This is a genomic window from Deltaproteobacteria bacterium (genome assembly GCA_029210625.1).
Lineage (GTDB): Bacteria > Myxococcota > Myxococcia > SLRQ01 > SLRQ01 > JARGFU01.
In genome coordinates this window covers 1-57671 of the sequence record JARGFU010000026.1, presented here as the reverse complement: position 1 = coordinate 57671, position 57671 = coordinate 1, and the positions used below count along the sequence as shown (strand labels likewise).

Genomic DNA, 57671 nt, shown 5'->3' with positions numbered 1-57671 from the left:
CAGCGATCGACGGTGGCCTGGATCGCCGGATCGGGGGTGACCGGGTTCTTCCCGCCGGCGGGATAGGAGAGCGCGATCTCCTCGACCTCGGCGTCCACCAAGGCGCCGGTCTCCGGGTTCGCCTTCAGGTCCACCCGGTGGAGCTGCTCGAGGTAGTGGCCTCCCTCGACCACCAGCACCCCGTCCTTCCGGGCGACCACCCGCTCGTGGCAGTGGCCGCCGAACATCACCGCCACCCCCAGCTCGGCGGCCCGGGGGGCCAGCTCGAGGAGGGCGGGCCCGCACATGTGGGTGAGCACCACCACCACCTGGGCGCCCTCCTCGCGCATCTTCGGGACGTTGGCCTCGAGGGCGGCGAGCGCCGGGCCGAAGGTCAGGCCCGCGACGTTCTCGGGCACCGAGATCCGCGGGGTGCCGGGATAGGAGATGCCGAGGATGCCCACCTTCGTGGGGCCGGTCTCGAGGAGCTGGTAGGGCGCGATCCCGGGGAGGGGCTCCCCCTCGGCGGTGAGCACGTTGGCCGAGACGATCGGGTGGTGGGCCTGCGCCAGGCGCTTCGCGAGGACGGCCTGCCCGAAGTCGAAGTCGTGGTTGCCCAGCGCGGCGGCGTCGTAGCCCAGGGCGTCGAAGATCTCGACGGTGGACTCCCCCTGGAAGAAGGCCGAGACCGCCGGGCCGGTCCAGCTGTCGCCCCCCGAGAGCAGCAGCATCCCGGGCGCGTCGGGAGAGAAGCCCTCCTCCTTCAGGTGCCCGGCGAGGTTCGCGGCGCCCGAGAGCACCCGCCCGTCCTTCTCGCGGGCGGCGATGTGCCCGTGCTCGTCGGTGGTGAAGAAGAGGGTGAGCTCCCCGGGGGCGAGCCCGCCCTCCGGCTGCTGCGGCGTCTGGGCCGCCGAGCAGGCGATCAGCAGCAGGGGAAGGAGGAAGAGGGGGAGAGGGAAGCGGCGCCTCATGGTGCGAGTCTCCACTGAGCGAGGGGGACCGGCGCGACCGGCCAGCCCGCGATCCGGGTGCCGGGATCACGATCCCGGCGGCGCAGGGTTGTCGAGACCATCTGTCCGATGGCGAAGGGGATCGAGAAGAAGCCGAAGAGGGTGCCGGCCCAGAAGAGCCCGGCGCCCGGCCCGACGATGGCGAGGGTGAGCAGGACCTCGGAGATCGCCCAGAGGACGAAGGCGGTCCGCCCCATCCAGATCGCGCCGGCGGGCGCCTTCGGATCGTAGAGGGCGTGGGCCGCCACGGTGGACCAGTGGGCCATCGCGCCAGCGCCGATCAGGAAGAGGGAGAGGCCCCCCAGGCCGAAGAGCCCCATCGCGGTGGTCACGCTGATGCAGTCGCGCCCCCCGCAGGGCCAGATCTCGTGGAGGGCCACCGCCGCCGAGAAGGGGAGGATGCCGGCGGCGGTCACCCCCGCGGCGCCGTAGGCCATGTTCATCCGGAAGCGGTAGCGCGAGTGGTAGAGGGCGCCGAGGTCCACGACCTCGCCCTGCGCGACCCGCAGGAGGGGCGGCGCGCTCAGGTGGAGGGGCCGCTCGCCCGGGGCGGCCGAGGCCACCTTCAGGCCGCCGGGATCGCTCGGCGCCTCGTCCTCCTCCTCGTGCTGCTCCTCCTCCGTCCAGGGCTGCCACCCCTCGGCCGCCTCGGCCGGCGAGAGGGCCTCGGCCACCTCGGCCAGGGCGCGCGCCTGCGGCGCCCCGGCGAGCAGGGCGGCGAGGAAGAGGAGCGCCCACCTCGACCGGGTGGGCGGATGTCGCCAGAGAACCACTTCGATCCGCGAGTCTATCCCGGTCGGACAGGCTTCGCCGGTTTGTGGACTAGCGGGGCGACTTCCCGGGATCCTGCTGGCAGAGGCGCCGGATCTCCTCGTCGGCGAGCCCCATCCGGCGCAGGAAGGCCATCGATCCCACGAAGGACGCGATGGCCTCGTCGAGGCCGGGGCTCCGAGTGATCTGGTCCAGCCAGCTCCTCTCCACGGGGCGCTCTGGTTTGGTCGGGGGCACGCCTCGACGCTAGCGCGGTATCGGCCCCGGTCAACTTTCCTTTCGTGGGTGGGACGAGGCCTCTCGTGCTATGAGCCCCGGGGAAGAAGGAGAACGCCATGGCCACGCGCAAGGACCCCACCAAGCCCAAGCACAGCACCCGCACCCTCGAGCGCCACTTCGCCCGCGCCCCCGAGGTCGACCCCCGGCCGATCACCGGCAAGGAGCGTCCCCTCGACCTCCTCGAGCACGCCTTCCCGGCCTTCGTCGGCCGTCAGGTGCGCGACGCCTACCGGCTGATGGAGCGCAGCATGGCCGAGGACCACGCGATCTTCCTCACCCTCTCCGGGGCCATGACGCCGGCGGGCTTCCACCAGAGCGTGATCATCCCGCTGATCGAGCGCGGCGTCGTCTCCTGCCTGACCACCACCGGCGCGAACCTCTACCACGACGCCCACCGGGTCATCGGGCACCGCATCCGCGAGGTCGATCCCGAGGGCGGCGATCTCGCCTACCGCCTGGCCCGGGTGATCCGCATCTACGACCTGGGCTTCGTCGAGGAGACCCTCCTCGACACCGATCGCCTCTTCTCGGCGATCCTCATGCGCCCCGAGTTCCAGCGGAAGATGACCACCCCCGAGCTGCACTTCCTCCTCGGCAAGGCCCTCCACGAGGTCGAGAAGGTCCTGGGGGTCGAGCGCCCCTCGCTCCTCTCCACCTGCTACGCGAAGCGGGTGCCCATCTTCGTCGGCGCGGTGCAGGACGGCTCGATCTTCCTCAACGTGGTGAAGCTGCGGCAGCTCTACCCGGACGACTTCAAGCTGGAGATCGATCTGGCCGAGGACGTCTTCGAGATGGCGGCGCTGCAGCACCACGTCCGGCAGACCGCCTCGGGCAAGGCGGCGGTCTGGATCTTCGGCGGCGGCGTGCCCAAGAACTACACCCTCCAGGGCGAGCCCACCCTCGACCAGATCCTCCAGGTCCCGGCGCGGGGCTTCGACATCGACCTGCAGTTCTGCGTCGATCCGGTCGACAACGGCGCCCTCTCCTCCTGCCCCGCCGGCGAGGGACACACCTGGGGCAAGGTCAGCGCCGACGCCGTGGCCCGGGGCAGCCAGTACGTCCACTGCGACATGACGGCGGTGGTCCCCTTCCTGGTCAGCGCGCTCTTCTCCAGCAAGCAGGGCCGGCGCAAGCCGCGACGCCTCTACGACCAGCGAGGCGAGGCGCTCGAGACCCTGCGCAAGGCGGTGCGCCGCCGCCGCCGCGCGCTCGAGGAGAGCGCCTCCCACCCGGCGATTCCTTGACGCACTGCGACGGACCCGGGCGCGAGATCCTTCAGTATTTGCACCGGGATAGAGGGGTTTCGCTGCGTTTTTTACGCGGGGACCCCCGGGGATCTCGCAGAAGATGCATCGATCCTGCGGGGTGGTGGCTCTGACCGGGTAGCGAGGGCCCCTTTTGAGGAAGCGGCCCCGTGCTTGCACGGTGGACCGGGAGTTCGATCCGAGGGTCGCCGGGGACCTACGGGTTTACCCCCGCTCCTGCGCCTGCTCGTGTCCTCTGCCCCAGGAGATCCCCCCTCGATTCCCATGTGTGAGCTCTTCGCAGCGAGCGCCCGGCGCCCGGTCAACGTGAACCTCTCCTTCGAGACCTTCTCGAGGCGCGGGGGCGCGACCGGACCGCACGCCGACGGCTGGGGGATCGCCTTCTTCGAGGGGCCCGACGCCCAGATCCTGCGGGAGAGCGAGGCCGCCGCGCACAGCGAGTGTGCCCGCTTCGTCGAGCACCACGACCTGCGCTCGAACCTGGTGATCTCCCACATCCGCAAGGCGACCATGGGCGCGCGCACCCTGCGCAACACTCAGCCCTTCGCCCGGGAGCTCGGCGGCCGCCTCCACGTCTTCGCCCACAACGGCAACCTCGAGAACCTGCGCCGGCAGCCGTGGCGGCGCCTCGACGCCTACCTCCCCCTGGGCGACACGGACTCGGAGCAGGCCTTCTGCACCCTGATGGGTGAGATGCGCGGGCTCTGGCGGCGGGTGCAGGGCCTGCCACCCCTGGCCGATCGCCTGGAGGTGGTGAGCACCTTCGCGCACCGCATCAGCCGGCTGGGTCCGGCGAACTTCCTCTACAGCGACGGCGACGTGCTCTTCGCCCACGGCCACCGGCGCACCCAGGAGGACGGCTCGATCGTGGCCCCGGGGCTGCACCTGCTGCGGCGCACCTGCACCGAGCCCACCGTGCACGAGCTCGAGGGCGCGAAGATCCGCACCGACACCGCCCGCCAGGAGGTGGTGCTGATCGCCAGCCGCCCGCTCTCGGACGAGCCCTGGCAGCCGTTGATGGAGGGCGAGATCGTGGCCATCGCGAACGGCCGGGTGCTGGCGAACAGCCTGCCGCCGCCGCGCAGAGAGTACGGCACCGCCACCACTTCGGCGGACGGGGACGCCGCGCTCGTGGCTGCGGGCTGATCCCGACGCCCGGGGCGTCGGCCGCGAGCTACGAGCTTCGAACTGGTTGCGAGCTCGCAGCCCGCAGCTCACAGCTCGTAGCCGGTTTTCAGTGCCGCACCTCGCGCAGATCGAAGTAGAGCTCGTGCTCCGATCCGCACTGCTGGCAGCGAGAGCGCGCGACCCGCATGGTGCCCTCCGGCTCCAGCTCGGAGGCCCCCTGCGGCGACTCGAGGACGCCGCCGCAGTGGCAGCGGGTCCCGCCGATCACCTCCTCGACCTCGTCGAAGTCGGTGACCCGCCAGGGCCGCTCCGGGCTACGTCCCGGCCGCGCCTCCCAGGTCTGGCGACGGAGCTTCCTCGCCAGGCGGCTGCCGAGGATCGCGCCGCCGACGATCGCCCCGCCGAGGGCGAGGAGGCCGGGGAGGAGAGGGATTCTTCTCATGGCTTCGATTCTACCACATGGGATCGAACCGCTCTGGGCCCCTCACATTCCCGGGTCCGTCGGCACACGTCCACGTACACGGCCTTTCCGAGGGCTCGCTGCACCCTCACCCAAGGCCCACGGGAGAACCCGTGTACGTGGACGTGTACGTGGACGTGAACGAGACGCCTCAGCCCGCCGTCGCCTTCAAGGGCGACCGAGGCTCATACCCGAGATTACTCGCCAGCCACCGCTCGGTCTCCTGGATCGAGCGGCCCTTGCGCGCCGAGTAGTCCTGGACCTGATCCTCACCCACCAGCCCGACGTTGAAGTAGCGGGCCTCGGGGTGCTGGAAGTAGAGGCCGCAGACGCTGGCGGCGGGGCTCATCGCACCGTTCTCGGTGAGCTCGACGCCGATCTCCTCGGGGGCGAGGAGCTCGAAGAGCTTCTGCTTCTCCGAGTGATCGGGGCAGGCGGGGTAGCCGATGGCCGGGCGGATGCCGCGGTAGTGCTCGGCGATCAGCTCGCTGGTGGGCAGCTCCTCCCCGCGGGCGTACCACTCGTGGCGGACCCGCTCGTGGAGCAGCTCGGCGAAGGCCTCGGCCAGGCGATCGGCCAGGACCTTCACCATGATCGCGTCGTAGTCGTCGCCGGCGGCCTCGTAGGCGGTGACCAGATCGCTGACGCCCAGCCCGGCGGTGACGACGAAGGCGCCGAGGTGATCGGCCAGGCCCGATCCGACCGGCGCGACGTAGTCGGCCAGGGAGAGGCAGCAGCCCTGGGGGCCGGGCCGCTGCTGCCGGAGGAAGGAGAGGCGCATCCGCTCCTGCTTGCGGCTCTCGTCGGTGTAGAGCACGACGTCGTCGCCCACCGAGGCGGCCGGCAGGAAGGCGTAGCGCGCCCGCGCCCGGATGCGCTGCTCGCGGACCAGCTTCTCGAGCATCTGCTTCGCGGCCGCGAAGAGCTCCTTCGCCGCGGGCCCCTTCTGCGGGTCGTCGAGGAGCTCGGGGAAGCGCCCCTTGATCCCCCAGGAGACGAAGAAGTACTGCCAGTCGATGTAGCGGGCGATGTCCCGCAGGGACCACTTCTCGAGGGTGCGGACGCCCTCGACCGCCGGGGCGGGCACGAGCTGCTCACTCCACTCGAGCTTCTGCGAGCGCTCCCTCGCCTCGGCGTAGGAGACCAGCCCCGCGCCATCCCTGCCGGCGTGCAGGCCGCGCAGCCGCGCCTGCTGCCGCGAGACCTCCTCGGTGAAGGCCGGGCGGCGGCCGGGATCGACGAGGTGGGCGACCACGTCGACGACCCGCGAGGCGTCGAGGACGTGGACCGTCGGTCCCTCGTACTCCGGGGCGATCTTCACGGCGGTGTGCGGGTTGCTGGTGGTCGCGCCCCCCACCAGCAGGGGCAGGGTGAGCCCCCGGCGCTGCATCTGGGCCGCGACCCGGGACATCTCGTCCAGGGAGGGCGTGATCAGCCCCGAGAGGCCGATCAGATCGACCCCCTCGGCCTCGGCGGTGTCGAGGATCTTGTCGGCGGGCACCATCACGCCCAGGTCCAGGACCTCGTAGCCGTTGCAGCCCAGGACCACCCCCACGATGTTCTTGCCGATGTCGTGGACGTCCCCCTTCACCGTGGCGAGCAGGATCTTCGGCGCGCCGCGCTTGCCGCTGCGCCGCGGCTGATCGCCGTTCTCGTCGTCCATGAAGGTCTCGAGGTGGGCCACGGCCCGCTTCATCACCCGGGCGCTCTTCACCACCTGGGGCAGGAACATCTTCCCGCTGCCGAAGAGGTCGCCGACGACCTTCATGCCGTCCATCAGCGGCCCCTCGATCACCGCGAGGGGATCGCCGAGCTTCAGCCGTAGCTCCTCGGCGTCCTCGACGATGTACTCGTCGAGGCCCCGCACCAGGGCGAGCTCCATCCGCTTCTCGGCCGGGGCCTCCCGCCAGGAGAGGTCCTCCTTGCGGGTCTTCGCCTCGCCCCGCACCTGCCCGGCGAGCTCCACCAGGCGGTCGGTGGCGTCCGGGCGCCGCTGGAAGAGGACGTCCTCCACGTGCTCCCGCAGGGTGGGCTCGATCTCGTCGACCACCGCCAGCTGACCGGCGTTGACGATGCCCATGTCGAGGCCCGCCTCGATGGCGTGGAAGAGGAAGACGGCGTGCATCGCCTCGCGGACGAGGTCGTTTCCGCGGAAGGCGAAGCTGAGGTTGGAGATGCCGCCGCTGACGTGGGCGCCGGGGCAGCGCTCCTTGATGAGGCGCACCGCCTCGATGAAGCTCACCGCGAAGGCGTCGTGCTCGGCGATGCCCGTGGCCACGGCGAGGACGTTGGGGTCGAAGATGATCTCCGAGGGAGGCATCCCGACCTCCTCGATGAGCAGCCGGTAGGCCCGCTCGCAGATCTCGACCTTGCGCTCCGTGGTCTCGGCCTGGCCGCGCTCGTCGAAGGCCATCACGATGATGGCGGCGCCGAAGCGGCGGATCCGGCGGGCCTTGTCGATGAAGTCCTCCTCCCCCTCCTTGAGGGAGATGGAGTTCACCACCGCCTTGCCCTGGATGTGCTCGAGGCCCGCCTCGATGACCGAGAAGCGCGAGCTGTCGATGACGATCGGCACCCGGGAGATCTCGGGCTCGGCCGAGAGCAGGGAGAGGAAGCGCCGCATCTCGGCCTCGGCGTCGAGCATCCCCTCGTCCATGTTGATGTCGATGAGGTTGGCGCCGGCCTCGACCTGCCGGGCGGCGACCTGCAGCGCCTTGTCGTACTCCCGGTCCTTGATGAGGCGGGCGAAGCGCCGGGAGCCGGTCACGTTGGTGCGCTCGCCGATCATCTGGAAGTTGGAGTCGGGGCGGATCGAGAGCGGCTCGAGGCCGGCCAGCTTCAGGCCCCTGTCCCCGGGGGAGGAGAGGCGGCGCGGCTCGAGGCCGTTGACCGCCTCCCCGATGGCCCGGATGTGCTCGGCGGTCGTCCCGCAGCAGCCGCCCACGAGGTTCACCCAGCCCTGCCGGGCGAAGCCCGCCAGCAGCGCCGCGGTCTCGGCGGGCTGCTCGTCGTACTCGCCGAAGGCATTGGGCAGGCCGGCGTTGGGGTAGACGAAGGTGTAGGTACTGGGCGCCAGCCGGGAGAGCTCTTCGACGTGGGGCGCCAGCGCCGCGGCCCCCAGGGCGCAGTTGAGGCCGACCGCGAAGGGGCGGGCGTGCGCCACCGAGATCCAGAAGGCCTCGAGGGTCTGGCCGGAGAGGGTGCGGCCGCTCTGGTCGGTGATCGTCACCGAGAGGAGCACCGGCACCCGCTCGCCGCGGGCCTCGAAGACCTCCTCGATCGCATGGAGGCAGGCCTTCGCGTTGAGGGTGTCGAAGATGGTCTCGACCAGGAGCAGGTCGACGCCGCCCTCGAGGAGGGCCTCGATCTGCTCGGCGTAGGCCTCGCGCACCTGTCCGTAGCTCACGGCCCGGTAGCCTGGATCCTCGACCTTCGGGGAGAGGGAGAGGGTGACGTTCAGGGGCCCCACCGAGCCGGCCACGAAGCGGGGGCGGCCCGGGGTCTTCGCGCTCCAGGTGTCGACCGCCCGGCGCGCGATCCGGGCGGCCTCCCGGTTGAGCTCGGCGCAGACGGCCTCGGTGCCGTAGTCGGCCTGCGGGATCCGCGTCGCGGTGAAGGTGTTGGTCTCGACGATGTCCGCGCCGGCCTCGAGGTAGGCCTCGTGGACCGCCTGCACGATCGCCGGCTGGGTGAGGCAGAGCAGGTCGTGATTGCCGGTGAGGTCCTGGGGGTGGCCGGCGAAGCGGTCCCCCCGGTAGGCGGTCTCGTCGAGCTTGTAGTCCTGCAGGGCCGTACCCATGGCCCCGTCGATCAGGAGGATTCGCTCGGTGAGGGCGGTCCGCAGGAGGGTGTCGTTGCGCTTCATCGTGCTCTTTTCCGAGGGCCGGGGATGGGGGAGTGGGCCTTTATCACCGAAGAACGGCTTAAAAGAAAAACCCCCGCTGGTTCGATGAACCGGCGGGGGCTTTTGCGCCTAGGCGCTCGGCTCATTAGCAGGAATTTGGATCGGCAGTCGCTCCCTTACTGCCACCACGCCCCTGCAATTGGCCATAACTCGGCGCGGTTATTCGTAGTTATGGGGCAGTATGATCCGGCCATCGGGGCCGTCAAACGGAAAAGTTCGATTCTTCACTTTTTCCTCGATCAGCCCCCGAAGGCGGTGGTGAAGCCGAGGGTCCCCACCCAGCCCGGGGAGGCGGCCTGCTCGAGGTGCACGCCCACCCCCAGGCTCAGGAGGTGGCGCTCGCCCAGCTCGAGGAGGCCGGCCGCCATGAGGTCCAGGCCCACCGGCTCCCCGGCGCCGGGCAGGGCGACCACGGTCTCGGCGCCCAGCTGGAGGCCCTCTCCGGCCGGCAGGAGGAGCATCCCCCCGCCCTCGAGGGAGGGGGTCGCGGCGCTCTGCTGGCCCAGCCCATCCAGGGCCGTGCCGGCGCAGAGGCTGACCAGCCAGCGGGCGCGCTCCCAGGTCAGGACGGCGTGGGCTCCCAGGCCGTGCCCCTCGCCGGCGGTGCCCCCCTGGCCCACCCGGAGATCCAGGCGCAGCGCGAGGGCCGGCAGCAGCCCCTCCCCCTCCAGGGCCCGCCACTTGAGGTCCAGCACCGGATCGTCCATGGCGCCGCTCCAGGCGTAGCCCAGGCCGATCCCCAGATCGAGGGTCTCCAGGATGCCGGCGTGGAGGGCCAGGCCGGTGGAGAGCCCCAGCCCCTCGACCGCCGCCTGCTCTCCGGCGAAGGAGAGCTCGACCTCGGCGGCGCCGGCGCCCACGGTGCCCGCATCGTCGGTGGCCAGGGGGTGGACCGCCGACGCGGCCGCGGGAGCGAGGGCGAGGAGGGTGAGGAGGATGCGGCCTGAGGGGCCGGGAAGACGGGGGAGCCGTGCCTTCATGGTGGACCTCGTGCTAAGTTGCGAATGATTCGCAAGACCATTCATGGGCGAGACGAGGTCAGCTGACAAGAGCCCGGCAGCACCCCCCGGGGCGGTCGTGACCGCCCGGGAGGCCACGGCGGCGGGGCTTCAGAGGACGAAGGGGAGGAGGGCTCTTCGCCCGGGCGGGTAGTCGGGGAAGTTCTCCCGGTACCAGCGGTGGTGCTGCAGGGCGCGGGGGGCGAGGTTGCAGGCGGTGAAGATCGCGAAGGCCGCCCCGATCAGGGAGCCGGTGGCGAGCGCCCAGCCGATCCACTGCACGATCTCGGCGAGGTAGTTGGGGCAGGAGACCCAGGTGAAGAGGCCGCCCCGGGGGATGGCGTAGCCGCCGGGGTTCGCCTCGCGCAGGCGCAGGAGCCGGGCATCGGAGGCGCGGTTGAGCCCGAAGCCGGCGAGGAAGAGGAGGACGCCCCCGAGGAAGCGAGGGTCGAGCAGCCACGCGACCGGGTGTCGCTCCAGGCCGACGGCCAGCCCGTTGGGGGGGCCGTTGAGGAGGTTGAAGGAGAAGCCCATCCCGACGACCGCCAGCGGCATCGGCCGGTAGGGGTCCCGCAGCCGGCGGGGATAGAGGAGATCCCGGTCGCCGTAGTGGAGGATCCAGAGGGCGAAGAGGATCCAGCTCGCCGGATCGACCGGGGCGCGCAGGCCCGGACCGACCAGGTGGTAGAGGGCCACCCCGACGAAGCCGAAGAAGGCCGGGGCCTCCATCAGGTGCCAGCCGCGCCGGGCGCCGATCGAGGGCCCCCACCCCGCCCGGGCGTGGCGGCCGTAGGGCGCCGAGAGGAAGGTCAGGGCGATCACCGCCGCCAGCCCCAGGGCCAGGATCGAGAGGGCCCCCGCCTGCAGGATCGTCTCCGCGCTCACGGACGCCATCCTGCGGCAGGTGCGGCAGGGCGGACAAGCGGGTGCGGCGCGCCTTCCCATCCGATCGCGGTCGCGCTACCACCCTTGCGCATGACACTGAAGAACCTTCCCCCGGAGCTCCCCTCGGTCGCCGGCCCGATGCACGCGGTGCTGCACACGACCCAGGGACAGATCAAGGTCAAGCTCTTCGCCGACGAGGCGCCCGTCACGGTGGGCAACTTCGTGGGTCTGGCCGAGGGCACCATCCCCTGGGTCGACCCCATCTCCAACCAGGAGAAGCGGGGCGTGCCCTTCTACGACGGGATCAAGTTCCATCGGGTGATCCCCGACTTCATGATCCAGTGCGGCGACCCCAAGACCCGCGCCGATCGCTCCGACTGGGGCACCGGCGGTCCGGGCTACCGCTTCGACGACGAGTTCGCGCCGGGGCTGAACCACAGCAGGCCGGGCATGCTCTCGATGGCCAACGCCGGCCCGGGCACCAACGGCTCGCAGTTCTTCGTGACCGAGGTCCCGACCCCCTTCCTCGACAACAAGCACGCGGTCTTCGGTGAGATCGTGGCGGGCCTCGAGATCGTCAAGCAGATCGCCCGGGTGCCCCGGAACTCCCGCGACTGCCCGAACACCCCGGTGGTGCTCGAGCGGGTCGAGATCGTCCGCGGTTGAGGCGGACCCTGCGCCGGCTGACCGGCCTCCTCCTGCCCCTGCTCGCGGCCTGCGCGACGAGCGGGGGCGCCCGCCCCACCATGAGCGCCTCCCCCACCCTCGTCGTCCTCTACGTGGCCGACCAGGCGAGCGCGCGGGACTTCTACGTCGAGGTCCTGGGCGTCGCGCCGAACCTCGACGTCCCGGGGATGACCGAGCTCACCCTGCCGGGCGGCGCCCTCCTCGGGCTGATGCCGGAGGCCGGGATCAAGCGCCTGCTCGGCGAGGCCCTCCCGGACCCCGCCGCGGGCTCGGGGGTGCCGCGGGCCGAGCTCTACCTGCGGGTGGAGGAGCCGGCGGCCTTCCACGCCCGGGCCCTCGCGGCGGGCGCGCGGGAGCTCTCGGCGCTCGCGCCCCGGCCCTGGGGGGACGAGGCGGCCTACAGCCTCGATCCCGACGGCCACGTCCTGGCCTTCGCCCGGACGCTCCCGGCGCCTTAAAAAGGCAGCGCCCGAAGCCGCCGTCCCAAAGGCGGGGGAGAAAAGATCCTGGGACGACAGCCCGGGCGCGGCCGGGTCGAATCGGTCGTACTGCGCTGTGACTAGTTGGCGTGCTTCGCCTGGTGCTCGGCGACCTTCTTGCGGACGTCCTCCATGTCGAGGGACTCGACCTGGCCGACGACGTCGGAGAGGGCCGAGGCCGGCAGGGCGCCCGGCTGGGCGAAGACGCCGATCTGCTCGCGGAAGGCCATGAGGGTCGGGATCGAGCGGATCTGGAAGGCGGCGGCGAGCTCCTGCTCCTCGTCGGTGTTCACCTTGGCGAAGACCGCGCCGGGGTGCTTGGCCGCCTCGGCCTCGTAGGTCGGCGCGAAGGCGCGGCAGGGACCACACCAGGGGGCCCAGAAGTCGACGAAGACGATGTCGTTGTTCTGGATGGTCTCTTCGAAGTTTTCCTTGGTCAGGTTGATGACGGTCATGGAACTTCTCCTCAACAAAGATTGGTTTCGACCCGCGCTGCCGAGCTCCCCGGCTGCGCATTCACCCCATGGGAGCCACCGACCTCACCAGAGGATTCACGGCTCCCGGGGCGCCTCTTCAAGTTAGGTTGGGAATCCCGCTCGCGCCCCTGCGGTTGAGGCAGCGTGGAGGAGACCCCTCGCGGCCGGGCTCTGCCCCTCGCCCTCGGCGTCCTCTTGCTCGGCGCGCTGCCCGCGCGGGCCGACGCGCCCGCAGAGGTGCACCCGATGGTCCGCCACGCCCGCGCGCCGCTCGGCGTGCCCTACCACCCCGGCGACTAGCCGTCCCGGAGGAGCTCGAGGAGGGCGGCGCCGTACTTCTCGAGCTTCTTCGGGCCCATGCCGGGCACGCCGAGCAGGGCCTCCTCGCTCCTCGGCTGCAGGGCGGCGATCGCGGCGAGGTGCTTGTCGTGGAAGATCACGTAGGGCGGCACGCCCTGCTCGCTCGCCAGCCGGCTGCGCAGCTCGCGCAGGCGCTCGAAGAGGGCCTCGTCCACCGGGCCGAAGCTCTCGGGGGACGGCGCCCCCTTCTTCTTGCGCCGCCGGGGCGCCGCGGCCCTCGCGGCCCGCTCGCGGGCCCGCGCCTCGTCGAGGGCGGCGGTGACCTGATCCTCGTCGGCCAGCGCGGCGATCTCGCCGGGGACCTCGGCGGCGCCGGCGAGGACGGCCCGGCCCCGGGCGGTGATCGTGATCACCGGGTAGGGATCGTGGTGCACCGAGAGGAGCGCCGCCCCCACGCAGCGGTCGAGGACCTGCTCGGCGGCGGCGAGGGCGCCGCCTCCCAGGCAGGCGAAGCTGCCGGCGGCGGGGTGACGGACCAGCGAGGTGCGCTCGAGGCCCGGGGCATCCTCGCCCGCCAGGGCGGCGGCGAGCTTGCGGCGGCCGAAGGGGAAGTCGGTGGAGTCGACGAGCGCGAGGGCCGCCCGGACCCTCTCGTAGGAGGCCTCGGAGAGCTCGAGCGTCGCCCCTCCCCGGGCGAGGGCCGCCTCGCAGGCATCGCAGCTCCCGCAGAGCTCGCCCGGGGCCGGGCCGTCGCGATCCCCGAAGTAGTCGAGGAGGGCGCGGCGCCGGCAGAGGGCCCGGCCGGCGTAGGTGACCATCCGCTCGAGGCGGGCCTCCTCCAGCTGGCGGAAGAGCAGGAGCCCCTCGCGATCGACCCGCAGCCCCGAGCGGGGGGCGGTGTCGAGGAGGCGCAGGCGCAGGCGGCCCTCCTCGTCCTCCTCGGCCTCCTCGGGGCGCAGGTGCCCGGCCTTCTCGAGGAGGCGCAGGATCACCGGGACGACCCCGGCCTCGACCCCCGCGCGCTCGGCGAGCTCCCGGGTGGTGCCGGCGCGGACCTGCCCCGGCCGCCCCCCGGTGGAGAGGCGCTCCCAGACCCGGTCGAGATCGGCGGGGCTCGGCGTCCCCTTCTCGATGAAGAAGCGGCGCAGGCGCAGGTCGCCCAGCCCCCAGAGGAGGATCGCCTTCGCGGGCTCGCCGTCGCGGCCGGCGCGGCCGGCCTCCTGATAGTAGGCCTCGACGCTGCCGGGCAGGTCGTGGTGGAGCACCAGGCGGATGTCGGCCTTGTCGACGCCCATCCCGAAGGCGTTGGTGGCGACCACCACCGGCGTCTCCCCCGACATGAAGGCGTCCTGAGCCTGCGCGCGCTCCTCGTCGCCGAGGCCGGCGTGGTAGGCGATCGCCGGGACGCCCTTGCCCCGCAGGAGCTCGGTGAGGGCCTCGGTGTCCTTGCGGGTGCCGCAGTAGACGATGGCGCTGGCGTCCTCCCCGTGCTGCTCGCGCAGGGCCCCGAGGTGGTGCAGCACGCGGGCGGCCTTCAGCTTCTTGCCGGCGAGCTGCTCGGCTCCGAAGAAGAGCTCGGGGCGATCGAAGCCGTGGACCTCGATCATCGGATCGCGCAGGCGCAGCTCCCGGGCGATGTCGTCGCGCACCTCCTGGGTGGCGGTGGCGGTGAAGCCGGCCAGGCGCTCGGGCGCGAGGAGCTCGCGCACCTCACCGAGGCGGGTGTAGTCGGGCCGGAACTGGTGCCCCCACTGGGAGATGCAGTGGGCCTCGTCGATGGCCATCAGGGAGAGGGGCACCCCCTGGATCCTCTCGAGGAAGCCCGCCGCCCCGAAGCGCTCGGGCGCGACGTAGAGGAGCTTCACCTCCCCGGCCCGGACCCGCTCGAGGGTCTCGCGCTGCTCGCCGGCGCTCTGGCTGGAGTTGATCAGGGCCGCCGCGATGCCGTGCTCGCGCAGGGCGTCGACCTGATCCTTCATGAGGGCGATGAGCGGGCTGACCACCAGGGTGAGGCCCGGCAGGAGGGTGGCGGGGAGCTGGTAGCAGAGGCTCTTGCCCGCGCCGGTGGGCATCACCGCCAGCAGGTCGCGGCCCTCGAGGACGGCCTCGACGATGGCCTCCTGGCCCGGCCGGAAGGCCTCGAAGCCGAAGGTCTCCCGGAGCTTGGCGCGCACGTCCATGGCCCGAAGGTCTAGCCGATCCCCCTGACGCGTGGCGAGCGCGCCCCGCCCTTTCGGTAGCGAGACCCGGATCCCGAAAACGGGAACCCGGACCCCCCAGATCCCACGATCGGCGCCTCCTGGCCCGATACGAACAGATCGAGCCTTGGCACCCGCCTTGCTCATGCTCCCTCGCGATGCTGCCCGCCCCCTTCGACGAAGTAGCCACCATGAAGCACCCCGACGAGTCCGGAACCGATTCGCGCCCCTCCCCCGGCGCCACCGGAAAGATCCGCAAGGTCCTCCTGGTGGACGACAGCCCCACCGTGCGCTGCGCGGCCGTGGAGGCCCTCGAGGAGATCGGGCTCGAGGTGATCGAGTCCGACAACCCGATCGGCATCCCCTACCTCCTCTGGAAGGAGTCGCCCCAGCTGCTGATCCTCGACGTGAACATGCCGGCCATGACCGGGGACCGGGTGGCCACCATGCTGCGCAAGGAGAACACCGAGAACATCACGATCCTCCTCTACTCCTCCATCGAGCAGGACGACCTCGCCAAGCTGGCGAAGGAGTGCGGCGCGAACGGCCACGTCCGCAAGACCGCCGACCCCTCGAACCTCGTGCAGGCCGTCCGCAAGTACCTCTAGAGGCGAGCCCGGATGACGACCTCGACCCAGGCCCAGGACGGCGATCTCCTCCGCCGCCTCTCCGAGCTCCAGCGGGAGCTCGCGAAGCTGCGCCGCCAGGTCCAGCCCGAGCGGACCCGGGCCTCGCTGCCGGCGGGCCGCTTCCCGGCGCTCACCCTCAACATCGGCGAGGAGCTCTACGCCGTCCCCCTCGAGATCGTGCGGGAGGTCATCCGGGCGGTCTGGATCACGCCCGTGCCCGAGGTCCCCGAGGCCCTCCTCGGCGCCATCAACCTGCGCGGGAAGATCGTGCCGGTGATCGATGCCCGGCGGCGCGTCGGGCTCCCGGCCTCGGCGGTCGAGCTGGACACGCCCATCGCCATCCTCGCCCCCCCCTCCGGGGCGGTCGGGGTGGTGGTCGATCGGGTGCTCGACCTCATCTCCCTCGACGGCGCCCGCCTCGAGATCGCCACCGGCCCCCTGGCCGACGCCCAGTGCGTGGCGGGGATGGTGCCGGGGCCGGACGACGAGATCATCCAGCTCCTCGACGTCCACCGCCTCCTCGAGCCCGCCTACGGGGTCGAGCTCCCCGAGACCCTCCCCACCCGCCCCCTCGAGGCCCGGGAGGTCGACGCGTGATCCCGGTGACGCAGACCGAGGGCCACTGGCTCGACGAGGCCGCCGCCCTGCTCGACGCGCGGATCGGCCACCGGGTCCTCGACCGGCACCGCCCGGAGCTGGCCCGCACCCTCCGTCAGATCGCGGCCGCCCGGGGCCACGAGCACCCCGAGCAGCTCCTGGCCCATCTACGCGGCGCCTCCCTCGACGACCCCGCCATGCGGGACCTCCTCTCCCGGGTCACCGTCAACGAGTCCTACTTCTTCCGGGACGAGGCGACCATGGCGACCCTGCGCCGCCGGGTGCTGCCCCGCCTCATCGAGAGCCGCTCCTCCACGCGGCTCCTGCGGGTGTGGAGCGCCGGCTGCTCCCGGGGCGAGGAGCTCTACTCCCTGGCGATCCTCCTGGAGAAGCACCTCCCCGATCCTGCCTCCTGGACGATCAACCTGGTCGGCAGCGACGTCGACCAGAACGCCCTGGACGTGGCCCGCAGCGGCCTCTTCGCGGACTGGTCCCTGCGCACCCTCACCCCGGTGGAGAAGGAGCGCCACTTCCAGCGCGAGGGCAGGAAGTGGCGCCTGCAGACCCGCTACCGGCGGGGCGTCACCTTCGTCCAGCAGAGCGTCACCACCGACGCCGCGCCCGCCCCCCACGAGTTCGATCTCCTCTTCTTCCGCAACGTCTCGATCTACCTCTCGGCGGCCCGGACGCGAGAGGCCTTCGAGCGGCTGCGGGCCGCGATGGCGCCCGGCGCCTTCCTCGTGCTGGGTCCCTCGGACCCGCCCCCCCCCTTCCCCTGGCCCACCGAGATCGCGCCGGGGACCCTCCTCTCCCGCCGCCCCGAGGGCCACGAGCGCCCCGAGCAGCCCGCGGGGCCGGAGCAGGGCCTGGCGAGCGTGATCCCCCTGCCTCGCAGGGCCCCCGACATCTTCTCCTTCCTTTCGGATCCGCGGCCGGCGCCGGCCGAATCCCTCCCCCCCGACCTCCACCGGCGTCGGCCCGCGGATCCCTCTTCTCCTTCCTCCCTTGCGGATCCGCGGCCGGCGTCGGCTGAACCCCCCCTCCCCCCCGACCTCTACCGACGTCGGCCTGCGGATCCCTCTCCTCCCTCCCCGACGGGCCTCTCCGACGACCGCCGCTCCCTCGACGAGGTGCGCCGGCTGGCCGACCGGGGTGAGAACGAGGACGCCCTGCGCGGCCTCACCGATCACCTGCGCGCCTTCCCCCTCGATGCGGCGGCGCACCTCCTCGGCGGGATCCTCCACTTCGAGCGCTGCGACCTCGCTGGCGCCGAGGCCTACCTGCGCAAGGCCATCTACCTGGAGGAGAGCTGCGCGTCGGCCCACCTGCACCTGGGGATGGTGCTCGAGCAGCAGGGCGACCTCGCCGGCGCCCGGCAGTCCCTGGGCAACGCGCTGGTGCTCGCCGCGAGCGAGGGCTCCCCGCGCTGCTCGCCCGAGCTCACCCTGGCCGAGGTGGCCCGGATCGCCGGCTCCCAGCTGAGCCGCTTCGCCGAGCGGGGCCGGCCGACGTGAAGCAGGGCGAGACCCCCTCGCGCCGCGGCCTCGACTGGGCCGAGATCCGGGAGCGCCTCCTGCGGGAGCAGGCGGGCCTCGAGGTCGCCCGGAGCGCCGCCGAGCTCGAGCACGAGCTGAAGGCGCGCGCGACCACCCTGGCCCGGACCGAGCGCGCCTCCACCGAGGGGCTGGACCGTCAGCACCTCGCCTTCTGGATCGGGCAGGCCCGCTGCGCCGTGGACCTCGCGCTGGTCGGCGGGGTCGTCACGCCCCGCTGGGTCACCCCCCTGCCGACGGCGCCCCGGCGCCTCTCCCGGGTGATCCAGGTCCAGGGAACGATCGTACCGGTGGCTGATCTCATCGAGGTGCTGGGCGTGAAGCCGCACGACCAGACCTCGACCAAGCGGGCCGTCCTGCTCAGCCTTGGCAGCCGCCATCTTGCCCTCCTGACCCATCGCGCCGAGGAGATCATCCGGCTGGATCCGGACCGCCTCTCCTCCCCCGGGCGCGATGCGTCGGGCTTCATCCGGGGCCTCGCCCCCGACCTGACCCTCGTGCTGGACGGTGAGGCGCTCCTCTCTTCGCTGACCGCCGGCCCTCTCATGTGACGACGGCCACGAGCGAGAGGCGGTGAGGAGGACCGCCTGCGCCTCGAGCGGGGCGTCGCGCTGATCGAGGCGCCGGGCAGCATCGTCGAGGAGCTCCGGACCACCACGCCTCTTCGCCGATCGTCCCGGCACCCGCCCCCTGCTCAGGCCGCCGACGGTCCTGGTAAGCTCTGCCATCTACGTCCGGCAGCGGGGCCTGGCCGGCGTCTCAGTCTTCTTCTCCCGGGGTGAGCCCTGATCAGAGCTCGCGCCTCTCTCGAACGATCCCATGAACCTGATCCGGACGTTGATCGTGGACGACTCTCCGACCGTCAGGGTCTCCCTGCGCGAGCTCCTCGAGGAGTCCGGGGAGTTCGTGGTCGTCGGGGAGTGCAGCGACGGCCCCACCGCGGTGGAGCAGTGCGGCCGGCTGAAGCCGGACCTGGTCACCATGGACGTCCAGATGAGCCGCGGTGACGGCCTCTCGGCCACCCGGGAGATCATGCGCTCGCTCCCCACCCCCATCGTGGTGATCACCGAGGCGGGCAAGGGCCGGGAGAGCCAGCTCGCCTTCGAGGCGATGCAGGCGGGGGCGGTGGACGTCATCCGCAAGGCCGACGTGGGCTTCGGGCTGGCGCGGGACCGGGAGGCCCTGCGCCACCGGCTCCACCTGATGGCCGGGGTGAAGGTGGTGGGGCGCCGGGGGCGGTGCCTGGACGAGCCCGCCCCCCGGCGGGCGGAGACCCCTCCGGCCGGGCCGGGGCTCCCGGCGCCGCGAGAGATCCCGGCGGCGCGAGAGATCCCGGCGGCGCCGGCCAGCCCCTCGCTGCTCACCCCACCCGGCGACCGGGTGAGCCTGATCGCCATCGGGGCTTCCACCGGAGGTCCGCCGGCCATCGCCAAGGTGCTCTCGAGGCTCCAGCCCGAGACGGCGCCGCCCGTCCTCATCGTCCAGCACATCTCCTCGGGCTTCTGCTCGAGCTTCGCCGAGTGGCTCGACGGGCTGCTGCCCCTCCAGATCGGGCTGGCCGTCCACGGCGAGCCGCTCCTGCCCGGCCGGGTCTACATCGCCCCGAACGACCAGCACCTGGAGGTCAGCGCCGAGCGGAAGGTGCGCCTCCACGACGCCCTCCCCCTGCGGCACCACCGGCCCGCGGCGGATCTCCTCTTCTCCTCGGTGGCGCGTCACCTGGGCGACGGCGCGGTGGGCGTCCTCCTCACCGGGATGGGAGAGGACGGCGCCCGGGGGCTGCTCGAGATGCGGTCCGCCGGCGCCCTGACCGTCGCCCAGAACCAGGAGACCTCGCTGGTCTACGGGATGCCCGCCGCCGCCGCGAAGCTCGGCGCCGCCGAGCGGATCCTCGCCCTCGACCACATCACGACCCTGCTCTCCAGATGCCACCTCCGGTCGCCGGGGCGGGTCGCCTAGGGTCATCCCGGAGAGCGGGGCCGAGGGATCCAGATGACAGTGAGGTCGCAGCCGGACAAAGCTCCCGCTCCGATGGAGATCGACTGGAGGCGAGGCCGCTTCCTCGACGCCTCCCTCGAGGCCGACTTCCGGGAGGCGCGCTTCGTCACCGATCGGCGGCTCCTCGTCACCTCCCTCGCGCTGCTCCTCCTGACCACCGCCTCCGGCTTCTACCTGGACTTCGCGGCCCGGGTGGAGGTCCACCAGGAGACCTTCTTCCGGCTCGCCCTCGGCCTGCGTTTGCTCTCCATCCTGATCGGTGTTGGAGCGATCCTCGTCCTGCAGCGCGCCCGGACCCCCGCCGCCCTCGAGCGCGTGGGCCTCGTCGCCTTCCTCCTCTTCACCCTCTGCTTCACCGGCCTCGCGACGATCTACGGCCGGTACACCGGCGACAACCGGATGGTCGTCTTCCTCGGGGGGCTGATCGTCATCGTCGGCTGCACGATGCCCTCCCGACTCGGCCCGGCCCTCCTCGCCTCGAGCAGCCTCTGGGCCATCGGGGTGGCGGCCACCCTCCTGGGGCTCACCCCGCTCCGGGTCGGGCACGGCATGGCCCTCGCCATCCTCACCCTCGCCCTGCTGGTGGCAGCGGGGTTCATCCTCTACTTCCACCGCAACCGCCGGCTGGACTACCTCGCGGTCCGGTGCCTGAACGAGGAGCGCGCAAAGATGCGCTCGAAGCTGGAGCAGGTCGAGCAGTACGTCGACCTGGCGCAGATCAGCGCGGCCATCGCCCACGACCTCAACAACGTGCTCAACATCATCATGCTCGCCCCGGGGGTGCTGGAGGCGCGGCCGGATCCACCTCGAGACCGCCCCCGGCGAGGGGACCGCCTTCACGATCTTCCTGCCGGCCGACGCCTGAAGGATCAGGCTCCCCGATCCACGAGGCGATAGACCGCCTCGAGGAGCTGGGCCGAGGCGAAGGGCTTGGCCAGGAAGGCCGCCCGCTCGTCTCCCTCGAGCGCCTTCTCGTCGCTGGCGTGCCCCGAGATGAAGAGGACCGGTGGTTGCAGCTCCCGGGCGCGCAGCTGCTCCACGAGCTCGGGCCCGGTCATCTCGGGCATGACCACGTCGGTGATCAGCAGGTCGAAGCGCGTGCCGGCCGCCGCCTCGAGCGCCTCGGGGCCGCTGGCGGCCACCCGGACCTCGGCGCCGGCGCGGGTGAGCACCCGCTCGATGAAGGTCCGGATCACCGGCATGTCCTCGACCACCAGCACCCTCCCGAGCTCCGCCTTGCGGTCGGCGATCGCCCGGGCCCGCTCCTGGCGGGTGAGCTCGGCCTTAGGCAGCCAGATCCGCACCAGGGTCCCCACGCCCTCGCTGCTCTCCAGGAGGATCTCCCCCGAGAGCTGCTTGACGATCCCGTAGACCGCCGAGAGCCCCAGCCCGCTGCCGCTGGCCTCGTCCTTGGTGGTGAAGAAGGGCTCGAAGGCGCGCTCCTTCACCTCCTCCGTCATGCCCTCGCCGTTGTCCTCGAACTCCAGCACCACCCCGGGCACGCCCGCGAGGTTGTCTCCCTCGTGACAGCGCAGGGTGAACTCTCCGCCGCCCGGCATCGCGTCGCGGGCGTTCAGGGCGAGGTTCATGATCAGGCGGTCGAGCTGGGAGAGGGCGCAGCGGACCGGCAGCTCCCCCGCGGCGAGCTCGAGCGAGAGCCGGATGCGCTCGGTGAGGAGCTGCCCGAGGAGCAGCTGGGTCTGCTCGAGGACCTCGCCGAGGTCGAGGCGCTCGCCGTGGACGACGTCGCGCCGCGCGAAGGAGAGGAGCTGGCGGGTGAGCCGGGCGCCCTGCTCCACGCTCTCCCGGACCTGGAGCAGCCCCTGGTGGCCCTCGGTGCCGGCCGGGAGGAACTCGCTGGCCTGCTCGACGCCGGCCAGGATCGCCGTGAGGAGGTTGTTGTAGCCATGGGCCACGCCTCCGGCGAGGCGCCCGAGGGCCTCCATCCGCTGCCCCGACTCGATGCGGGCCCGGATGCGGTGGCGCTCGGTGACCTCCACCACCCGGCCATCGATGCGCTGCGGGCTGCCGTCCTCGGCCCGGACCAGGCTCGCCGTGATCTCCACCTCGGCGATCGTCCCGTCCGCCCGCTCGAGGCGCAGGGGCACGCCCTCCACCTCGCCCTCGACGAGGATGCGCTCCACGAAGCCCGGCGGCACGAGGCCGGGGTCGAGGGTGTGGGGGGGCTCGAGCTCCTCGAGCTTGAGCAGCTGCATCAACGCCGCGTTGGCGGAGAGCAGCCGGCCCTGCAGGTCGCCCCGGAAGAGGCCCTCCCGGGCCCCCTCGAAGAGGCGCTGGTAGTCGGCGAGCCGGACATCGGCCTCGGCGCGGACCCGCTCGAAGTGCATCACGATGACCCCCAGGGAGACCCCGAGGATGAGGGCGACGTCGAGGAAGGCGTTCCACCGGGAGAACCAGGGCTGGAGGACGAGGTAGGGCAGGAGGGCGTTGTAGATCCCCTCGAAGGCCAGGAAGAGCGAGGCGAAGATCCTCCCCCAGCCTCCCTCCGGCACCCGCCAGATCCGGTACGCCGTGTAGCCCAACGCGAGGACGAGGAAGAGGGTGAGGGGCGGCGGGAAGAGCGGGTGGGCACGCCAGAGCCCGGCCAGGCCGAACTCGAGGGCCGGGGTCACCGCCGCGACGACGGGCCAGTAGCGGGGGGGGCGCGCCCCCAGCAGCTGGTAGACGCCGATCACCAGGAGCAGCCCGGAGATCCCCTTGAGCACGTCGCCCACCATGGACTCGAGGGACTCGAGGATCCCCAGCCGCCACAGGTCGAGGTAGGTCTCCCAGCAGACCAGCGCGAGGAAGGCCAGGGCCCAGAGGCTCAGGTAGCGCTTGCGCTCGACCCCGACCAGCACGGCGAAGGTGACGCCCAGCGTCAGGTAGACCGCCAGGACGGTGCTCACTGCGGGATCCTCATCGCTCGGCCCTCTTGCAAGAGCCTCTCCTCAGAGGAGAGGGGCCTCCATCGGCTCCGATTAGACCAGAAAACCCCGGCTCGCATCCCGATCACCATACGCGGTCCAGGATCCAGGATGCCCCCGAACTGGTTCGGCGCAGCCGGACCCACCAGCGGAGCGGGCGCCGGTGGTAGCCTGCGGGTGACGATGACCCCGCTGCACACCGCGCTCCTCGTGCTGGCCTTCCTCTCGGGGGCGGCCCTCGCCGCGCTCCTCCTCGGCCGGCGCCCCCGCGCTCGCGAGAGCTACCTGGATCCCGAGCGCCGCCACGGGATCATCAACCAGCTCGCCGGCATCGACGGGATGATCGAGCTCCTCCAGGACACGAAGCTCGACGAGGATCAGCGAGAGCTGGTCGAGGGCCTGGCCGAGGCCCGGGACGGACTGCGCGGCCGCCTCGGCGCCATCTTCGACGAGAGCCGCGAGAAGGAGAAGGACGATCCCCCCCGGATCAGCTCCGGGGGATGACGATCTCGTGCTTCTTGATCTTCTGGTAGAGCGCGCTGCGCGAGAGGCCCAGGATCTCGGCGGCGTCCTCGACCAGGCCGTCCACGCCGGCCAGCACCTGCTCGATGTGCCAGCGCTCGACCTCGCGCAGGCTCATCTTCGAGAGGTCGGCGCCCTCGCCCGGGCCCCCGCCCACCCTCGGGCCGGGACCGGCGCCGCCGGGCAGGAAGAGGACGTCCGGCTCGATGACCTCCCCGGTGGAGAGGACCAGGGCGCGGTCGAGGACGTTGCGTAGCTCGCGGATGTTGCCCGGCCAGTGGTGGGCCTGCAGCGCCCGGAGGGCCGCCGGCGAGAGGGTCCGCGCCGTGCTGCGGAACTCCTGGGAGAAGCGCTGGAGGAAGACCTCGGCGAGCAGCGGCAGATCCTCGGCGCGCTCGCGCAGGGCCGGCAGCTCGATCGGCAGGGTGTTGATCCGGAAGTAGAGGTCGGAGCGGAACTTCTTCTCCTCGACCAGCTCGTTCAGGTCCTGGTTCGTCGCGGCGATGATCTGCACGTCGATGGGGATGTCCCGCACGCCGCCGACCCGCCGCTGCTTTTTCTCCTCGAGGACCTTCAGCATGCGCGGCTGGAGGCGCAGGTCCATGTCCCCCAGCTCGTCGAGGAAGACCGTGCCGCGGTTCCCCACCTCGAAGAGCCCCTTCTTGGCGACGGTCGCGCCGGTGAAGGAGCCCTTCTCGTGACCGAAGAGCTCGCTCTCGAGCAGCTCGGCGGCGAAGCCCGCGCAGTTGAGGTCGACGAAGGACTCGCCTCTGCGCGGCCCCCCCTCGTGGAACCAGCGGGCGAGCACGCCCTTGCCGGTGCCGGTCTCCCCCAGGATCAGGATCGGGCGCCCGACCTCGACCACCCGCCGCGCCTGCTCCTCGACCCGCCGGATCGCGTCGCTGGTGCCGACGAAGGGGTCCAGGGTCGTGCGGCTGGTGCGGGAGCTGGCCTCGTCCCGGCGCTGCCGCTGCGCGCTCTCGAGGAGGCGGTCCACGAGCACCCGCAGCGCGGAGAGCTCCACCGGCTTGGTGAGGAACTGGCTCGCCCCCTTCTGGATGGTCTCGACCGCGAGCTCGATCGAGCCGTGGGCGGTGAGCACCACCACCGGCAGGGAGAGCCCCTCCTTCTCGATCCGCTCGAGCACGTCGATGGCGGTGCCGTCGGGCAGGCGGTAGTCGATGACGGCCAGGTCGACGCTGCGATCCTGGAGGGCCGCGATGGCGCCGGCGACGCTCTCCTCCTCGTGGACCTCGTGCCCCCCGGCCTCCAGCCCCTTGCGCAGCGCCAGCCGGACGACTCGCTCGTCTTCCAGCAGGAGAATCTTGCTCGCCATCGTTTCACCCCGGTCCCCCGGGGTCGTCCCAGGCGTCCCCGGGTAAGTAGCAACCGCCCTCCACAGGGGTCAATCGCGGATTCCTGAATTCGAGACTGGAGGGGCGCCGGGCGGGGAGGGTCGCCCCCTCGAGATCCCCTCTTTCCGGGGGGTTGGAGGGCGAGGCGCTCGGGCACGCGGCTTGCTTTTCCACCGGGACGATGCGCGCCCCCAAGATCCTCCTCGTCGATGCCTCCAGCCTCGCGCTCGTCCGGGTCCGCAAGCTCCTCAAGCCGGCCGGCTGCGAGCTGACCTATGCCCGCGGCGGGCTGGAGGCGCTGCGGCTGGCCCCGGGCGAGCAGCCCGACCTGATCCTGATGGACGCGGCGATGCCCGGCCTGGACGGCATCGAGACCTGCCGCCGGCTGCGCCTCGGGCGCGAGACCCGGACCATCCCGGTGGTGCTCTTCGGCAGCGCCGCCCAGCTCGCGCGGAAGAAGGAGGGCTACGACGCCGGCTGCGACGACTTCCTGGCCGGGCCCCTCGATCGCGACGAGCTCCTAGCGGCGATCCGCTACCACCTCGACGCGCCGCGGCTGCACTCGGCCTAGGCGACCCGCACCCGGAAGAAGCTCGCGGCGAGCCCCTCCCGCCCGGCGAGCAGGCTGCGGGCGCGGGCGCTGCCGGTCTGCTCGAGGTGCTCCTCGAGGAGCGCCCCGAGGCGGGCGAGGTCCTCGGCCTCGAGCTCGCCCGCGTGCGCGGCGACGTCCCGGTGGAGGTGCGCGCGCGTCCCGCCCTCGGGGTCGTGGAAGTAGAGCAGGCCGCCGGTCATCCCCGAGCCGATGCAGGGCCCGCAGCTGCCGAGCAGCACGCCGACCCCGCCGGTCATGTACTCGAAGGCGTACTTGCCCGCGCCCTCGCAGATCAGGGTCGCGCCCGAGTTGCGCACGCCGAAGCGCTGGCCCGCCCGCCCGGCGATGAGCAGGGTGCCGCCGGTGGCGCCGTAGGCCGCGGCGTTCCCCACCAGGCTGGGCTGCGCGCCCTCCTCCAGGCCGAGGCTGGGGGCGGGCAGCACCACGATCCGCGCGCCGGCGCCCATCACCTCGCCCACCGCGTCGTTGGCGTAGCCCACGTGGCGCAGCTCCATGCCCCGGGTGGCGGCGAAGCCCAGCCCCTGCCCGGCGTAGCCGGTGGTCTCGAGGCGGACCACGCGCCCCGGCGCTGGGGTGCCCGCCAGCTCGCCGGCGAGGGTCGCCCCGAGCCCGTGCTCGGCGCTGTCGGTCCAAAGCTCGATCCGGTCGCCGGCGGCGGCCGCCTCGAGGATCTCCCGGTTCTTGGCCGTGGAGGCGGCGTGGAGCGCGGGCAGGGCCTGGCGGGGCGCGGGGCCGCCCGAGCGCAGGTCGACCAGCAGGTCCGAGAGATCGACGTGATCCCAGCGGGGCTGGCCGGTGCGGCGCTGGCGCAGGAGGTCCACCCGGCCGGTCAGCTCGCTGGCGTGGCGCAGGCCGAGGGCCGCGAGGCGCGCGCGCAGATCCTCCCCGAGGCACTCGAGGTAGCGGATCACCCCCTGCTTGGCCTCGTGGTGGCGGGCGTCGAGGGGGGTCGACTCGGTGATCTCGTCCTCGCGTCCCCGGCGCATGAAGCGCTGGTGCATCTCGTCGTCCTGGGTGGCGATGCCCACCGGGCAGGTGCCCTTGTTGCAGCCGCGGCAGAAGACGCAGTTCTCGGCGACCATCAGGACCGTGCCCAGCGAGACCTCGTCGGCGCCGAGGGCCAGGACCTTGGCGAGATCGGCGCCGCACTTCAGCCCGCCGTCGGCGCGCAGGCGGGTGCGGTGCCGGATCCCGCTCTGGACCAGGTGCTGGTGGGCCTCGGCCAGGCCTCGCTCGAGGGGCAGGCCCGCGTGCTTGATGCTGCCCACGTAGGCCGCGCCGGTGCCGCCCTCGGCGCCGCTGATGGTGATCACCTCGGCGCCGGCCTTCGCCACCCCCACCACGATGGTGCCGAGGTTGGTGACCGCCGGGACCTTCACCGCGATCCGGGCCCGGGGGTTCACCTGCCGCAGGTGGGTGATGAGCTGGGAGAGGTCCTCGATGCTGTAGATGTCGTGGTGGGGGGGCGGTGAGATCAGGGGCACCCCCTGGCGCACCTTGCGGATCTTGGCGATCTCGGCGGTGACCTTGTGGCCGGGCAGGTGCCCGCCCTCCCCGGGTTTGGCGCCCTGCCCGATCTTGATCTCCAGCTCGTCGGCGCCCATCAGGTAGGTGGCGTCGACGCCGAAGCGCCCGGAGGCCACCTGCCGCGCGCGGCTGCGGTCGCCCTCCCAGGGCCCGCCCGGGTTGCGGCGCTCGTCCTCACCGCCCTCGCCCGAGTTGGAGAAGGAGCCGAAGTGGTTGAAGGCCGCGGCGATGGCCCGCTGCGCGGTGGAGTGGAGGGCGCCGTGGCTCATGCCCGCGCCGCGCACGGTCGAGCGGATGAGCTCGGCGGCGGAGGCGACGTCCGAGAGGGGCAGGGGCCGGGCGGTGGGGTCCCCGGCGATGTCCAGCTCGAGCAGATCGCGCAGGTAGACCGGCGGCGACTCGGCGACGAGCTTCGCGAAGCGATCGTAGTCGCCCTCGGCGTTGCCCTGCCGGGCCACCAGCTGCAGGGTGTCGGTGACCTCCTTGCGGTAGAGGGGCTTGTTGGCGTTGCGCTGGATCGACGCGTCGTCCATCCCGGCGCGCGCCCGGATGTCGCCGTACACCTCGTCGAGGGTCAGGCCCCCCACGAAGGAGGCGGTGTCGGGCAGGAAGTAGTCGACCAGCTCCTCGGAGAGGCCGATGGCCTCGAAGAGGGACGAGCCCCGGTAGCCCGCCAGGGTCGTGATGCCCATCTTGCTCATGATGCGCCGCAGGGAGGCGACCAGCGCCCCCACCAGGCTCTGGCAGGCCGCCTCGGGCGTCAGGCCCCGGGTCTCGCGGGCGATGTGGAACATCGCGTAGGGGTTCACGGCGGTCGCGCCGTAGGCCAGGAGCGCGGCGAGGTCGTGGCCCTCGTGCACCTCGCCGGTCTCGACGACGAGGCTGGCGTTCCGCCGCAGGCCGCGGCTGGCCAGCGCCCGGTGGACCACGCCCACCAGCAGCACCATCGGCACCGGCAGGCGCGCGCCCCGGGTCGCCTCGAGATCGGAGAGCACGATGATCGACACCCCGCTCTTCACCGCCTCCACGACCTCCTCGGCGACCTCGTGGATCCGGCGCACCATGCCCCGGGCGCCCCGGTAGCTGTCCTCGAAGGTGGCGTCGAAGCGGCGGGCCGCCAGATCCGGCTCGCCGCCCTCGAGCAGGCCGGCGATGTCCTCGTTGGTGAGCACCGGGTGGGGGTGCTCGACCTGGGGCCAGGTCCGGAACTGCGAGAGCTTGCTCATCTTCGGTGAGCGCCCGAGGTAGACCCGGGTGTCCATCGCCCCGCCCTCCCGCAAGGGATCGATGGGCGGGTTGGTGACCACCGCCACGATCTGCGCGAGGAAGGAGTAGAGGCGCGAGGGGTTCCCGCTGAAGATGGCCAGCGGTAGATCGTTGCCCATCGAGCGCACCGGCGGGCTGCTCTCCTTCACCGTGGCCTGCAGGTCGCGCACCCGCTCCCGGGTCCAGCCGAAGATGTTGAGGGCCCGGGTCGTGAGGGCCTCCTTGTCCGGGTGGACGGTGGCCACCGAGGAGAGCCCCTCGGTGGAGAGGCCCTGGAAGTCGAGCTTCGAGCGCTCGAGGATGAAGGCGGTGGTCTGCTCGGGGGCGTGGAGCTCGCCGGTCGTCAGGTCGGCGATGATCATCTCGCCGGGCTCGAGCTGACCGTCGGCGGCGATCTCCTCGAAGGGCAGGGGCACGGCCCCCATCTCGCTGGAGATCACCACCCTCCCCGCGTGGGTGCGGGCCCAGCGCAGGGGCCGCAGGCCCATCCGGTCGATGAGCCCGACCAGGAGGTGGCCGTCGGTGGCGGTGATCGCCGCGGGGCCCTCCCAGGCCGCGAGGGTTCCCATCGCCCGGCCGTTGGCCTCGAAGAAGCGGCGCTCGCGCTCCGGGCGCTCCTCCTCCTGCCAGGGCGGCGGCATCAGGCGGCGCAGCGCCTCCGCCACGTCGCGCATGCCGTGGACCGCCATCATCTCGGCGACCCGATCGAGCTGGGCCGAGTCGCTGCCGCTGGGCATCAGGCGGCACTGGAAGTGGAGCGCGCTGTCGATGTCCTGGGCGGCCCGCACGTTGGCGGTGATGGTGTTGATCTCGCCGTTGTGGGCCAGCAGCCGGAAGGGCTGGACCAGGTGCCAGTTCGAGAAGGTGTTGGTGGCGAAGCGGCGGTGGCCCAGGATCACGCGGGTCGCGAGGCGGGGGTCGTGCAGGTCGGGGTAGAAGGCCTCGAGCTGGCGGGCGGTGCCCAGCACCTTGTAGACGGTGGTGTAGGGCTGCAAGGAGGGCAGGGCGATGGCGCCGCCGTGCTGCTCCTCGATCGAGTTCTTCGCCTCGTGGAGGACGAGCGGGAGCTGCGACTCGCGCAGGTGGCCCTTGCCCACCAGCACCTGGTGGATCGCCGGGACGTCCTCCCGGGCCCGACTGCCGAGGACCGAGGGGTCGGTGGGCACCTCGCGCCAGCCCAGGGGGGCGAGGCCCAGGCGGCGCAGGGTCGCGTCCACCGCGCGCTGGTGCTGGCGGATGTTTCGCTCGCCGGGGAGGAAGTAGGCCACCCCGACGATGAGCGGCTCGCGGGGATCGGGGAGGTGCTTGCCGGGCGCGAGGAAGGCCTCGAAGAAGCTGCGCTCGGGCTTGAGGAGCAGGCCCGCGCCGTCACCGGTCCCCTCGAGGGTGCCGCCGCGGTGCTCCATCCGGGCGATGGCCCGCAGGGCGAGCTTCACGAGCTCGTGCGAGGCGGGCGCCGTCAGCTCTCCGAGCGCCACGATGCCGCAGCCCCCGCGGCCCGGATCGGCGCGCATCGCTGCGAGCCGCCGGGTCCGGGCCCGCTCGATCCCCGATCGCTGGCCAGGCATTGACATGCTGCGTCAAGGTAGGTCCACCGCCCTCCCCGAAGCAACCTCTTGATGGGTGCCCCGATAGGTGCTGCCCTGATAGGTGCCAGGCACTTAGCAGATCCCCCGCCCCACTCACCCAACCCCCTGTAATCACGAGATCCGAGGACCCGACGAGGCCTCTCTGCTAAGGGGCTGGCACCTATCGAGCAGCACCTATCGAGCACTCATCGAGCCTCGTCGAGCCCCTCGTCGTGCACGGCCTGGCGGGCCTCGCCGGGGAGCCCTGAAGTACACTCTTCGCCGGAAGCCCTCCGCCCCGATCGCGTCACCGTGTCGAATCCCCTCGAGCTCCTGATCGCCGCCACGCCCCACCTCCCCCGCTGGGTGGTGGAGCGGTCGCGATCGGACGCGGGCTTCGACGCCCCGCGCCAGCTCGAGGCCTCGGTGCTGGTCTGCGACCTCGCCGGCTTCGCCGACACCACCAACCGCCTCACCCGCAAGGGGGCGGCCGGCCCCGAGGAGACCCTCGAGCTCCTCAACCGCTGGTACGAGGCGGTGCTCGCGCCCGTGCTCGCCGCCCGGGGGGACATCGTCTCCTTCGCCGGCGACAGCTTCACCGCCCTCTTCGAGGATCCGGATCCCGCGCGGCGCCGCGCCCGGGCCCACCAGGCCGCGCACGGCATCCTCGCCACCGACACCGCCGGGGCGCGGCTCGGGCTCGCCGACGGTGAGCTCACCCTCGGCGTCGTGGGCTCGTCCTCCGCGCGGCACCCGGTGGTCCTGGGCCCGGCGCCCCGGGCCGCCGCCCGCGCGATGCAGGAGGCCCGGGTCGACAGCCTCTACCTCCACGAGGAGGGCGAGCTCCGGGAGATCACCGCCCGGCCGCCGCCCGAGGAGCGCGCCCACACCCCGCTCCCGTCTCCCCCGATCCCGCCGATCGCCGACTCCGACGGCTCGACGGTCAACTCGACCGCCGCGCTGTCGGGCACCCCGAAGGAGATCGTCGAGCGCCTGCGCCCCTTCCTCTCCGCCCCGGTCTGGGAGGGCCTGCTCCAGCCCCGCCGCGCGGGGCAGCACCGCCCCGGGGTGATCCTCTTCGCCCGGGTGGGCCTGGCCCGCGCCGAGCCGGCGAGCTTCGCCGAGGTCGAGAACACCCTCTCGCGGGCCGCGAAGCTGATCGCCCGGGTCGGCGGCCACGTGCAGAAGATCGACGCCGGCGACAAGGGTCTGGTGATCCTGGCCTTCTTCGGCATCCCCTCGGCCTCGCCCAACGCCCTGGCCCGCGCCGCCGAGGCGGGCAGGGGGCTGGCCGACGAGCTGGGGCTGGGCGTGGCCATCACCTCGGGCCGGGTCTTCGCCGGGGTCCTCGGCGCCCCCCTGCGGCACGAGGTGTCGGCGGTCGGCGAGCCGGTGAACCGGGCCGCGCGGATCCTCCAGGCGACGCCGCCGGGGGAGGTCTACTGCGACGGACCGACCGCCGAGCAGCTCACCACCGTGACCTCGGTCGCCCTCCCTCCCCTCGAGGCCAAGGGCTTCGCCCGGCCCATCGCCCTCTGTCGGCTCGGCGGAGGCTACAGCGGAGAGTTCCAGGCCTACGTGGAGGAGCGCGCGCCCCTCATCGGCCGCGACCGGGAGCTCACGCAGATCCTCGCCCACTGCGCCCTCGAGGACCCGGAGCGCCGGCGCGGGCCCGGCGCGCTGATCCTCGAGGGAGAGCTGGGCATCGGCAAGAGCCGCCTGGTGCGCGAGGCCTCCCGGCGGCTGCGCGAGGAGGGGCGGCGCATCGCCTTCGGTCACTTCGGGGGCTACCAGGCGTTCCGTACCCTGGGGGAGGTCGCCGGGAGCCTGCAGGTGCCGGTGAGCGAGAGCCGCGCGGATCTGGTGGACGCCCTGGCCGAGAGCTTCTCGGTCGGGGGGGACAAGGTGGTCTTGATCCTCGAGGACCTGCACCTGGCCCGGGAGGACGACCTGGCCGCCTGGCGGCAGCTCCTCCCGCCCCTGCTCTCCCGCGGCGGGGCCCTGCTGGCCACGACCCGGCCGGGGGTCTCCCTGCCCAACCTCGGCGAGCGCCTGGTGCTCGAGGAGCTGGAGCGCACCGGCGCCCTGGCGCTGGTGAAGCACCACGCCCCCTCGCTCTCCCTGGGGGAGGCCGAGGCCATCACCCACCGGGCCGGGGGCAACCCCCTCTTCCTGGAGCAGCTCGCCCTGGCCGCCGCGGCCGGCGGAGAGGCGATCCCGGCGACGGTGGAGGACGCGATCCGCGAGCGCCTCGAGCGCCTCGAGCCCCTCGCCCGGCGGGTCCTCGACACGGCGGCCATCGCGCCGCCGATCTTCGACTTCTCGGCCCTCGATCTGCTCGTCGCCGAGGAGGGCTCGAAGGCCGTGCGCGAGGCGCTGTTCCGCCTCCTCCAGCTGGGCGTCCTGCGGGCCGGGCCAGGTCGCACCTACCGCTTCGCCCACGACCTCGAGCGCACCGTGGTGCACGACACCCTCTCCTTCGCCGAGCGCCGGACCCTCCACCGGCAGGCGCTGGCGGCGCTCGAGCAGCGGGGCGGGGCCTCCTCCGCCGAGGCCTTCGAGCACCTCGAGGCCCTCGGCGAGCGCGAGGCCGCCGGGCGGGCGGCCCTGGTCGGCGCCCGGCGGGCCACCTTCGCCCGCGCCGATCAGGAGGCCCTCCGGCTGGCGCGCATCGCCGTGGAGCGCCTCGAGGACCCCGCCGAGCTCTGCGTGGCCGAGGGGCTCATCGCCCGGGGCCTGCAGTTCATGGCGGACTGGCGGGCCTCGATCGACCTGGCCGCGCGGGTCGAGGGCGACGCCGAGCGCCTCGGCCTCCCCACGGAGCAGGCCCGGATGGCGGTGATCCAGGCCGGCTGCTACAGCTTCCTCGCCGAGTACGAGCCCGCCGAGGAGGCCCTGCGGCGAGCCGAGGCGCTCGAGCCGCTGGCCCCGGAGCTCGTTCCCCACGTCGGGATGGTCCGGGGCTGGAACGCCTGGGGGCGGGGGCTCTTCCTGGAGGCGCGCGAGGCGCTGGAGGAGGTCCGGGCGCTGGCCGGCCCCGAGAGCCCGCTGCGGCACTCCATCACCTCGGCGCTGATCTCGGTGCTGATCAACCTCGGCGAGTTCGGGGTGGCCCGGGGCCTCCTGCCGCCCCGCAGCGCCCGCGCTCACATCCCCACCTACTTCTTCCACTACCACTACGACCACATGGAGCTCTGCGGCCGCCGGGCCGACCACCAGACCCTGCGGGTGCTGGTGGAGGAGACCGAGGAGCTGCAACGCCACGAGCCGGTGGGGAGCCGGCTGATCCACGAGGCGGAGATCCCCCGGGCCAACCTGCGGGAGATGGAGGGCCGCTGGGAGGAGGCCGGCAAGGCGCGCGCCTTTGCCGCCGCCACCAACCTCGAGATCGAGATCCCCTGGGAGGCCCTCGAGCTCTTCATCGTCAACCTCACCGAGGCCCTCTTCTCCGGCGATCTGGCGGGCGTGCGCGCGCGCAGTCAGGTCCTCGAGGAGCTCGCCGAGCACATCGAGGCCGGGGATCAGTCCGCCCGCTGCCAGCTCCTCGGCGCCATCGCCGAGCTGCTCGCGGGGGAGGTCCGCGGCGATCTGCCCGATCTGGTCTATCGCAACCGCCGCTACGCCGAGCGCTCCCGGCGCTGGGATCTGATCCTCACCGTCGAGACCCTCGCGGCGCTCCTCGAGGAGGACCTCGACGCCCAGGGGGAGGCCCTCGCCGTGATCTGCGAGGAGTGCCAGAAGCGAGAGGATCGGGTCGGCGAGCGCTTCGTGCGCCTCCTGGCCTGGCGCCGGGCCCAGTCCTCCGGCCTGGAGCTCGAGGCCGAGCGGCGCTGGCTCGCCTTCACCGATCGCCTCGATGCCTGGGACACCCCCCGCTGGACCTTCGGCGCGCAGCTCTGCGAGCTGCCCGAGGGCCTGCCCGGCGTCTCCTGAGGATCAGGCGGCGGCGCCCCGGTGCAGGCGCCACAGGGCCTGGGCCATCCCGACGTTGAGCGGGAGGAAGAAGGCGACCGGATCGATCACGTGCTGATCGAAGGCGGGCAGGAGCTTCAGCACGACGAGCAGGGCCGAGGTGATCGCCAGCGCCGTCCAGGAAAAGGAGAGCCAGCGGATGGCGCGCCTCGAGCCCCAGAAGAGGCCGATCCCCAGGGGGAAGGCCAGGGCCGTCAGGGGGTTCGCCAGGAGGTTGGTCTCGTTGAAGTGGGTCACCGTGTGCTCGGTGAACCAGAAGAAGCAGAGCACCAGCGCCGGGAAGCCGGCGAGCAGGCCGATCAGCAGATGCTCGAGCGCAAGCAGGGTGCGGGGCAGCTTCTTGCCGCTCTTCTGGTGCCAGCGCACCAGCAGCAAAGCGCCGCCTCCGAAGAGGAGGCCCCAGAGCAGGGCGAAGGGCCAGGTGGTGCTCGCCTCTTCGGGGACCGCCGGGCGCTTCGCCTCGAAGAGGGTCTTGCGAGACTTCACCAGCGGCACCGTCTGGCCGCTCTCGTCCACGTAGGTGGCCGCGTCCACCCGCGCCTCCATCACCGAGGGCAGGAACATCTCGTCCCAGACCCGGATCTCGCGGTCGATCTCGTCGTTCATCCAGTAGATGAGGACCTGGTTGACGTAGAAGCTCCGCTCGAAGTGCCGGCGGGTGTGATCCCGCAGGGGCATCGTGGCCGGGCCGCTGTTCTGCTCCTCGAACTGCCCGCCGGTCGCCTCGTCGATGAGGTCGCGGATGCGGGTGGCGCAGTTGTCGTCGTAGTGGTGGTAGAGGTAGGTGCGGTTCTCGGGACGGACGGCGATGGCGAGCTTGCGGGCCATCTCGAGGCGGCGCGAGGGAGAGAGGTTCAGCTCCTGGAGGCGCACCGAGCGATTGAGGCGCTTCTGGTAGAAGCTGAAGGAGCGCGCGGGGAGCTCGTCTCCCACCCAGAACTCCAGCCGGCCCATCAGGAACTTCGGCAGCATGTCCGGCCCGAAGTCGAAGTAGCCGAAGTTGTAGATCAGCTCCTGACCCAGGCGGGTGTCCTGCACCAGCAGGCCCGTGTGGCCGAACCACTCGGGGATCGTGTCCCCGTCGCCGAAGGTGACCAGGGAGATCTTCAAATCCTCGCCGCGGGATTCGCCTGTTCCCCAGGGCGCCTGGCGTTGGGCCAGCGCGGCCGCGGGGAGCACGAGGGCGACGAGGAGGGTGATCCGGTTGATCATCGAGGGGACGAAATATCCCCCCGGGCAGCGCCGGTCCACCAACGACGATCGGTCGTGCACGTCGACGTACACGTATAGCTCGCTTCACCTCACGGCTCGCTGGACACCCGCGTGAGCCGTGAGCCGTGAGCCGTGCCGGTGACCCGGGCTCCTCGAGAGTGGGCCGGGTGACCGGGAGAAGCCGTGGACGTGTACGTGGACGTGTACGTGGACGTGTACGTGGACGTGTACGTGGACGGAAGGGCTGTAAGGTCCCTTCTCCTTGCCGCCTCGATACCCGCTCGATAGCTTCCAGCCTCCCTCCCGGAGGAGCTTCCATGCCCCGCATCACCGCCGCCCTTCTGCTTCTTTTGGTCACCGCCTGCGGACCCAACGGCGGGAAGGTGGATCCCTGCTCTCCCGACGCCCTCCAGGTCCGCTACGCGCCGGGCGGGGGCGGCGACTCGGAGGCCGCGCGCTGGCTCGCCTTCCCCTGGCCCTCGAACCTTCGAACCCTCGCCTCCGGCTCCCCCGACGTGCGCGACTTCCCCAACCCCTCGGGCACCGACCTCATCGAGGAGTACCTGCTGACCGCCGGCACCCTCGACGGCTTCGGCCTGAACGCGCCGGTGCACCTCTCCTTCAACGGCCCGGTCTCGCCGGCCAGCATCCCCACGGATCCGGCCGCCTTCCTCGAGGCCGACGCGCCGATCCAGCTGGTGGACGTGGACCCCGCCTCCCCGGAGCGGGGCCGCCGCTTCCCCCTGCGCTGGCGCTACGACACCTCGGGCAGCTCCTTCCTCACCGCCGACTCCCTCTCGGTGGCGACCGCCTGGGGCTTCCCCCTGCGGCCGAAGACCACCTACGCCCTCTGGCTGACCACCGAGGTGCTGGGCGCCGACGATCAGCCCCTCACCCCGCCGGCGCTCTTCGCCGAGTCGATCGGCGCGCCCCTGGCCTGCGAGGGCGCCAGCGTCGACGCCGGCCTCGCCTCGGCGCTGGCCCTGATCCACGGCCCCCTCACCGACCTGCTCGGCGAGGAGGGGGTCGATCTCTCCACCCTCGCCGCGGCCACGGTCTTCACCACCCAGAGCACCGTCGACGACCTCGAGGCGATCTACCGGAACATCCACGAGGACCTGCCGGCGCCGGCCCTCACGGCCGACTGGCAGCCGATCGGCCAGAACGGCGAGAGCTGGCTCACCCGGCGCTTCGAGTGGGCCGCCGGGCGCAACGTGCGCTACGACGTCTACGAGGGGCGCTTCGACTCGCCCAACTACCAGGAGGGCACGGTCCCCTACGGCGCCGAGGGCGGCAACCTCCACCGCGACCCCGTCACCGGCGAGCCCCTCCCCTTCCGCACCGAGAGCCTGCGCTTCGTGCTGACGGTGCCCCAGGGTCCCCCGGGTGACGGCGGCGCCTGCTACCCCATCGTCGAGTACGCCCACGGCACCGGCGGCAGCGCCTACGGCTTCTCCTACGACACCGCCGGGCGGCTGGCCGGGCGGGGGCTGGCGGGGATCGGCCTGGACCAGCCCCTCCACGGCCCCCGGGGCGAGGGGAAGGTCTTCGACGTGGACATGATGTCCTTCAACTTCCTCAACCCCGACTCGGCCCGCTCGGGCTTCCGCCAGTCGGCCGCCGACACCTTCTCCCTGACCCGCTTCGTGCGCGAGTCCCTCGAGGTCCCCGCCACCGTCGCGCGGGGGGGCAGCCGGCTCTGCTTCGACCCCGACCGGGTCTCCTTCTTCGGTCACTCCCACGGCGGGCTCTCGGGCTCGCTGGCCGCGGCGGTGGAGAAGGACATCGGCACCTGGGTGCTCTCGGGCGCCGGGGGCGGCCTCTCGATCACCGCGATGGAGCGCAAGGACCCCTTCGACATCGCCGCGCTGGTGGTCGAGCTGGTCGAGCTGGACACCGCCACCGAGCCGCTGACCGAGCTGCACCCCCTGGTCGGGCTGGTGCAGCTCCTCACCGAGGTCACCGATCCGCTGGCCTACTCCCCCTACTGGCTCGAGCGCCGCGACGGCGCGCCGACCCCGAACATGCTGGTCACCTCGGGCTCCACCGACGCCGCCACGCCCTGGCGCACGGCCACGGCCATGGCGGTGGCCGCCGGCCTGCCGGTGATGCGCCCGATCGAGGTGCCCTCCCAGAGCTTCGATCTGGCGGGCCTCGCGCCGGTCGACTCCCCCGCCCGCCAGAACCTCGCGGGCGACGCCACCGGCGCCTTCCTCCAGTGGAAGAACGAGGACCACTTCGTGATCTTCAACCGCCCCGAGGCCATCCACGCCTCGATGGAGTTCCTGCGCTCCGCGGCCTTCAACGCCTCCCCCGTCATCGAGAGAGTCCCGAACCCGGACGTGAAGTAGTCCCTCGGGCAGAAGCGCGCGGAGGCGGCGCCCAGCCGGCGCAGCGCAGCGGTCCTGTGGACCCCCTTCTCGAGCTGGGGGGTGTGGGGGGAGCAGAGCTCCCCCCGCTCTTCAATCGTCGTCTTCGAGCAGGTCGTGGACGATGGTGGCGAGCTTCTCCGGATCGATGGGCTTGGAGACCACCGCGCTCGCCTTGCTGACCGCGCCGATGGCGTCGAGCTCGCTGCGGTTCACGCTGCCGGACATCAGCACCACCGGCGTCTGCCCGAAGCGCTCGTGCTGGCGGATCGCCTCGCAGAGCTGGGAGCCCCCCATGTCCGGCATGTTCACGTCGCTGATGATCAGGTCCGGACCGAAGTCCTCGATCACCTCGAGGGCCTCCTTCGCCGAGCTCACGGACTGGAACTCGTAGAAGCGCCCGACGAGGTAGACCGGCAGCAGCACCTGGATGGTGCGCATGTCATCGACGACGAGGATCTTCTTGGGGTGCTCTGGCTTGGAGGTCATCGGCCCGGGGGGAAAGAGGCGCCTCGATGATAGCGGATCCGGAGGAAGGGAAGGGCTCGATCCTCCTTCGGGACTCCGGGCTATACTACGCGGCGGCCCACTTGCCTGGCCAACCCCCCCTGATGACCTCGTTCCTCTCCTTCTCCGTCTCCAGCGAGTGCTATGCCGTCCCGGTGGAGCGGGTCGAGGAGGCCCTCCGGCTGGCCTGGCCCACCCCGGTCGCCGAGGCCCCCCCCGACGTGCTGGGCGTGCTGAACCTCGGGGGGGAGCTGCTGGTCGTGGTCGATCCGGCCCACCGGCTGGGGCTGAAGATCCAGCCCCCCTGCCAGGCCGACTTCCTCCTGGTGCTCTCCCGGGAAGAGGACCAGGTCGCCCTCAAGATCGACTCGATCGAGGGCCTGATCGAGGGCTCTCCCACGAGCACCCCCCGCTCGGCCTCGGCGCCGGCCTTCGTCGTGGGCTACCTCCTGCGGGAGGGCTCGCCGGTGGCGGTGCTCGACGTGGACGGGCTCCTCGATCCGAGGACCGCGGCCCTGGTGCAGGAGGTGAAGCAGCCCGACCCGCCCGAAGAGCCGAAGGAGGAGGCATGAGCCCCACGGTGGTGGGAGCCCGCCGGCCTCCCGCGATCAGCCGGCTGGTGAAGGTGATCCGGCGGCGCTTCGGCCTCGACTTCGGCGGCCAGCGCTTCCCGCTCCTCCTCGAGGGCCTCTCGACCCACGGGCGGGACCCCGAGCACACCGCCGAGGGCCTGCTCTCCGAGGAGCCGGCGCGCCTCGCCCGCTTCATCGAGCAGCTGGCCAACCACGAGACCTACTTCCTGCGGCACCCCATGCAGCTCGAGGCGGTGCGCACCCTGGTGCTCGAGCAGGCCGCCGAGGCCCGGGGGCGCGGCCGGATCGGCGGCGGCGCCCTCCAGGCCTGGTCCGCCGGCTGCTCCACCGGTGAGGAGCCCCTCTCCCTCTCCATCACCCTCCTCGAGGCCCGGGAGGAGGGCGGCCCCCAGGAGATCAAGATCCTGGCGACCGACCTCTCCAGCGCCGCGCTGACCCGCGCCCGCCGGGCCCACTACGGCGAGTGGTCCTTCCGCGGCGTGCCCGACTCCATCCGGGAGCGCTACTTCCGCCAGATCGACAAGCACTACGAGCCCCACGCGGCGGTGAGGGCGCCCATCGCCTACGAGCAGCACAACCTGCTGAAGGGCTCGCCGGGCGGCGCGACCTTCGACCTGGTCGTCTGCCGCAACGTGCTCATCTACTTCGATCGCCCGGCCCTCGAGGCGGCCTTCGCCACCTTCCAGTCGGCGGTGCGGCCGGGGGGCATCCTGGTCCTCGGGCCGGCCGAGGGCGCCGCCCGGATCCCGCCGGGCTTCACCTCCATCGACGTCGACGGGGTCATCGTCTACCAGCGGGAGGACGGCGCCGCGCGGCGCGCCCCCGCCCTGCCCTCCACCGCGAGCGAGGTCGCCCCGCGGCCCGGCCGCCTCCATACCCCGGCCCGGCGCCGCGGCAGCCTGGGCGACGGCGGCGCGATGGCCCGCAGCGCCGCGCGGCGGGCCGCCCGGGCGCGGCAGACGAGCGCGGACGGGGGCGGCCCGGCGGTCGAGCTCTCGCCGATCTCCCCGGTGACCATGGCCCGCCTCGCCGCGGACCAGGGCCGCCACGACGACGCCCGGCACCTCCTCCAGAGCGCCACGGGCCTGCCCGGCGAGGAGAGCGAGGCGCTGGTCATCCTCACCCTGGTCGAGCTGGACAGCGGCCACCTCGACGAGGCCGCCGAGTCCCTCGATCGGCTCCTCGCCCGTGAGCCAGACAGCCTGATGGGGCGCTACCTCATGGGCAACCTCCTCTCGACCCTCGGCCGGCGGGAGGCCGCCTGCGACTGGTACCAGCAGGCCCTGAAGCTGGTCGAGGCCGGCGCCGGCGCCGACGACACCCCGGTGGAGGGCGGCGGCGGGCTCTCCCGGGCCGAGCTCCACCAGACCCTCCTCTCCCTCCTCGGCTCCTGCGGGGGGGAGGGGATGCGCAGCGGAGGGCACCCCTAGATGAACCATCGACCCGGCCCCGAGGAGCGCCTCGGCCCCGAGGAGCTCGAGGCCCTGCTGCGCGATCGCGCCGAGGTGCTCGCCCGCCGCAGCGATCCCGAGGCCGCCCTGGTCGAGGAGGACGAGGTGCTGGTGGTGCGGGTGGGCGAGCTGCGCTGCGCGGTGGGCCTCACCGAGATCGACCGGGTGGTGGCGGTCTCCGACCTGACCCCCCTGCCGAACGCGCCGCCCCTGGCCGCGGGCCTGACCTACGTCGAGGGGCAGATCCTCACGGTGATCGATCTGGCGCGGGCCCTCGGCGGGCGCTCGAAGGAGATCACCGCCGTCATCCTCGCCGGAGAGGGCGACGCCGTGATCGCCCTGGGCCGCCAGCTCGACATCACCGCCGAGAGCCTCCACCGCCTCTCGCGGGAGATCCAGCAGGCCACCAAGGACCTGGGCACCGCCGGCGGCAACCTCCTGACCACCGCCACCCAGCAGGCCACCGGCGCCTCGGAGCAGGCCGCCGCGGTGGCCGAGATCACCACCACCGTCGAGGAGGTCCGGCAGACCGCCGAGCAGGCCGCCGAGCGGGCCCAGTCGGTCATCGGCACCACCGAGGCCGCCCAGGGCTCCTTCGACGAGGGCATGGGCGCCGTCGAGTCCACCCTGGAGGGGATGCGCGAGCTGCGCGATCAGGTGCAGTCCATCGCCCGGAACATCCTCTCCCTCTCCGAGAAGAACCAGAAGATCGGCGAGATCGTCGCGTCGGTCAGCGAGCTGGCCGAGCAGTCGAACCTGCTGGCCATCAACGCCTCGATCGAGGCGGCCAAGGCCGGCGAGCGGGGCCGCGGCTTCGCGGTGGTCGCCTCCGAGGTGCGCAACCTGGCCGAGCAGTCCAAGCAGGCCACGCGGCAGGTGCGCGCCATCGTCGGCGACGTGCAGGCCGCCACCAACAACGCGGTGATGGTCACCGAGGAGGGCGCCAAGAAGGCCGACGCCGGCGTGAAGCTCGCCCACCGCACCGGCGACACCCTGCAGCAGCTCGCCAACATCATCGAGGAGTCGATCCAGTCGGCGCGGCAGATCGCCGCCCTCTCCCGCCAGCAGGCCCTCGGCATCGATCAGGTCTCCGAGGCCATGCGCAGCATCCGCCAGGCCACCCGCGACACCGAGGAGGCCACCCGGAGCACCGAGGGCGCCGCCCGGGAGCTCGACAACCTCGCCGGGACGCTCTCGAAGCTCGTCGCCCGCCACACGGTCTAGCGAATGGCGCGTCGCATGCAGCTGCCCCCGGAGATCCTCGCGATCTTCCGGGACGAGGCGAAGGAGCACCTCGAGGACGTCGCGGCCGGCCTCGAGCAGCTCGGCGCCTCGGGTGATCCGGTCTCGGAGACCGAGCACCGGGTGAACCTCAAGCGCAAGCTCCACAACGTGAAGGGCGCCGCCAACAGCGTCGGCTTCGCGTCGCTGGGGAAGATCGCCCACGCCGCCGAGGATCGCCTGGCCACCGTCGCCGACGGCGATCCGGTGCCCCGGCAGATCGTCGACGACCTCTTCGCCGCCGTGCACTGGCTGCTCGAGTCCCTCGAGGAGCCGGGCGACCCGCCCGCCGAGCTCCAGCGCCGCCTCGGGCTGGAGGTGGAGGCCGCCCCCGAACCCGAACCCGAGCCGGAGCCGGAGCCCGCGCCGGAGCCCGCGGGCAAGAAGCGCAAGCGGGTCCTGCGCGGCACGAAGAAGACCCCGGCCTCCTCCGCCGACGACGCCCCGGGAGAGGAGGCGGGTCCGGCGGCGGCGAGCGGCGGCGCCTCCGGCGGCTTCATCCGGGTCAAGAGCACGGCCCTCGAGCAGGTGCTCTCTCCGGTCGCCGCCCTCGCGATGCTGCGGGTGCAGGGCCGGCGGGACATCGACCGCCTGGAGGAGCTGGCGCTCCTCTCCCAGCGCCTGGCGGATCGCGCCAGCGAGGGCCGGCTCGGCCCCGAGGAGATCGACGCCCTGCGGGAGCTCGGGGAGGAGCTGGAGCTGCAGTACCGGCACGGCCGCGAGTCCAGCCGCCGGACGGACCTGGCCCTCACCGACCTGGAGGATCAGTTCCGGCGGATGCGGCTGGTGCCCTTCCAGTCCCTCGAGACCTCCCTGCGCCTGACCCTGCGGGAGGCCTGCGAGGCCACGGGCAAGCAGGTCCGCCTCGAGGTCGAGGGCGCCGAGGCCGGCCTGGATCGCCGGCACCTCGAGCTGCTCAAGCCGCCCCTGATGCACATGCTGCGCAACTCGGTGGATCACGGCATCGAGCTGCCGGAGGCGCGCACCGCCCAGGGCGAGGATCCCACCGGGACCGTCCTCCTGCGCCTCGAGACCGGCGCCGACCGCATCACCGTGGTGGTCGAGGACGACGGCGCGGGCATGGACGTCGAGGCCATCTCCCGGAAGGCCCTCGAGCGGGGGCTGGTCACCGAGGAGGAGCTCGCCGGGCTCTCGCAGGGCCAGATCTTCGAGCTGGCCTGCAGCCCCGGCTTCTCCACCGCCCGGAAGGTCACCCAGGTCTCCGGTCGCGGGGTCGGCCTCGACGTGGTGCGCACCGCGATGGAGAGGGAGGGCGGCAGCCTCTCCATCGAGGCCCGGGAGCCCAAGGGCACCCGCTTCCTCCTCTCGCTCCCGGCGAGCCTGCTGACGACCAACGTCCTGCGGGTGACGGCCGGGGGCAGGGTCTACGCCCTGCCGGTCGCCGGCGTCGAGTCCACCTCCCGGGTCGACCCCGAGAGCATCTTCACCCTCGACGGCCGCCCCTGCGTGGAGATCGGCGGCCGCTCGGCGCTGGTCCACCGCCTCCAGGGCGTGGAGAGCCAGGGCGAGGGCGGCGACGAGCGCAGCCACGCGGTGGTGATCGTCACGCCCCGCGGCCGCGTCGCCGTCCTCGTGGATCGCATCCTCGGCGACGACGAGATGGTCGTGCGCGCCCTCGGGCCGCCCTACCGGAAGGTCCGGGGCGTCCTCGGCGCGACCATCGGCGAGGAGGGGCAGGTGGTGCCGGTGCTCAACCCGGTGGAGATCTTCGACATCGACCAGGCCGGGATCCGGGCGGCCAAGCCGAAGGCGGCCCGCGTCCGGCGCGCGATCCTGGTGGTGGACGACTCGATCACCACCCGCACCCTCGAGCGGCACGTCCTGGAGAGCCACGGCTACCTGGTGCAGACCGCCAGCGACGGCTCCCAGGCCTTCGAGGCCCTCAAGGCCGGCAACTACGACCTGGTGGTCTCGGACGTCGAGATGCCGGTCCTCGACGGCATCGGCCTGGCGCGGAAGATCCGGGCGGACCCGGAGCTGGGCAAGAAGCCCCTGATCCTGGTGACCTCCCTGGGCTCCGAGGAGGACGAGGAGCGCGGCCGGAAGGCCGGCGCCGACGCCTACATCGTCAAGAGCCGCTTCGATCAGACCCAGCTGCTCCAGACCATCGCCGAGCTGCTCGGAGACGCTGAATGATCGGAGCGGCCCTCGACCTCCTGGTCGTCGGCAGGGATCCGGCGGCCGTCGAGGCCCTCTCCACCGAGCTGGGCCAGTGCCCGGAGGTGGCGGTGGTGGGCACCGGCCACGACGTCGCCTCCATCCTGCGGATGGTCGAGCGGCGGGACCCCCGGATCATCGTGGTGGCGGTGAACACCGAGCTGGCCTGCCGCCTGATCACCGAGATCCGGGCGGAGGCCTCCCTCCCCATCGTCGCCGTCTGCACCGACTCGCGGCTGGGGATGAGGGCCCTCTCCTGCGGCGCCCTGGAGTGGGTCGAGGGGCACCGCGGGCGGGAGAAGATCCTCGAGTCGATCCGGCTGATGGCGAGCATCCGCACCATCCGTCACGCGCGCAAGCGCGCGGCCCCGCCCCCCGAGGAGGAGCCGACCTCCGGGCGGCGGCGCCCGGACTACCCCCGGCCCTCCGGCCCGCTGCGCCCGGAGGTCACCGGGCAGAGCCTGCCCCGGGTGGTGGCCATCGGCGGCTCGACCGGCGCCCCGGTGGCCCTCCTCGAGCTCCTCGGAGCCCTGGCCTCCCCGGTGCCCGCGCCGGTGATCATCGCCCAGCACATGCCCCACGACTACTCGGAGGCCTTCGCCCACTGGCTGGCCAACACCACCGGCCGGCAGGTGAAGCTGGCCCAGGCCGGCCACCCCCTCGAGCGCGGGATGATCCACGTCGCCCCGGCCAACCACCACACCACCCTCCTGCCCGAGGGGATCTTCCGCCTCGAGCGGGCGCAGGGCACGGGCGCGGCCCCCTCCATCGACCGCCTCTTCCGCAGCCTGACCGGTCTCACCGGGATGCAGCGCTTCGCGGTGCTGCTCACCGGCATGGGGCGCGACGGCGCGGACGGACTTTTGGCCCTGCGCCAGTCCGGCGCCCGCACCCTGGCCCAGGACGAGAAGAGCTGCGCGGTCTTCGGGATGCCCCTGGCCGCCGCCGAGCTGGGCGCCGCCGAGGCCCTCCTCTCCCCCGCCGAAATCGGCCTCACCCTGGCCGAGTGGCTGCTGCCGCCCTTGAATTTCGAGACCTAGGTTCAAAGCGCGCCCGGGTCGAGAAGAGGCCCGGGCGGCGAGGATCGGGTAGAATCCTCTCTTTCGGAGGGGACATCACGACCCTGCAACCACAGCGCTTCTGCCGCGCCTGTCGAGAACAGCTCCACCCCGAGGCCCGCTTCTGCTCGGCCTGCGGCGCGGGCACCGGTCTCCCCTCCTGCCACCACTGCCACGCCGGCCTCAAGTCCACCGACCACTACTGCTTCCGCTGCGGCAAGCCCACCGACTTCGAGGTCTCGCCGGCGGCCGGCTCCCCGGGCGCCCGCTGGAGCGACGAGCGGAAGATCGCCACGATCCTCTTCGCCGATCTGGCGGGCTTCACCGCGCTCTCCTCGACCCTGGAGCCCGACCTGGTCTGGGAGCTGGCCAACACCTGCATGAGCCCCCTGGCCCGGGAGGTCGAGGCGCGGGGCGGGACGGTGGTGAAGTACATCGGCGACGCCCTGATGGCCGTCTTCGGCGTCCCCCAGAGCCACCGCGACGACGCGAGCCGGGCCGTCGAGGCCGGCATGGCCATGGCCGGGCGGATCGAGGAGGTGCGCGGCGAGATCCGCGATCGCTTCGGCGGTGACATCTCCCTGCGCATCGGCATCAACACCGGCCTGGTGATGGTGGGCACGGTCGGCGAGGGCGCCGATCGCCGCCCCGACGTCCTGGGCACGGCCGTGAACCTCGCCAGCCGGATCGAGACCGCCGCCTCGCCGGGCGAGGTGCTGGTGGGCCCGGCGACCTGGCGGCGGGTGGCCGGCCGCTTCCTGGGAGAGACCCGCGAGCCCATCCCCCTCAAGGGCATCCCCGAGCCGGTCGCCCTGACCCGCATCACCCGGCGCCGCACCGAGGACGAGGAGCGCGAGGCCACCAACTGGATGCTCCACGCGCCGATGATGCGGGAGCTGGAGCTCGAGACCATCCAGACCTCCTTCGAGCTGGTGGTCCAGCAGGGGAGGGCCCGGATCGTCCGGCTGGTGGGCGAGGCGGGCCTCGGCAAGGAGCTGGTCCTGCGCCGCCTCTGGCGCAGCTTCAAGAGCGACCTGCGCAAGCCCCTCCTCCTCGAGGCCAGCGGGCGGCGCTGGCTCCCCGACACGGTCAGCCCCCTGGTGATCCTCGCGGGGCTCCTGCGCAGCTGGCACCTGGTGCCCCCCACGGCCAACCCCGGGGAGGCCCGCCAGCAGCTGATCCGCCGGCTGGAGGATCAGCTCGGGGCCGAGGCCAGCGCCAGCGTCTACCACCTGCTGGCCGACCTGGCCGGCCTGCACGACGTCGACGCCCGCTTCGAGTCCAACGCCAGCTACTCGAACCTCGACGAGGTGGTCGACGCCTTCGCGCTCTGGCTGCGCTCGCTGACGCGGCGGCGCCCGGTGGTGCTCCTCCTCTCCGACCTGCAGCGGGCGGATCCGGCGAGCCTCGACGCGCTGCCGCGCCTCTTCGATCGCCTCGAGCGCAGCTCGCTCCTCGGCGTGCTCTCCAGCGAGCCGCGCCTCGACGAGCAGCGGCCGGGCTACCTGGAGAACCGGGCGAGCTGCGAGCGCATCCTCCTGGGGCCGCTGCCCCAGGAGAGCATGGTGGCGCTGGTGCACGAGCTGCTCACCACCGTGGACAACGTGCCGGAGGAGGCGGCGATCTCCCTCGCCGAGCGGGCCGAGGGCAACCCGGGCTACGCCCGGGAGCTGGTGCGGATGCTGCACGATCAGCGGGTGATCGTGCGCGACGCCACGGGCCGCGGCACCTGGGACGCCTCGCTCTATCGCCCCGACGCCCTCCCCGAGACGGTGCAGGGCGTCCTCCAGGCGCGGCTCGACAGCCTGCCGCCCGAGGAGAAGGAGGTCCTCAAGCGGGCCGCGGTGGTCGGGCGGACCTTCTGGGCGGGGGCCGTGCGGGCGCTGGTGCCCCTCGCCGTGCAGCAGCAGGTGCCCCAGAGCCTCGAGAGCCTCTGCCACCAGCGGATCATCGATCGCCGCAGCCGCTCGCAGGTGCCCGGCGACGAGGAGTACGTCTTCAAGAGCAGCGCCCTGCGGGACACCGCGCTCTCCAGCCTCCCCGCCGGCGTGCGCCGCTCGGTGCACCTGGGCACCGCCACCTGGATGCGCGCCCAGGGCGAGGTCTGGGAGGACGGCCACCTCCTGCTGGCCTCCCACGCCATCGCCGGCGGGCGCCCCCAGGAGGCGCGCTGGCCCCTGACCTACGCCGCCCGCCGCGCCGCCGCGATCTACGCCAACGACTCGGCGGTGGAGCTCTACCGCCGCAGCCTCGAGCTCTGGCCCGCCGAGGTCGAGATCGAGGAGCGCGTCGCCGTGCAGCGCGAGCTGACCCAGGGCCTCGCGCGCATCGGCGAGGTCGAGGACGCCCTCTCGACCCTCGCGACCGCCGCCGAGGACTGCCGGGTCCTGCCGGACGAGCTGCGCGAGCAGCAGCTCGCCTGGATCGAGTTCGAGCGAGGCCTGATCCAGAAGGACGACGGCCGCTCGGCCGAGGCCCTCACCTCCCTCGAGAGCGCGCTCGCCCGCCTGGAGAGCTTCGAGGATCTGATCCTGCGGGTGCGGCTGCTGGCCGAGAAGGGCTTCCTCCACGGCAACGCCGGCGATCACGAGGCCAGCGAGGCCTGCCTGGTCGAGGCGGCCTCCCTGGTGCCCTCGCGCGCGCAGCGCGGCTCCGAGGCCTGGCGGGCGGCCGCCGCGCACCTCGCCAACGCCCGGGGCATCCTCCACATGCGCAAGGGCGAGTGGAAGGCGGCCACCCCCCTCTTCGAGCAGTCCATCGAGGAGAGCGAGGGGCTCGGCCTCTCCCGGGTCACCCTCCTGGCGCGGATCAACCTCGGCGCGATCTCCTTCCTCTTCCAGGACTTCGAGGGCGCCCTCGAGCACTTCGAGGGCGCGATGCACAGCGCCCGGCGCGCTGGCGACACGGCGCTGGAGTCGGTGGCCCGGGGCAACCGGGGCCAGGCCATGATGGAGCTCGGGCGCAAGAGCCAGGCCCTCGAGGAGATCCGCGCGGCCCTGAAGCTGGCGCGCGCCGGGCAGCGCCGGGACGTCATCGCCGACGCCGGCTCCTGCATGGCCGAGCTCCTCTCCGAGCGGGGCGAGTGGGCGGAGGCCGAGACCCAGGCCCGCGAGTCCCTCGCCGAGGCCGAGGCCATGGGCCAGCCCGTCTACGAGGTCGCCGCCCGCCGGGCCCTGGTCGCCGCCCTGGACTGCAAGCGCCGGGCGCGGGACCGCACCGAGGACCTGAGGGAGGCCCGGGCGGCCCTCGAGGAGGCCCTCGCCGCCGCCGAGCGCCTCCAGAACGTCGCACCGGAGGAGACCGAGCTCCTCCAGACCCGCTTCGCCGAGCTACTCACCGCCGACGTGATCGGCAGCACAGACCATCCCGCCGCCTAGGTGGGAGGCAAGGACTCTCGAGAAAGAGGAGACCTGCCCCATGCGCCCACACCACGACCTTCGATCCCCGCGCTCCTCCGCGCTCGCCGGCCAGCTCGCCCTCCTGCTCCTGCCCCTGCTCTCGCTGGGGGCGAGCTGCGGCTCCCCCGAGGTGCCCGAGGGCACCGAGTGCGCCGAGGTCCACTCCGCCGGCGGCTCGAGCGCCCTCTCCCGCGCCCTCGAGGCCGCCAAGCCCGGCGACTGCGTGGTCCTCGGCAACGGCACCTACGAGGGCCACTTCAAGCTGCCCGCCGGGGTCACCCTCATCGCCGGCGAGGACAAGCTCCCCCTCCTGCAGGCCGAGGGCACCGACGACCCCGTGCTGCAGGTCGAGGGCGGCGCCCTCTCCCGGGTGGTGGGCCTCGAGATCGTCGCCACCGGCGGGCAGGGCATCGACGTGCGCGAGGGCCCGGCGAGCCTGGAGAACCTCTCGGTCACCGCCCCCGGTGACATCGCGGTCTACCTGGGCTGCCCCGCCGCGGGCTGCTCGCCGGAGGCCGTGGTGGAGGTCGTCGACAGCCGCCTCCACGGCAGCCAGGTGGGCCTGTGGGCCGACGGCATCCTCGTCGCGACCTCGGGGGTCCTGCTCGAGGACAACGTCGACAGCAGCGCCATCGAGGGCTACGGCGCCCTGGTCACCCGCGGTGGCCGCCTCGAGGGCAACGGCGATCGCATCATCGGCAACGGCGGCATGGGCCTCCTGGCCGACGGCGCCGAGACCACCGCCGAGCTCCTCGACGTCGAGGTGAGCGAGAACGACGGCCCGGGCGTCTGGGTCCAGGGCCTGCGCGGGAGCATCGGCGTCCCCTCCCTCTACGTCGACGGCGCGACCTCCACCATCGCCAGCAACGCGAAGGCGGGCATCGGCTCGGTGGACACGGTCGGCATCGTGGTGGGCACCTGCATCGTGCGGGACACCCGGCCGGTGCCCTGGCCGGAGGGGGGCGGCAACGTCTCCCAGGTGGGCGACGGGATCGCGCTCCTGCGCGGCACCGCCGAGGTGAACCTCGGCGCCGAGGCCGCGCTCTCGAGCAACGACCGCGCCCAGGTCCTGGTGGACCAGGGCGGGGCCGGCATCGTGGTGGGCACCGCCATCGTCGACCCCGGCGCGGGCCGCTACGGCGTGGTGGTGCAGAACACCACCGGCGCGGTGGACATCAACTCCACCGTGCAGACCGACACCCCCCCGACCCTGGGGGTCGACGATGGGACCCAGGCGACGCCCTGATCCGCTGCCGGCGGCGCTCCTCCTCGTGGGGGCGCTGCTGGGGGGCTGCCACGATCCCGTCCGCGCCTGCGAGGACGAGGGGGGCGAGTGGATCGAGGATGCCTGCTGGCCGGGCCTCAGCGAGCGGGCCTGCCCGGCGGGGACCAGCCCGCGGGTCGGCGCGGGCGGCTGCGTCCCGGTGGGCCACGGCGCCACCCGGGCCTGCCCCCACGGCTTCGAGGCCGCCGCGGACGGCTGGGGCTGCGCGCCGGTGTACGCCACCGGCTGCCAGCCCGGCTTCAAGCCGGTGCTCGGGGAGGCCGGCTGCGTGCGGATCGACGACTGCCAGCGCGCCTTCCCTCCGGCCGCGGCGACGATCTTCGTGGACGACGACTACTCGGCGGCCGAGGTGGACGCGACGCACTTCGCCTCCCTCCAGGCCGCCGTCGCCGCCGCCCCGGCCGGCGCCCACCTCGCCATCGAGCGCGGGGTCTACGAGGGCGTCCTCGTCCTCGAGCGCCCGATGACCCTCGAGGGCCGCTGCGCGGCGGGCACCCTCCTGGGGGACCTGATGGCCGGCTGGTCGGTGGTGGTCGAGGCGGGGGTGAGCGCGGGCCTCTCGCACGTCTCCTTCGGGAACTACGCCGGCGGGATCCAGGTGCGGGAGGGCGGCAGCCTCGACGCCTCTCACCTCTACCTCGGCCAGGTCGGCAGCCTGGGGCTGGCCGCCTTCGGTCCGGGGGCGGTGCTGCGGGCCCGGGAGGTGGTCATCCAGGACACCCTGCCCGGGAGCGACGGCAGCGACGGCATCCCCGTCCTGGCGCGGGGCGGCGGGACGGTCTCCCTCTCGGAGGGGTGGATCCACGGCTACTACCAGGGCGCGGGGGTGGCCTTCGAGGCGGGCAGCCGGGTGACCTTCGAGCGGGTGATCGCCGAGCGGGGCTTCCCCGGCGGCTCCGGCACCCGGGCGCTGGCGATGCTCGCCGACGCCGGCGGGCGGATCGAGGCGCGCACCTCGCTCTTCCGGCAGAGCGGCCAGGCGGGCTTCCACCTCGACGGCGAGGGCACCCTCCTGCTGGCCGAGGAGGTGATCGTCCACGACCTGGCCGAGCTGCCCAGCGGCACGGCCCGCGGCCGGGTGCTGGAGGTCTACGACGGCGCCGAGGCGCAGATCTCGGGCTTCACCTTCCGCAGCGGCGGGGACGTGGCCGTGCTCGTGAGCAAGGGCCGGGCCTTCCTCGACACCGGCGTGATCCGCGGCGCCACCACCGCCGGCGGGGTCGTAGAGACCAACGCGGGCGCGGCGGTCACCGCCGGCGGCGAGCTGGGCCTCACCGACGTGGCCCTCCTCGAGCAGGCCGCCGACGCCGTGGTGGCCCTCGGCCCCTCGGTGCTGGTGGCCCGGGAGATCCTCGCCCACCGGACCCACATCGCCACCGGCGAGGCCCGGGGGATCGGCCTGGCGGTGATGGACGGCGCCACCGGCCGGGTCGAGGACTACACCGTCTGGGAGGCGGGCTGGGTGGGGGTGCAGACCGCCGGGGCCGGCTCGCGCCTGGAGGCCGAGCGGCTGGGGGTGATCGGCACCCGGCCGGTGAGCGAGACCCAGCGCGGGCTGGGCCTGCTGGTGCACGACGCCGGCACCCTCCTCCTCTCGGAGAGCCGCGTGCGGGGCACCGACGGACTCGGCCTCACGGTGGGCCACGAGAGCGGCGGCGTCTCCACCGGCGGCGCGGCCGGGGTGGAGCACTCCATCCTCGAGGACAACACCGTCGGCCTGAACACCCAGGGGATCGTGGCCCTGGAGGTCGTGGAGGGCCTGCCCGCGCAGCTGCCCCCGGACCGCCTGCTGGTCAGCGAGGACACCCTCTTCCGGGAGAACCTGGTCCGCATCGCCAGCGAGCGGGTGGTCCTGCCCTCGCCCCCGAGCTTCTCGCCTTGAGCTAAGTTGAGAGTCGCCATGCACCACCGCACCGCGCTCGTCCTCCCCCTCCTCCTGCTCCTCCTCGCGCCGGGCTGCCCGAAGGAGCCTGCGCCCGAGGTGATCTGTCCCGTGGGCTTCGAGGCGGACGCCGGGGGCCGCTGCGTGGGCGTCGTGCCGGCCGAGCCCTGCCCGGGCGGGAGCATGCGCCTGCTCGGTGAGCGGGAGTGCGTCCCGATCGGTCCGGACTGCCCGCTGGGCTTCGAGAGCGAGGACGACGGCTGGGGCTGCCGCCCGGTGGTCGCCGCGGGGCCCTGCGTCAACGGCACCCGGGAGGCGCTCGGTGACGCCGCCTGCCAGCCAGTCGCCGACTGCCGCATGGGCACCTCCCCCGACGCCACCCACTTCGTCGACCCCGCGGGCTCGACCGACGCCACCCACTTCCGCTCGATCCGGGCCGCCGTCTCGGCGGCGCCCCAGGGTGCGGTGATCGCGGTGGCCGCGGGCACCTACGTCGAGAACGTGGTCATCACCCGGCCGATCACCCTCATCGGAAGCTGCCCCACCGACACCATCCTGCAGGCGCCGGCCCTCGACCCGGGGATGGGGATCCTCTTCCAGGGCGTCCGGGGCGCCACCGTCAGCCACCTGACCGTCCGGGGCTTCCTCCCGGGGCTGGGCGCCGTCGGCGGCGCCGAGGCCCTGGTCGTCCACTCGGTGATCGAGGACAGCATCGCCTACGGCGCCATCGCCATCGAGACGGGCACCCGCCTCTCCATCAACCAATCCGCGATCCGGGGCACCCGCGCCGGCGCGGGCGAGGTCACCGGCAACGCCGTGGCGGTGAACGACGGAGGCCGCCTGGAGGTGGTCGACTCGACCCTCTCCGACAACGTGGGGGTCGCCGCCTACGTCTCGGGCACCGGCAGCCTGCACCTCGACCGCACGGTGGTCCTGCGCACCACGCTGGACACCGGCCTGCAGAGCGACGCCGGGGTGAAGGTCCACGCCGGCGGCACCCTCTGGATCGGCGGGTCGGCGATCCTCGGGAGCTCGGGCATCGGGGTGGTCGCCTCCGATCCCCGCACCCGGCTCACGATCCTCGACAGCACCATCGCGGACACCGTCTCCGACGACACCGGCCTCTCCGGCTTCGGCCTCGCCGTCCTCGGCGGCGCCGACGCCACGATCGAGGGCCTCACCAGCACCCGCAACCACACCGCCAACATCCTGGTGCGGCGCTCGACCGCGACCCTGGAGCGGGTGGTCAGCCGGGACACGCTGCGCAGCACCCAGCCCTGGACCACCCTGCGCGGCGAGGCGGTCTACCCCGGGGTGGGGATCTGGATCGCGCTGGACGCCGACGCCTCGCTCACCGACGTGGCGGTGCTCGAGGGTCACGGCGAGACCCTCCACGTCGACTCGAGCCGGGCCTCGCTCTCCCGGGTCTTCCTCGAGGACCGCACCCTCGATCCCGGGAACGGCACCGAGACGACGGACCTGGTCGCCCTGCAGGGAAGCCAGGTCGAGGTCGCCGGCATGGAGATCCGCTCCCGCAACCTCTTCGGCCTGCGGGCCACCGACCCGGGCACGACCCTCGAGATGAGCCGCCTCCTCCTGACCTTCCCGGAGGGCAACCCCTCGGTGCTCCTCGGGGGCTCCCTCGAGTGCGCCGCCGGGGCGGCCTGCGTCCTGCGCGAGTCCTGGTTCGACCAGGCGCCGGGCTTCGGCCTGATGACCTGGCTGAACGCCTCGACGCGGATCGAGGACAGCGTGATCAGCAACACCCGGGAGGCCGGCCCGGAGCTCCTCTACGGGGATGGCGTCTCCTGCCTCTTCAACTCCACCGTCCACATCCGCAAGAGCGAGATCCGCTCGAGCGCCCACGTCGGCCTCTGGCTGGAGAACTGCGGGGGCAGCCTGGTCGAGAGCCGGGTCCTGGACAACACCCTGGGCCTGCGGGCCGGAGAGGAGATGGTCCTCGAGACGGTCAGCACCCTGCCCTCGACCATCGGCCTGGGCACCTTCGTCATCGACGAGGCCACGGTCTTCGAGGGCAACAGCGTGCGGATCTCGACCGAGAGCGTGGTCCTGCCCGAGACGCCCACCGGCGGAGATCCCCCCCTGCACCCCTGATCCGGGCCCCTCCCGGCCCCGTGATCCCCGACACGGACAGCCCGGACCCCATGCGCCACTTTCCGCGCATCCCGGGAAGGGTCTAAGGTGAGTACGATGTCGTCGAAGGGAATGCAGATCGTCGCGGGCACGCTCCTCCTCGCCGCCGCCGCCGGCTGCGGGGGAGGTGGCGCCTGGCCCCTCGACCGCGTTCAGTGCGAGCGCAACCTCGAGGCGAAGGGCGAGGACGAGCTGCGCGAGCTCCTCTCCGGCGCGGTGGAGGGCGACTGCGTGCAGCCCGCCCGGGGCGAGTACAGCGGCAGCTTCCTGGTCCCCGCCGGGGTCGTCCTGGCGGGCAACGAGAAGGAGCCGCCGGTCTTCCTCGGCGGCGCGGCCGGCGAGCCCGCCCTGATCCTCGAGGGCGGCCCGGGCAGCCTGGTCGCTCACCTCGACGTCGCCTCGGACGCGGGGCACGGCCTGCTCGTCCTCGGCGGCCCCGCCCGGGTGATGCGCAGCCGCCTCTCGGCGCCCAAGGGGGTGGGCCTCGTCCTGCGTTGCTTCGAGTCGGGCTGCGACACGGCCCGCGTGGAGATCCTCGAGAACGAGATCCACGACAGCCTCAACGGGATCGTGATCGAGGGGGTCAACGCCTTCCTCGAGGACAACGACCTGCACGACTTCGACGGCGTCTCCATCGAGGCGGGCATCGGCCTCTCGGTGACCGGCGGCGCCACCCTGCAGTCCGACCGGATGTCGGTCAGGGGCGCGGGCGAGGTCGCGGTGCTGGTCGACGGCGCCGAGACGAAGAGCGCCTTCACCGACCTGATCGTGAGCGAGAACCGGGGCCGCGGCGTCTGGGCCCAGTTCCTCCGCGGGACGATCGACGCCCCGGCGCTCACCATCGACGGCGCCACCTCCGAGATCACCGGCAGCGCCATCGTCGGCCTCGGCGGCATCGACGCCCAGGGCATCGTGGTCGGCACCTGCCGGGTGCGCGACACCGCGCCCATCGAGCTGCTCACCGACCAGGGCTACGCCAACGTCGGCGACGGCGTCGGCCTCTTCGGCGGCAGCGGCGAGGTCTCCCTCCGCGACGGCCTCGAGGTCTCGGGCAACGCCCGGGCGGGCCTCCTCGTCGACGAGGGCGGCACCAGCATCGTGGTGGGCACCGCCATCGTCGAGCCCGGCACCGGCGGCTTCGGGGTGGTCATCCAGCGCACCACCAACGCCGTGGATCTCGACGCCAGCCTGAACCAGGACGACCCCGGCGCGATCCTCGGCGTCGCCGCGTCTCCCCTGAACGTACCCGGAGTGTGATCGTGACGAAGAACGCGAGCCTCCCCCTCGCCGTCTTCCTCTTCACCGCGCTGCCCCTGGTGGCCGCCTGCCCGAAGGGGGGCGGCGGCGGCGGCCTCGACTGCGTCGACGGCTTCGTCGAGGACCCACAGTACGAGGTCTGCGTGGCCGTGCTGCCGGCCGAGGACTGCCCGGCCGGCACCCGGGCGCAGGTGGGCCAGGCCGACTGCCTGCCGGTGGGCAACGTCGCCTGCGCCGCGGGCTTCCAGACCGTCGCCGACGGCTGGGGCTGCGAGCCGGTGCTGCCCGCCGGCCCCTGCGACCCCGGCACCCGCCCCGCCCTCGGCGAGACCGCCTGCGTGCCGGTGGGCCACACCACCTGCGCCCCGCCCCTCGGCGCCGACCCCGGCGGCTGGGGCTGCGTCGACCTGGCCCCGGCGGCCCCCTGCACCGGCGCCACCCGGGCCACCCTCGACGGCCGGGGCTGCGTCCCCATCGGCGACTGCAGCGCGGCCTTCCCGCCGGCGGACACCACCTTCCACGTGAACGCCGCCTTCACCGATCCCGAGCTCGACGCCTCCCACTACCGGGTGCTGAACGACGCCTTGGCCCAGGCGCGCGGCGGGGACTTGGTGGCGATCTACCCGGGCACCTACGTCGACGAGATCTCCGCCTACCCCGGGGTGAAGATCGTCGGGAAGTGCGCCGAGGAGGTGATCCTCGACGTGGTCCCGGGCAGCACCCAGCCCGGCGCCCTGATGTTCGACGGCAAGATCGACATCGAGGGGATCACCTTCACCGGCCACCTCCTCGGGGCGGCGGTGCTGCAGCAGGGGCAGATGGTGCTGACCGAGGTGCTCATCGAGGCGAACCAGGACCTCGGCCTCTACGCCGCCGACGCCGGCAGCGAGATCGTCCTGCGGCGCAGCGTCGTGCGCGGCACCCGCCCGAGCGCCGGCAAGACCCACGGCTGGGGCGGCAGCGCCGAGCCCGGCGGGCGGATCGTCCTGGAGGAGAGCGAGCTCGTCGACAACCTGGGCACCGGCCTCTTCGCCACCGGCGGCGCCTCCCTGGAGATCGTCGACTCGATCATCTGGAACACCACCACCGACACCGGCGGCCGCACCGGCCACGGCGTCCACGTGCAGAGCGGCGCGACCGCGCTCCTGCGGGGCAGCCTGGTGGCCGGGAGCCACACCCTGGGCCTCTACGCCTCGAGCCCCGGCACTGAGGTGCGCGCCGAGAACACGGTCGTGCGCGACACCCTGCCCAACGGCGCCGGCGCCTTCGGCATCGGCGCCCAGGTCGACTTCGGCGCGAGCCTCACCCTCGTCGACAGCACCATCGCGCGCTCGGCGGTGATGGGGATCTTCGCCATGGACACCCGCACCACCCTCGACCTCGAGCGGGTGACCCTGCGCCACAACCCCACGACGCCCCAGCCCGGGGGCACCCGGGCGCTGATGGTGCAGCAGGGCCCCACCGTCACCGCGACCGACCTCGCCATCTTCGAAGCCGCCGAGGCCGCGGTGGTCGTCGCCGGCGCCGGCGCCAACGCGACGATCGACGGGCTGATGATCCGCGACACCCGGCCCTCCTCCCTGGGCGAGTCCGGGCAGGGCCTCTGGGTGGTCGACGCGGCGCAGGCCACGGTCTCGGACGGCGCGATCCTCGACAACCGCACCCGCGGCGTGATCGTGATGGAGAACGGCGCCTCCGCCACCTTCGACGGGCTGATCGTCGAGGGCACGATCCCCTCGAGTCCGACGGCGCGCCCCGACATGGGCGGCATCCCGATGGGCTTCGACGTCCACGACGGCGGCAACGCCACCTGCCGCCGCTGCCTGATCCGCGGCAACGAGCACATCGGCGTGCGGGTGACCCGGGCCGAGGGCGGCGACGAGCCGGCCTCCCTCGTCCTCGAGGACAGCGTGGTCGCCGACACCGTCCACGATCCGGTGGGCGACCAGGCCGGCCTGGGGCTGGTGGTCTACCTCGACGGCACGGCCACGGTCAGCCGGACCACCTTCGCCCGCAACTCCACCACCGGCGTGCTCGTCTCCAGCCAGGGCGCGCAGCTCTCCCTCGCCGACTCGACCATCAAGGAGACCCGGCCCGGTCGCGGGTACGAGGCCTATGGGCTGGCGGTGCAGGTGAAGGCCGCCGCCTCCGTCTCCTCCCTGGCCTCGGTGAAGAACGACGGCTTCGGCGCCTGGGCTCAGGGCGTGGACACTCGCCTCTCCCTCTCCGACTCGCTCTTCGGCTACCCCGAGGGGCTGATCCAGGGGATCGGCGTCGCGGCCCAGGACGGCGCCAGCCTCGACCTGCTGCGCTCGGAGGTCGCCCGCAACAAGGTCGCCGGGGTCGCCGCCGCCTTCCCCGGCACCCTCCTCTTCGTGGACCAGACCCTCGTCCGCGACAGCCACCCCTCCTCCGAGGGCATCGCCGACGGCGTCGTCCTCTGGTCGAACGTCCGGGCCACCCTCAGCCGCAGCGTCATCCAGAACAACGAGGCCATCGGGGTGAAGGTCCTCACCGCCGCCGCCCGCCTCTCCTGGGTCGAGGTGCGGGAGAACACCGTGGGCATCCACGTCACCGGCGGCACCGCCATCGAGACCGGCGCCACCGTCCCCGCGGACTACGAGTCCAACGTCGCCTTCGTGGCGGACAGCTGCTCCTTCATCGACAACGCCACGCGGACCGGCACCGGCGCGGTGGCCGTGCCGCAGATCAGTCAGATCCCCGTCGATCCGAGCTAGGCGTCGAGCCCGAGGAAAAACCGGAGACGGTAACGGGGACGGTGATGGCGACGGACCTCCGCCCCGGGAACCTCTCCGTTCCCGTTCCCGTCACCGTCTCCGTTCCCGTCTTTTCCCGGGTTAGGCGCGGATAGGTGCGCGGATAGGTGCCACGCACTGTTACAGGGCGTTCTCCGGGCCTAACGGACACCATCCTTCGCGGCTGGTGGCTGGCCGGCTCGTGGCTAGCGGCTCGCGGCTCCCCCGCTTGCTCCCCGATGGGGTCAGACCCCGACAATTGACACTTGGCGGGATGCTTGCAGGCGCGGCTCGGATGGCCCGCCCCCCACGGATCGATTTCCCGGGCGCCTGGCACCACGTGATGCACCGTGGTGCACGACGCGCCCCAATCTTCAGGCGTCCAGAGGACTGTCAGCGGTTCCTGGATCACACCCATCGGTCCGTTTCCCGGACAGGGGTAGAGGTTCACGCCTATTCCTTGATGCCGAATCACTTCCACCTGCTCATCCGAAGCCCCGCAGGCACTCTGTCTCGTGCGATGCAGCTGTTGGGCAGCAGTTACACTCTGTGGCTCAACAAGAAATACGAGTGGGATGGGCCCGTCTTCAGAGGTCGATTCACCAGCGTGCTCATCACCGAGCCTGCTCATCTTCGCTACCTACTCGCCTACATCCATCTCAATCCGCTTCGAGCGCATCTCGTTCGAAGACTCGAGGATCCTGCCTGGACCAGCCACCGGGCCTACCTGGAGAAAGATCGGGTTCCGGAGTGGCTGACCCGCGAGCACTTCCTCGACGTCCTCGATGGCCCCAATGGCGTGCACCGCTTCGTCCGACAAGTGCACCTCGGCCGAGCCGGCTGGCCGGAGGATCTCGACCGGGCGACGGCCTTCCCGATCAGGCCCTCGCGCGAGATATAAGCAGAAGTCGTGGATCGAGGAGTTGAAGAAGGCGGCGTATCCT

At 72.7% G+C, this 57671-nt stretch carries 41 protein-coding genes (1 of these 41 running past the window's edge); 26 read left to right on the top strand and 15 right to left on the bottom strand.

Annotated elements, in window-relative coordinates; translation table 11 throughout:
- The 3 genes in view from P1V51_20715 to P1V51_20705 are tightly spaced (at most 49 nt apart) and all read right to left on the bottom strand, a layout consistent with a single transcriptional unit that may run on beyond the window.
- A protein-coding gene (locus P1V51_20715) for a bifunctional UDP-sugar hydrolase/5'-nucleotidase (protein ID MDF1565472.1) crosses the window boundary here: on the bottom strand, positions 1–950 show its 5' portion. The gene continues 592 nt to the left of window position 1, outside the view; the window shows 950 of its 1542 coding nt (coding positions 1–950); it begins with the start codon at positions 948–950; its stop codon lies beyond the left edge, outside the window.
- Positions 947–1762, bottom strand: a complete 816-nt coding sequence (locus tag P1V51_20710) for a hypothetical protein (protein ID MDF1565471.1) — start codon at positions 1760–1762, stop codon at positions 947–949. Before P1V51_20710 ends, P1V51_20715 begins: the two co-directional genes overlap by 4 nt.
- 49 nt (positions 1763–1811) lie before the next feature.
- Positions 1812–1970 (bottom strand): hypothetical protein, encoded by a 159-nt coding sequence (locus tag P1V51_20705; GenBank protein MDF1565470.1) that lies wholly within the window; start codon positions 1968–1970, stop codon positions 1812–1814.
- A 125-nt stretch (positions 1971–2095) separates the two neighbouring features.
- On the opposite strand from P1V51_20705, the gene P1V51_20700 reads away from it, so the two are divergent.
- Together P1V51_20700 and P1V51_20695 are read left to right on the top strand one after the other, a co-directional pair.
- On the top strand, positions 2096–3283 hold the full coding sequence (locus P1V51_20700) for a deoxyhypusine synthase family protein (GenBank protein MDF1565469.1): 1188 nt from the start codon (positions 2096–2098) through the stop codon (positions 3281–3283).
- A gap of 285 nt (positions 3284–3568) precedes the next feature.
- Complete coding sequence (locus P1V51_20695) at positions 3569–4450, top strand: class II glutamine amidotransferase (GenBank protein ID MDF1565468.1); 882 nt, start codon at positions 3569–3571, stop codon at positions 4448–4450.
- 88 nt (positions 4451–4538) lie between these two features.
- On the opposite strand, the gene P1V51_20690 is transcribed toward P1V51_20695, so the two are convergent.
- The 4 genes from P1V51_20690 to P1V51_20675 all read right to left on the bottom strand — a co-directional run bounded on the left by P1V51_20690 (position 4539) and on the right by P1V51_20675 (position 10679).
- Positions 4539–4874: a hypothetical protein gene (locus P1V51_20690; GenBank protein ID MDF1565467.1), complete on the bottom strand. Its 336-nt coding sequence runs from the start codon at positions 4872–4874 to the stop codon at positions 4539–4541.
- 169 nt (positions 4875–5043) lie between these two features.
- Positions 5044–8757 (bottom strand): methionine synthase, encoded by a 3714-nt coding sequence (metH, locus tag P1V51_20685; GenBank protein ID MDF1565466.1) that lies wholly within the window; start codon positions 8755–8757, stop codon positions 5044–5046.
- 278 nt (positions 8758–9035) lie between these two features.
- Positions 9036–9776: a hypothetical protein gene (locus tag P1V51_20680; GenBank protein MDF1565465.1), complete on the bottom strand. Its 741-nt coding sequence runs from the start codon at positions 9774–9776 to the stop codon at positions 9036–9038.
- A gap of 129 nt (positions 9777–9905) precedes the next feature.
- Positions 9906–10679 (bottom strand): DUF1295 domain-containing protein, encoded by a 774-nt coding sequence (locus P1V51_20675; GenBank protein ID MDF1565464.1) that lies wholly within the window; start codon positions 10677–10679, stop codon positions 9906–9908.
- Between the two features lie 90 nt (positions 10680–10769).
- Here P1V51_20675 and P1V51_20670 point away from each other — a divergent pair, with 90 nt between their 5' ends.
- Complete coding sequence (locus P1V51_20670; protein ID MDF1565463.1) at positions 10770–11345, top strand: peptidylprolyl isomerase; 576 nt, start codon at positions 10770–10772, stop codon at positions 11343–11345.
- Entirely contained in the window at positions 11342–11824 is a 483-nt protein-coding gene (locus P1V51_20665; GenBank protein MDF1565462.1) for a VOC family protein, read from the top strand. Before P1V51_20670 ends, P1V51_20665 begins: the two co-directional genes overlap by 4 nt.
- Before the next feature lie 101 nt (positions 11825–11925).
- Here P1V51_20665 and trxA read toward each other — a convergent pair whose 3' ends face one another.
- The gene (gene trxA / locus P1V51_20660; GenBank protein ID MDF1565461.1) at positions 11926–12300 is read right to left on the bottom strand and encodes a thioredoxin; all 375 of its coding nucleotides are present in this window, start codon (positions 12298–12300) and stop codon (positions 11926–11928) included.
- 165 nt (positions 12301–12465) lie between these two features.
- Between trxA and P1V51_20655 the strand changes: the two genes are divergently transcribed.
- Entirely contained in the window at positions 12466–12621 is a 156-nt protein-coding gene (locus P1V51_20655) for a hypothetical protein (protein ID MDF1565460.1), read from the top strand.
- Here P1V51_20655 and P1V51_20650 read toward each other — a convergent pair.
- The gene (locus P1V51_20650; protein MDF1565459.1) at positions 12618–14801 is read right to left on the bottom strand and encodes a RecQ family ATP-dependent DNA helicase; all 2184 of its coding nucleotides are present in this window, start codon (positions 14799–14801) and stop codon (positions 12618–12620) included. The genes P1V51_20655 and P1V51_20650 overlap by 4 nt on opposite strands.
- Positions 14802–15010: 209 nt before the next feature.
- On the opposite strand from P1V51_20650, the gene P1V51_20645 reads away from it, so the two are divergent.
- From P1V51_20645 to P1V51_20620, 6 genes are all read left to right on the top strand, one after another.
- Positions 15011–15427: a response regulator gene (locus tag P1V51_20645; GenBank protein ID MDF1565458.1), complete on the top strand. Its 417-nt coding sequence runs from the start codon at positions 15011–15013 to the stop codon at positions 15425–15427.
- Positions 15428–15439: 12 nt separating this feature from the next.
- Positions 15440–16045 (top strand): chemotaxis protein CheW, encoded by a 606-nt coding sequence (locus tag P1V51_20640; protein MDF1565457.1) that lies wholly within the window; start codon positions 15440–15442, stop codon positions 16043–16045.
- Positions 16046–16050: 5 nt separating this feature from the next.
- Complete coding sequence (locus P1V51_20635; protein ID MDF1565456.1) at positions 16051–17559, top strand: tetratricopeptide repeat protein; 1509 nt, start codon at positions 16051–16053, stop codon at positions 17557–17559.
- Positions 17556–18149 (top strand): chemotaxis protein CheW, encoded by a 594-nt coding sequence (locus P1V51_20630; GenBank protein MDF1565455.1) that lies wholly within the window; start codon positions 17556–17558, stop codon positions 18147–18149. The genes P1V51_20635 and P1V51_20630 overlap by 4 nt, the downstream gene beginning before the upstream one ends.
- Before the next feature lie 268 nt (positions 18150–18417).
- Positions 18418–19557: a chemotaxis-specific protein-glutamate methyltransferase CheB gene (cheB, locus tag P1V51_20625; protein MDF1565454.1), complete on the top strand. Its 1140-nt coding sequence runs from the start codon at positions 18418–18420 to the stop codon at positions 19555–19557.
- A 72-nt stretch (positions 19558–19629) separates the two neighbouring features.
- Positions 19630–20493, top strand: a complete 864-nt coding sequence (locus P1V51_20620; GenBank protein ID MDF1565453.1) for a hypothetical protein — start codon at positions 19630–19632, stop codon at positions 20491–20493.
- Here P1V51_20620 and P1V51_20615 read toward each other — a convergent pair.
- Positions 20466–22505, bottom strand: a complete 2040-nt coding sequence (locus P1V51_20615) for a response regulator (protein MDF1565452.1) — start codon at positions 22503–22505, stop codon at positions 20466–20468. The two genes, P1V51_20620 and P1V51_20615, sit on opposite strands and share 28 nt — an antisense overlap.
- A 129-nt stretch (positions 22506–22634) precedes the next feature.
- On the opposite strand from P1V51_20615, the gene P1V51_20610 reads away from it, so the two are divergent.
- Positions 22635–23027, top strand: a complete 393-nt coding sequence (locus P1V51_20610; protein MDF1565451.1) for a hypothetical protein — start codon at positions 22635–22637, stop codon at positions 23025–23027.
- Here the strand turns inward: P1V51_20610 and P1V51_20605 are convergent.
- Entirely contained in the window at positions 23011–24381 is a 1371-nt protein-coding gene (locus tag P1V51_20605; GenBank protein ID MDF1565450.1) for a sigma-54 dependent transcriptional regulator, read from the bottom strand. The genes P1V51_20610 and P1V51_20605 overlap by 17 nt on opposite strands.
- A gap of 200 nt (positions 24382–24581) precedes the next feature.
- Between P1V51_20605 and P1V51_20600 the strand changes: the two genes are divergently transcribed.
- The gene (locus P1V51_20600) at positions 24582–24971 is read left to right on the top strand and encodes a response regulator (protein ID MDF1565449.1); all 390 of its coding nucleotides are present in this window, start codon (positions 24582–24584) and stop codon (positions 24969–24971) included.
- Here P1V51_20600 and P1V51_20595 read toward each other — a convergent pair.
- Positions 24968–29374, bottom strand: coding sequence for a glutamate synthase-related protein (locus tag P1V51_20595; GenBank protein ID MDF1565448.1), 4407 nt, complete (start codon positions 29372–29374; stop codon positions 24968–24970). The two genes, P1V51_20600 and P1V51_20595, sit on opposite strands and share 4 nt — an antisense overlap.
- Positions 29375–29686: 312 nt before the next feature.
- Between P1V51_20595 and P1V51_20590 the strand changes: the two genes are divergently transcribed.
- The gene (locus P1V51_20590; GenBank protein MDF1565447.1) at positions 29687–33307 is read left to right on the top strand and encodes an AAA family ATPase; all 3621 of its coding nucleotides are present in this window, start codon (positions 29687–29689) and stop codon (positions 33305–33307) included.
- 3 nt (positions 33308–33310) lie between these two features.
- On the opposite strand, the gene P1V51_20585 is transcribed toward P1V51_20590, so the two are convergent.
- On the bottom strand, positions 33311–34558 hold the full coding sequence (locus tag P1V51_20585) for a DUF4105 domain-containing protein (protein ID MDF1565446.1): 1248 nt from the start codon (positions 34556–34558) through the stop codon (positions 33311–33313).
- Between the two features lie 317 nt (positions 34559–34875).
- Here P1V51_20585 and P1V51_20580 point away from each other — a divergent pair, with 317 nt between their 5' ends.
- Entirely contained in the window at positions 34876–36909 is a 2034-nt protein-coding gene (locus P1V51_20580; protein MDF1565445.1) for an alpha/beta fold hydrolase, read from the top strand.
- A 111-nt stretch (positions 36910–37020) separates the two neighbouring features.
- Here the strand turns inward: P1V51_20580 and P1V51_20575 are convergent, their stop codons facing one another.
- Positions 37021–37416 (bottom strand): response regulator, encoded by a 396-nt coding sequence (locus tag P1V51_20575; GenBank protein MDF1565444.1) that lies wholly within the window; start codon positions 37414–37416, stop codon positions 37021–37023.
- Between the two features lie 122 nt (positions 37417–37538).
- Between P1V51_20575 and P1V51_20570 the strand changes: the two genes are divergently transcribed.
- The 11 genes from P1V51_20570 (at position 37539) to P1V51_20520 (ending at position 56709) form a co-directional block, all read left to right on the top strand.
- The gene (locus P1V51_20570; GenBank protein MDF1565443.1) at positions 37539–38006 is read left to right on the top strand and encodes a chemotaxis protein CheW; all 468 of its coding nucleotides are present in this window, start codon (positions 37539–37541) and stop codon (positions 38004–38006) included.
- On the top strand, positions 38003–39457 hold the full coding sequence (locus P1V51_20565; protein MDF1565442.1) for a tetratricopeptide repeat protein: 1455 nt from the start codon (positions 38003–38005) through the stop codon (positions 39455–39457). Before P1V51_20570 ends, P1V51_20565 begins: the two co-directional genes overlap by 4 nt.
- Positions 39458–40702 (top strand): methyl-accepting chemotaxis protein, encoded by a 1245-nt coding sequence (locus P1V51_20560; protein MDF1565441.1) that lies wholly within the window; start codon positions 39458–39460, stop codon positions 40700–40702. It abuts the gene before it with no gap.
- A 3-nt stretch (positions 40703–40705) separates the two neighbouring features.
- Positions 40706–42916 (top strand): response regulator, encoded by a 2211-nt coding sequence (locus P1V51_20555; protein MDF1565440.1) that lies wholly within the window; start codon positions 40706–40708, stop codon positions 42914–42916.
- Positions 42913–43977 carry a chemotaxis protein CheB gene (locus P1V51_20550; protein ID MDF1565439.1) on the top strand — a complete coding sequence of 355 codons (1065 nt, stop codon included), beginning with the start codon at positions 42913–42915 and terminating at the stop codon, positions 43975–43977. Before P1V51_20555 ends, P1V51_20550 begins: the two co-directional genes overlap by 4 nt.
- The gene (locus tag P1V51_20545) at positions 43944–47372 is read left to right on the top strand and encodes an adenylate/guanylate cyclase domain-containing protein (GenBank protein ID MDF1565438.1); all 3429 of its coding nucleotides are present in this window, start codon (positions 43944–43946) and stop codon (positions 47370–47372) included. The genes P1V51_20550 and P1V51_20545 overlap by 34 nt, the downstream gene beginning before the upstream one ends.
- A gap of 40 nt (positions 47373–47412) precedes the next feature.
- Positions 47413–48639 (top strand): hypothetical protein, encoded by a 1227-nt coding sequence (locus tag P1V51_20540; GenBank protein MDF1565437.1) that lies wholly within the window; start codon positions 47413–47415, stop codon positions 48637–48639.
- The gene (locus P1V51_20535) at positions 48617–50560 is read left to right on the top strand and encodes a hypothetical protein (protein MDF1565436.1); all 1944 of its coding nucleotides are present in this window, start codon (positions 48617–48619) and stop codon (positions 50558–50560) included. Before P1V51_20540 ends, P1V51_20535 begins: the two co-directional genes overlap by 23 nt.
- A gap of 18 nt (positions 50561–50578) precedes the next feature.
- The gene (locus tag P1V51_20530; GenBank protein ID MDF1565435.1) at positions 50579–52675 is read left to right on the top strand and encodes a hypothetical protein; all 2097 of its coding nucleotides are present in this window, start codon (positions 50579–50581) and stop codon (positions 52673–52675) included.
- Positions 52676–52771: 96 nt separating this feature from the next.
- Positions 52772–53971 carry a hypothetical protein gene (locus P1V51_20525; GenBank protein MDF1565434.1) on the top strand — a complete coding sequence of 400 codons (1200 nt, stop codon included), beginning with the start codon at positions 52772–52774 and terminating at the stop codon, positions 53969–53971.
- 2 nt (positions 53972–53973) lie between these two features.
- Entirely contained in the window at positions 53974–56709 is a 2736-nt protein-coding gene (locus P1V51_20520) for a right-handed parallel beta-helix repeat-containing protein (protein ID MDF1565433.1), read from the top strand.
- Between the two features lie 658 nt (positions 56710–57367).
- On the opposite strand, the gene P1V51_20515 is transcribed toward P1V51_20520, so the two are convergent.
- A partial coding sequence (locus tag P1V51_20515) for a hypothetical protein (protein MDF1565432.1) occupies positions 57368–57671 on the bottom strand: 304 nt, incomplete at its 5' end.

Bases quoted from the DNA above. Each gene is read 5' to 3' on its own strand.
- P1V51_20580 (MDF1565445.1), top strand. From the start codon at position 34,876: ATGCCCCGCATCACCGCCGCCCTTCTGCTTCTTTTGGTCACCGCCTGC.
- P1V51_20690 (MDF1565467.1), bottom strand. From the start codon at position 4,874: ATGAGAAGAATCCCTCTCCTCCCCGGCCTCCTCGCCCTCGGCGGGGCG.
- P1V51_20645 (MDF1565458.1), top strand. From the start codon at position 15,011: ATGAAGCACCCCGACGAGTCCGGAACCGATTCGCGCCCCTCCCCCGGC.
- cheB (MDF1565454.1), top strand. From the start codon at position 18,418: ATGAACCTGATCCGGACGTTGATCGTGGACGACTCTCCGACCGTCAGG.
- P1V51_20650 (MDF1565459.1), bottom strand. From the start codon at position 14,801: ATGGACGTGCGCGCCAAGCTCCGGGAGACCTTCGGCTTCGAGGCCTTC.
- trxA (MDF1565461.1), bottom strand. From the start codon at position 12,300: ATGACCGTCATCAACCTGACCAAGGAAAACTTCGAAGAGACCATCCAG.
- P1V51_20670 (MDF1565463.1), top strand. From the start codon at position 10,770: ATGACACTGAAGAACCTTCCCCCGGAGCTCCCCTCGGTCGCCGGCCCG.
- P1V51_20585 (MDF1565446.1), bottom strand. From the start codon at position 34,558: ATGATCAACCGGATCACCCTCCTCGTCGCCCTCGTGCTCCCCGCGGCC.
- P1V51_20610 (MDF1565451.1), top strand. From the start codon at position 22,635: ATGCCCCCGAACTGGTTCGGCGCAGCCGGACCCACCAGCGGAGCGGGC.
- P1V51_20535 (MDF1565436.1), top strand. From the start codon at position 48,617: ATGGGACCCAGGCGACGCCCTGATCCGCTGCCGGCGGCGCTCCTCCTC.
- P1V51_20530 (MDF1565435.1), top strand. From the start codon at position 50,579: ATGCACCACCGCACCGCGCTCGTCCTCCCCCTCCTCCTGCTCCTCCTC.
- P1V51_20525 (MDF1565434.1), top strand. From the start codon at position 52,772: ATGTCGTCGAAGGGAATGCAGATCGTCGCGGGCACGCTCCTCCTCGCC.
- P1V51_20565 (MDF1565442.1), top strand. From the start codon at position 38,003: ATGAGCCCCACGGTGGTGGGAGCCCGCCGGCCTCCCGCGATCAGCCGG.
- metH (MDF1565466.1), bottom strand. From the start codon at position 8,757: ATGAAGCGCAACGACACCCTCCTGCGGACCGCCCTCACCGAGCGAATC.
- P1V51_20550 (MDF1565439.1), top strand. From the start codon at position 42,913: ATGATCGGAGCGGCCCTCGACCTCCTGGTCGTCGGCAGGGATCCGGCG.
- P1V51_20560 (MDF1565441.1), top strand. From the start codon at position 39,458: ATGAACCATCGACCCGGCCCCGAGGAGCGCCTCGGCCCCGAGGAGCTC.
- P1V51_20620 (MDF1565453.1), top strand. From the start codon at position 19,630: ATGGAGATCGACTGGAGGCGAGGCCGCTTCCTCGACGCCTCCCTCGAG.
- P1V51_20540 (MDF1565437.1), top strand. From the start codon at position 47,413: ATGCGCCCACACCACGACCTTCGATCCCCGCGCTCCTCCGCGCTCGCC.
- P1V51_20695 (MDF1565468.1), top strand. From the start codon at position 3,569: ATGTGTGAGCTCTTCGCAGCGAGCGCCCGGCGCCCGGTCAACGTGAAC.
- P1V51_20575 (MDF1565444.1), bottom strand. From the start codon at position 37,416: ATGACCTCCAAGCCAGAGCACCCCAAGAAGATCCTCGTCGTCGATGAC.
- P1V51_20555 (MDF1565440.1), top strand. From the start codon at position 40,706: ATGGCGCGTCGCATGCAGCTGCCCCCGGAGATCCTCGCGATCTTCCGG.
- P1V51_20605 (MDF1565450.1), bottom strand. From the start codon at position 24,381: ATGGCGAGCAAGATTCTCCTGCTGGAAGACGAGCGAGTCGTCCGGCTG.
- P1V51_20595 (MDF1565448.1), bottom strand. From the start codon at position 29,374: ATGCCTGGCCAGCGATCGGGGATCGAGCGGGCCCGGACCCGGCGGCTC.
- P1V51_20640 (MDF1565457.1), top strand. From the start codon at position 15,440: ATGACGACCTCGACCCAGGCCCAGGACGGCGATCTCCTCCGCCGCCTC.
- P1V51_20680 (MDF1565465.1), bottom strand. From the start codon at position 9,776: ATGAAGGCACGGCTCCCCCGTCTTCCCGGCCCCTCAGGCCGCATCCTC.
- P1V51_20700 (MDF1565469.1), top strand. From the start codon at position 2,096: ATGGCCACGCGCAAGGACCCCACCAAGCCCAAGCACAGCACCCGCACC.
- P1V51_20570 (MDF1565443.1), top strand. From the start codon at position 37,539: ATGACCTCGTTCCTCTCCTTCTCCGTCTCCAGCGAGTGCTATGCCGTC.
- P1V51_20600 (MDF1565449.1), top strand. From the start codon at position 24,582: ATGCGCGCCCCCAAGATCCTCCTCGTCGATGCCTCCAGCCTCGCGCTC.